Raw genomic sequence first — 55186 nt, 5'->3', positions numbered from 1 at the left:
CCGCCGCACCCCGGGGGTGCGGCGGCTCCGTCGTACACGCGGCCGTCGGTCAGACAGCGGTGATGACCTCGTCGTAGGCGAGGCGCGGGGAGCGCGGGTACCACGCGTCGTCGCCCGGCTTGCCGATGTTGACGACCATCAGCGGGGTGTGGTCGCCGTCGAGGAACTCCTTCTGGACGCCGGCGTGGTCGAAGCCGGTCATCGGGCCCGCGGCCAGGCCGGCGGCGCGGACGCCCACGATGAAGTACGCGGCCTGGAGGGCGGCGTTGAGACCGGCGGCGGACTCACGGGCCGGACGCGTCGAGAAGAAGATGTCGCGGGCCTGCGGGAAGTGCGGGAAGAGGTCCGGCAGCTCGTGGTGGAACTCGTTGTCGGCGGCGAGGATCGCGACCAGCGGGGCGGTGGCGGTCTTCGCCTGGTTGCCCTCGGCCATGTGCGGGACGAGGCGCTCGCGGGCCTCGGCGGAGCGGACCAGGACGATGCGCAGCGGCGTCTGGTTGAACGCGGTCGGGCCGAACTTGACCAGGTCGTAGATCGCCTGGATCTGCTCGTCGGTCACCGGCTCGTCCGTGAACGTGTTCGCGGTGCGGGCCTCGCGGAAGAGGAGGTCCTGGGCGGCGGGGTCAAGTACGAGGGACATGCGGTCACCTTCCGGGCGTGCTGCTGGGATCAGGCTGTGGTCTCACGGTAAGCCCACTTAGGTTGAACTTTCAACCAGAGTCGGCCTCTCGTGACTGGCCTCACAGCCAACCGCGCACGCCTGCCGCCGCATTCCTCGAACGCCGAGATGATTTCGCCACGCCCCGCACGGGAGTCGACGTGCCACCGCCAGACGGGCCGTTTACGGCCGGACGGGTTCTCTCGGCGCCCCGGGTTCAGTTCTCCTCGGCGAGCGAGGCGTCCAGGCGTGCCCTGGCTCCCTCCAGCCACCGGCGGCAGACCTTCGCCAGCTCCTCGCCGCGCTCCCAGAGCGCCAGCGACTCCTCCAGCGTCGTGCCGCCCGCCTCCAGACGCCGTACGACGTCGATCAGCTCGTCCCGGGCCTGCTCGTAACCGGGGGTCGTCGCTGCTTCGTCCGTTTCCGCCATGTGATCCACCTTAGGTAGGAGTTGAGAAAAGGCCGGGGCCGGGTCGCGTGCCGGCCGGCGGTGTCAGTCCGCGACCCGCACCGCGAACTCGCCCTCCGCCACCCGGGCGCGCAGCGGGTCACCGGCCGCGATGTCGTCCGGGGAGCGGACCACCGCGCCGTCCGCCCGCTGGAGCACCGCGTACCCCCGCTCCAGCGTCGCCGCCGGGGACAGCGCGACCACCCGGGCCCGCGTGTGGGACAGCTCCGAGTCCGCGCGGTCCAGCAGGTGCCCCAGCGTGCGCCGGCTGCGCGCCACCAGGGCGTCGACCTCCGCCTCGCGGTCGTCCACCATCCGCTGCGGCCGCTCCATCACCGGCCTGGCCAGCGCGTGCGCCAGCCCCCGCTCCTCGCGGTCGAGCAGGCCCCGCACGGTCCGCAGCGCCCGGTCGCGCAGCAACTGCACGCGGTCGAGCTCCTCGCCGACGTCCGGCACGACCTTCTTCGCCGCGTCCGTCGGCGTCGAGGCCCGCAGGTCCGCCACCAGGTCGAGCAGCGGCGAGTCCGGTTCGTGCCCGATCGCGGACACCACCGGCGTACGGCATCCGAAGACCGTCCGTACGAGCTGCTCGTCCGAGAACGGCAGCAGGTCCTCGACGCTTCCCCCGCCCCGCGCCACGATGATCACGTCGACCTCGGGCAGCTCGTCCAGCTCCTTGACCGCCTGGACGACCTGCGCGACCGCGCTCACGCCCTGCACCGCCACGTTGCGCACCTCGAAGCGGACGGCCGGCCAGCGCCGGCGCGCGTTCTCCAGGACGTCGCGCTCGGCCGCCGACGCCCGCCCCGTGACCAGGCCGATGCGCTGCGGCAGGAACGGCAGGGGCCGCTTGCGGTCCGGGGCGAACAGCCCCTCGCCCGCCAGCGTCTTCTTCAGCTGCTCCAGCCGCGCGAGCAGCTCCCCGATGCCCACCGGCTTCATCTCCGTCGCCCGCAGCGAGAGCTGCCCGCGCGGCGCGTACCACTCGGGCTTAGCGCGCACCACGACGCGCGCCCCCTCCGACACCACGTCCGCGATCGGGTCGAAGACCTGCCGGAAGCACGTGACGCCCACCGAGATGTCGTGCGAGGGGTCGCGCAGGGTCAGGAAGACGACCCCGGCGCCCGGCCTGCGCGAGATCTGCGTGATCTGTCCCTCCACCCACACCGCGCCGAGCCGGTCGATCCACCCGCCGATGAGGCGCGAGACCTGACCGACCGGCAGCGGGGCGTCCGCGGACGTATTCAGAGCCATGTACGAAGGCTAGCCGTCGGCACTGACACCCCTTCCGGTCCGACGCCCCCGCTGTACGAACACCACCACCAGGCCCACCGCCAGCCACACCGCTCCCACCGCCTGCGCCGTCCCGGAAGCCTCCACGATCACCGCGACCGCCACCGCCGCGCCCAGCACCGGCAGCAGCACGTGCCGCCACCACACCGGCGGCCCCTCCGTCCGCCGTACGGCGAACCAGCTCACCACCGACGCGTGCAGCAGCACGAACGCCGTCAGCGCCCCGATGTCGACCACCGACACCAGCTGGTCCAGACCGTCGTCGCGCCGCGCCGCCCACACCGCCGCCACCAGCGTCACCACGGCCGCCACTCCCAGCGCGCGCCGCGGCACGCCCGACTCGGCGTCGACCTTCGCCAGGACGCCCGGCAGCCGCCGCTCCCTGGCCATCGCGAACAGCAGCCGCCCCGCCGCCGCCTGCCCGGCCAGCGCCGCGAACGCCGCCCCGACCGCCTTGCTCACCGCCACCAGATCGCCCAGCCAGGTCCCGACCGAGGCGTCCACCGCGTCGTAGAACGCCGTCCCCTGCCTCCCCGGCTCGGCGGCGAGCCCCGCGGCCGTCACCGGCTGGAGCAGCGCGGCGAGGTACGTCTGCACCACGAACAGCACCCCGGCGAGAGCCAGGCAGGACAGCACCGCCCGCGCCACCCTCGCCGAGCCGCCCGTCACCTCTTCCGCGAACGAGGCGATCGCATCGAAGCCGAGGTACGACAGCACCGCCACGGACACCGCGCCCATCACCGCCGCGAGCGAGAAGCCGCCCAGCGACCCGTCACCGGTCAGCGGCGACAGCCAGCCGCGCCGCGCCCCGTCCTGCGCGAGCACCGCGGCCGCGGCCACCACGAACACCAGCAGCACGACGATCTCCACGGCCAGCACCGCGAAGCCGACGCGCGCGGCCGTCCGTACGCCGTACATGTTGAGCCCGGTCGTCACCACGACCGCGAGCGCCGTCCACACCCACTGCGAGACGGACGGGACGAGCGCTTGCATCGCGATCCCGGAGAAGAGGTACGCGACGGCGGGGATCAGCACGTAGTCGAGCGCCGCCATCCACCCGGCGACGAACCCGGGGCCCTCGCCGAGCGCCTTGCGGGCGTACGCGAAGACCGAACCCGCCTGGGGGACCACCCGCACCATTTGGGCGTAGCTGAATGCGGTGAACGCCATGGCGACCGTGGCGACCACGTAGACCAGCGCCACCGCGCCGTGGGACCGGGCGTCGAGCGTCCCGAACACGCCGACGGGCGCCATGGGGGCGATGAACAGCAGCCCGTAGACGACAAGATCCCGGAATCCAAGGCTCCGCCGCAGCCCCGCCGTCTTGGTCGGGGTCTCCGTCATCGTGCCTCCGTACGTCTCGCCCCGTGGAGCCGGGCGTCCAGTCTTGATCACGGAGGCGAACCCGGGCGTCAGTGGCGCGGCCTTACGATGGGGAACATGACTGCTACCGCCGCCCGTCGTGTCCTTCTCGCCGCTCCCCGTGGCTACTGCGCGGGCGTGGACCGTGCCGTGATCGCCGTGGAGAAGGCCCTCGAGCAGTACGGGGCGCCGATCTACGTCCGGCACGAGATCGTCCACAACAAGTACGTCGTGCAGACCCTGGAGAAGAAGGGCGCGATCTTCGTCGACGTCACGGCGGAGGTCCCCGAGGGCTCGATCGTCATGTTCTCGGCCCACGGCGTCGCGCCGACCGTGCACGCCGAGGCCGCCGAGCGGAAGCTGGCGACGATCGACGCGACCTGCCCGCTGGTCACCAAGGTCCACAAGGAAGCGGTCCGCTTCGCCAAGGAGGACTACGACATCCTCCTGATCGGCCACGAGGGGCACGAGGAGGTCATCGGCACGTCCGGCGAGGCCCCCGACCACATCACCCTGGTCGACGGCCCCGAAGACGTCGCCAACGTCTCCGTGCGGGACGAGTCGAAGGTCGTCTGGCTCTCCCAGACCACGCTCTCCGTCGACGAGACGATGGAGACGGTCGACGCGCTGAAGCAGAAGTTCCCGAACCTGCTCTCGCCCCCCAGCGACGACATCTGCTACGCCACGCAGAACCGGCAGATCGCGGTGAAGAAGCTCGCCGAGGACGCGCAGCTCGTCATCGTCGTCGGCTCCAAGAACTCCTCCAACTCGATCCGCATGGTCGAGGTGGCCCTCGACGCCGGCGCCCCCGCCGCGCACCTGGTCGACTTCGCCGACGAGATCGACGAGGCGTGGCTGGAAGGCGTCACGACGGTCGGCCTGACCTCCGGGGCATCGGTACCGGACGTCCTGGTCGACGGCGTACTGGAGTGGCTGGCCGAGCGGGGTTACGGCGACGTCGAGACGGTGAAGACCGCCGACGAGTCGATCACCTTCTCGCTGCCCAAGGAACTGCGCCGGGACCTGCGCGCGGAGGCGGCCCGTCTCGCCGGCGAGTGACGTTCGGCGTGAGCGCCGCCACTGTCCGTGCCACACCGTAACGTTGTGTCCATGAACGTCTTCGGAGTGGACATCGGCGGATCCGGCATCAAGGGCGCTCCCGTGGACCTGGCGCGCGGCGACCTGGCGGAACCCCGGCACAAGGTACTGACCCCCCAGCCGGCGACGCCGGACGACGTGGCCGACAGCGTGCGGGAGGTCGTCGGTCATTTCGGCTGGAACGGGCCGGTCGGCATCACGTTTCCCGGAGTGGTCACGGACGGCGTCACCCGTACCGCCGCGAACGTCGACAAGGGCTGGATCGGCGTCGACGCGCGGGCCCTGCTGGGCGAGCGCCTGGGCCTGCCCGTCACCGTCCTCAACGACGCCGACGCGGCCGGGGTAGCCGAGATGACCTTCGGCGCGGGCGCGGGCCGCAAGGGCGTGGTCTTCCTGCTGACCTTCGGCACCGGCATCGGCAGCGCGCTCTTCATCGACGGGAAGCTCGTGCCCAACACCGAGCTCGGCCACCTGGAGCTGAACGGCCACGACGCCGAGAAGCACGCCTCCACGAAGGCCAAGGAGGACGAGGACCTGAGCTGGCAGCACTGGTCGCACCGGGTGCAGAAGTACCTGGCGCACGTCGAGATGCTGTTCTCGCCGGAGCTGTTCGTCATCGGCGGCGGGGTCAGCCGCAAGGCCGAGAAGTTCCTGCCGCTGATCGAGGGCGTGCGCGCCGAGATCGTCCCGGCGCAGCTCCAGAACAACGCGGGCATCGTGGGCGCGGCGATGGCGGCGGGCGCCGGCACGTAGCGCGCGCCGCTGCCGTTACTCCACCGGGTCCGGGGTGCCGCGGCGGGCCGCCCGCTGGGCAGCTGCCTGGGCGGCCAGGTGGACGGCCCGCCGCCGCGCCATCAGCCGCACCTTGCGCACGGTCGCGATGACCCCGGCGACGAGCGTGCCGCCGTACAGCCAGCCCGCGTGTACGGCGAGCGCCGTGACCACCGCCATGAGCCGGCTGCCGAACCCGCCCGCCCCGCCGGCGATCGGCACCAGGCCGACGGCGAAGGCGATGGGTACGGCGATCGGCGCCGTCACCAGGTCGGCCGGCCGCACCCACAGCGCGGTCAGGGCGCTGACCGGCAGGAACAGCAGCCCGTACACGGTCGGCGAACCGTCCAACAGCAGCTGGTCGAGGCCGCCGAGCACCAGCATGACGGCGGACGCGAACAGCCCGCTGCCGAGCCCGGTCAGCCGCGGGTTCGGCAGCCGTCGCAGGGCCAGCACGACGGGCGGCACCGGCCGCGCCGGTCTCGCCGGCACGCGGTGGACGGCGGCGTCGGCGGACCCGCCCGGGGGGAGCAGGGGGGTCTGCGACCGCGGCTGGGGACGAGGGGGACGTGCCCTGTGTTGCTCCACCCCGACAACGTAGGTCGCGGGGAGGGAGGAAGCAGGCGCAGGACACGCCCTTTGGCCGACCTTGGCCGTGCGTTCGATGCGACGTGGCCGATCCGAGCCCCCCGGAGGCTTGTCAGGTTCCCGTCGTCGGCCCCGCGCCGCCCGCCCGTAAACTGGGGGATCGGTCCACTCCCGGGCCAGTCCTCACTTCAGGAAGTCGCCAACGTGTCGCTCACGATCGGAATCGTCGGCCTGCCGAATGTCGGCAAGTCGACCCTGTTCAACGCCCTGACCAAGAACGACGTGCTGGCGGCCAACTACCCGTTCGCCACCATCGAGCCGAACGTCGGCGTCGTCGGCGTCCCGGACGCCCGCCTGAACAAGCTCGCCGAGATCTTCAGCTCCCAGAAGATCCTCCCCGCGACGGTCGATTTCGTCGACATCGCAGGCATCGTGCGCGGCGCCTCGGAGGGTGAGGGCCTGGGCAACAAGTTCCTGGCGAACATCCGCGAGTCCGACGCGATCTGCCAGGTCATCCGCGCCTTCAAGGACGAGAACGTCGTCCACGTCGACGGCAAGGTCTCGCCGAAGGACGACATCGAGACGATCAACACCGAGCTGATCCTCGCGGACCTCCAGTCCGTCGAGAAGGCGGTCCCGCGCCTGACGAAGGAGTCGCGCCTCCAGAAGGAGAAGGTCGCGGTCCTGGCGGCGGTCGAGGAGGCCCAGAAGATCCTCGAAGCGGGCACCACCCTCTTCGCGGCGGGCATCACCGCCGGCACGGAGAAGGGGCAGCTTCTCCACGAGCTGCACCTCCTCACCACCAAGCCGTTCCTCTACGTCTTCAACGTCGACGAGGACGAACTGGTCGACGAGGACTTCAAGAACGAGCAGCGCGCCCTGGTCGCCCCCGCCGAGGCGATCTTCCTGAACGCGAAGATCGAGTCCGAGCTGATCGAGCTCGACGACGACGAGGCGCTGGAGCTCCTCCAGTCCATGGGCCAGGAGGAGCCCGGCCTGGCCACCCTCGGCCGCGTCGGCTTCGACACCCTGGGCCTCCAGACCTACCTGACGGCAGGCCCCAAGGAGACCCGCGCCTGGACGATCAAGAAGGGCGCGACGGCCCCCGAGGCGGCCGGTGTGATCCACACCGACTTCCAGAAGGGCTTCATCAAGGCCGAGGTCATCTCCTTCGACGACCTGGTCGAGACCGGCTCGGTCACCGAGGCCCGCGCGAAGGGCAAGGCCCGCATGGAGGGCAAGGAGTACGTCATGCAGGACGGCGACGTGGTGGAGTTCCGCTTCAACGTGTAGTCACGTCGAGTCCAGCGCCGAGGTGCTGGACCGAAACTGCGGGAGGGGGGTCGGACTCCGGTGAGTCCGGCCCCTTTCGTATGCCCGTGCTGACCTCGTGCCCGTGCTGACCTCGGTCGTGACCTTTCAGCCGCTCCGGGGTGGTGTGAGCTTGTCGAGGTCCAGGCTGATGTCGAAGGGCACCGGGCGCCGGAGGGTGCCCCGGAAGATACCGGCGGGGGCGTAGGCGCCGGTGGGTTCGTCGAGTTCGTAGACGTGGACCACAGGCGCGCCGGCCTCGTCCTCGATGCACCAGTAGTGCGGGATCCCGGCCTCCGCGTACTTGCGGAGCTTCACCGTGCGATCACGGTGGGCGGACTCGGGGGAGACGACCTCGATGACGAGCTGGACGTCCTCTGGTGCGAACCAGGTGCGGTCACCGTCGAAGTCGGCCGTCGTCACCAGCAGGTCTGGTTCGGGACGGTTGCGCGGGTCGAGCTTGATGGTCATGTCGCGGCCGACTCTGGTGTCGGCAGGCACCTGCTCCATGAGTGCGACCGTGAGCATCGTGACGAGGTGGCCATGCCACCACCTCTGGGGCGACATCATGAAGACGAGGGCTCCGTCGATCAGTTCGGTGTGGCGGGGCGCCTCGGGGAGGCGGTCGAGGTCCTCCGCGAACCAGCCTTCCGCGCGCGGCGGGCGCATCCAGTCGGGCAGTGCGGTCATGGGACAACCCTAGCGATTACGGCCGTCATGAGGGGGCGCTCCCTCGCTCGGAGCGCGGCGTACGGGGGTCGGGCAGCACGCGGGGCCGGACCCCGTCGGAGCCGGCCCCGGTGCGGGGAGGGTGGCTGTCAGCCCACTGTCATGGGGGTGTCGGGGGTGAGTTCGGCCGCGATGCGTTCGGCCACCTCTTCGGCCATGTTGCCCTCCGGGGTCTTCGGGGTCTTGGTGGCGGAGACCGCGATGGCGATGCGCTTGGACGGGTGGTACGCCTTGACCGCCCCGTAGCCGGAGAACGACGGGTTCTGGATCACCCAGCCGTTGACGACCAGGACGCCGAGACCGAAGTGCCTGGCCTTCGTCTGCTTCACGCAGACCGTGGCGGGACAGGTCTTGGTCGCGCCGCCGAGGCCGACCGTGCCCGGGTTCAGCAGGGTGCGGTACGAGCGGGGCGACAGGAGCTCGCCGCTGCCGATGCCCTCCGCCGAGCGGGCCAGGTCGCAGATGTGGGTGGTGATGACCGCGCCGGGCGCGGTGGTCCACGACGGGTTCCAGAAGGTCGATTCCTCGTACAGGCCGCGTTCGGAGGTGAACGCGTGCAGGACCGGCCTCGGGATGTCGGGGGTGAAGTTGTTGCGGGTGTTGCGCAGGCCCAGTGGCCCTGTGACGCGCTGGTGCAGCAGCTCGTCGATGGGCGTTCCGGTGATCTTCTCCAGCGCCTCGATCAGGAGCACGAAGTTGGCGTGGGAGTAGCTCCAGTTGGTGCCCGGCTTGTACCAGAGCGGGTGGGCGAGCGAGTACCCCACCAGCTCCTTCGGCGTCCACTGGCGGAACGGGTGCGCCTCCAGCACCGCCAGGAAGTCCGGGTCGGTGACGTAGTCGTGCAGACCGCTGGTCGCGTTGCCCAGCATCCGCAGGGTGATCTTGTCGGCGTGGGGCAGTTCGGGCAGCCAGCGGTCCACGGTGTCGTCGAGACCGACCTTGCCCTCTTCGACCAGCTGGAGGAGGGTCGTGCCCAGGTAGGAGAAGACCACGGAACCGGCGCGGAAGTGCATGCCCGGCTCGGCCGGGACGTTGGTCATGGACTCGCCCAGCGCGTCCGTGACGACCTCCTGCCCGTCAGCCGTGACCCGCACCTGCACGGCCTTCAGCCGCAGGTCGGCCTTGGCCTTGCGGACGATGTCCAGGACCTGCTCGGCCTCACCGCTGCGGCCCTCGGTCCTGACGCAGTCGGGGCCGCCGCGACCCTCGGGGCCATCGGCCGACGCGGACGAGGCGGCGGTGGTCTGGAGCGTGGCGGCGAGGAGGGCGGCGCACAGGAGGGCCCCGCAGGCGCGCGCGGGAGTGCGCGGCCGCGTACGGAAAGGAGTACGTGTCATGCCCGCACTATGTCGGGAAGAGTGCCGCAATTGGGGACAAAACACCTTCGCGTCGTGGGTGACCCGCCCATGTGGGGCAAGGCGGCCCCGCGCGGCCCTCGGCCGGGGGTCGGTGGGCGCCGGGAGGTGCGGCGAGGGCTGCTCAGGAAGGGCGTACCGTCCGGGCGGCGAGCACCTCGAACTCCTCGATACTGCGTGTGATCACCCGCGCCTGCGACGTGGCCTCCTCGCGCACCGCCGCCACCGCCCCGCGCGCCGCCGCCATGGCCTCGCGGTCGGTGTACATCGCCCCCACGGAGGCCCGGCCCCCGGCGCGGTCCACCAGCAGCGAGACCCCGGCGAAGCCCGGGATCCTCCGCAGCCCGGGAAGCGCGCTGTCGCGGAACGTCTCCACCAGCCGGTCCGTGTCGGCCGGATCGAACTCCAGGCGGACCAGCCGGAAGCCCGCACCCGGCCCCAGCGACTCGGGAGGGCTGACCACCGCCGCCTCCCAGCTGTCGGTCGCCACCGTCCGCGCGAACGGCGCGATCAGCTCGGCGCGGCGCTCGCGCAGGTGGTCGTCGCTGGCCCGCAGGCTCGCCTCGTCCTCCCACCACGACCCCACCAGCAGTTTCCCGAGCTCGCGGTCGACGAACAGGCCCATCCCGCGGTAGCCGGGCTCCTCCGACAGCAGCCTGCGTCCCTCGGTGCCGATGGCCTCGGCCACGCCGTCGAGCTTGGCCGGATCACCGGTCGCGTAGGTGGTGCGTACGTACATGGCGCCCTCTCCTGTGGTCCGGCGGCACCGTCCGCGACGGAGCCCCGCTCGGCGCGCCAGCCCGTGACGGGCCGGCGTGCGCTGTGCTCCATGCGACGGGGGGAGGCGGCGGGAATCAAGGCGGCAGGGGCGTTCGGGTGACTGCGCGCGCGCCGTGGAGTGGAGGGCCTGCTCCAACCGGCGGAGCATGGAAGACGGAGCCCGCTCCGGCCCGCGGACCGTCGGTGGTGACCTGGCGGGCGGGAGGAGGACAGCGTCATGACGGAGCAGACGCTCGACCCGGCACGGCAGGAGCAGTTCGCGGAACACATGGTGCGCGTACTCAACGATTCGTGCCTCGGCTACCTCTGCAGCCTCGGCCACCGCACGGGGCTCTTCGACGTCATGGCCGGCCTGGAGCCGTCGACCAGCCCCCAGATCGCTGAGGCCACGCGCCTCGACGAGCGGTACGTACGCGAGTGGCTCGGCGGGATGACCGTCGGCGGCGTCGTCGAGTACGACCCGGAGCGCGGCACCTACCGGCTGCCGCCCGAGCACGCCGCGTCGCTCGTACGGGCCGCCGGCCCGGACAACCTCGCCTCTTTCATGCAGGACCTGGCGATGCTCGGCAACGTCGAGGACAAGGTGCTCGACGCGTTCCGCCGCGGCGGCGGCGTCCCGTACTCGGCGTACCCGCGCTTCCAGGAACTCCAGGCCGAGGAGACGGCGCGGGTGTACGACGCGGCGCTCGTCGACGCGATCGTCCCGCTGGTGCCCGGACTGCCGGAGCGGCTGAGCCGGGGCATCGACGCGCTGGACATCGGCACCGGGCAGGGCCACGCGGTCAATCTGCTGGCCCGGGCGTTCCCCGCCAGTCAGTTCCTCGGCGTGGACATCTCCGACACCGGGATCGCGGCGGCGCGGGAGGAGGCGGAGCTGCTGGGGCTCGACAACGCCCGGTTCATGGTGTCCGACACCGCCGCGCTGGCCGGCACGTACGACCTGATCACGGCCTTCGACGTGATCCACGACCTGGCGCGGCCCGAGCGCGCCCTGTCGGCGGTGGCCGGCGCGCTGCGGGACGACGGGGTGTTCCTGATGGGCGACATCGCCGCGTCGAGCAAGCTGGAGGAGAACATCGGCCACCCGCTCGGCCCGACCCTCTACACCTTCTCGGTCTTCTACTGCATGTCCGTCTCGCTCGGCGAGGGCGGCGCCGGCCTCGGCACGGTGTGGGGCCGGCAGCGGGCGCTCCAGATGCTCGCGGAGGCCGGGTTCGACGACGTCGACGTGCGGGAGGTGGAGGGCGACGTCCTCAACCTCTATTACGTGGCCCGCAAAACCCGCCGCTGACCGGCCCGGCAGGCCCGTTGCGCGCCGGAGCCGACGGGCCGGGAGGCCCGGGCCGGGCGGTCTCAGTCCGGGGCGGCCGACCCGGCCGGGAGCAGGCCGAGCTGCCCGAGGAGGTCCATCTGGTCGAAGTACACCCGGTAGCTCACGATCCTGCCGTCCCGCACGGTCGCGATGTCGCACCCCCGCACCCTGACCTCCCGATGCGTCGGCTCCAGGCTCTCGCCGGAGGGCAGTACCAGCGGACCGGTGTTCCTGCCGGTGAAGAAGCCCTCGTCGATGGCCGTGTCGCCCGACTCGTGCCGGTGCACGGCCTCGTACCCGCTGTCCGGCATCGCGTCCATCGTCTGGCGCCAGTACTCGGCGATGCTCGCCCGGCCCCGGATCTCGCCGTCCGGGGTGACGGCGACCGCGTCCTCCGCGAAGCAGTCCATGACGGCCTTGAGGCCCGCGCCCTCGGTGAGGGCCTCGGTGAGCCGGTCCACGACCTCACGTGCCTGCCCCATGATCCACCTCCGGATCGCGCGTGGTGCATATGGCATGTTCGTACCATTTTCCCACGGGGCCGGGTGCGTGCGCAGGCACCCGCGGAACCGCGGCGCCCGGGTCAGCCGCCCGCCAGGCCCGTCTTCGCGCCCGCGCCGCACAGGGGAACCACCGTGGTTCCGGCGACCTGCCCGGGGTGCGCGGCGAGCGCGGCCCAGCAGGCCACGCCGGTCGACTCGACGAAGAGCCCGCGGGCCGCGAGGTCCCGCTGTGCGGCGCGGATCTGGGGATCCGTCACGGTCAGGAAGGTGCCGCCGGACTCCCGTACGGCGCGCAGGATCTGCGCGGCGCGCGGTGGCCGCGGGACGGCGATGCCCTCGGCGAGGGTGGGCCGCGCGGGCGTCCGGGGCCCGTCGCCCGGCAGGTCGTCTGTTCCGGCGTGGAAGGCCGCCGCCAGCGGCGACACCGCCTCGGCCTGTACGGCGACCAGGGCGGGGCGGCGGTCGACGAGCCCCTGGCCGTGCAGCTCGTTGATCGCGAGCCAGGCGCCGAGCAGCAGCGTGCCGTTGCCGACGGGGACGACGACGGTGTCGGGGAGCCGGCCGCCGAGGTCCTCCCACAGCTCGTAGAGGTACGTCTTGGTGCCGTGCAGGAAGTACGGGTTGTGGACGTGGCTCGCGTAGAAGACGCCGGGTTCGCCGGCCGCGGCGCGGGCGGCGACCGCCGCCGCCTCGCGGTCGCCGGGGACGAGCGTGACGCGGGCCCCGTGCGCCCGGATCTGCTCCGTCTTCTTGGGCGAGGTCGCGGCGGGGACGTACACCGTGCAGGGCAGCCCGGCCCGTGCGCAGTAAGCGGCGATCGCCGTGCCCGCGTTGCCGCTGCTGTCCGCGATGACGTGGGCCACCCGGCCGGGGCCGAGGCGGCGGGCGAGTGCGGCGAGCATGACCGCGCCGCGGTCCTTGAACGACAGCGTCGGCATCAGGAAGTCGAGTTTGGCCGAAACGAGGTCGGTGAGGGGTACGAGCGGAGTGCGGCCTTCCCCCAGCGTCAGGCCCGCCTCCGGTTCCGCCAGGGGCAGCGCCTCCGTGTAACGCCACAGTGAATTCACCCGGCCCGCGAGGGACTTCAGGGGAACGGGCGAGGAGGGCGCGAAGTCGAGGTCCCAGGGGCCGCCGCAGGTGGGGCACCGCCAGGCCAGGGACTCGACCGGGGCGCGGGAGCCGTCGGCGGGGCAGCGGTACGCCATGGACGCCGCCGGCGCCGCCGAGGGGGCCGGACCCGTGGAGATCGTCATGCGGGAAGCCTAGGCAGCGGGGGGCCCCGCGCACGCTCATGTCGGCCGTGTGGCAGGCGTATGGCGGGTCTGGTTTGACTCTTGTGGGATTCCTATGGATGCGTCAATCTTTCGCCTGTCGGCAAGGCGTGGGAAACGACGCGGATCCGCAGCGTTCGTTTGTCATGCCCCTGTCGTGCCGCCGTACCGATGCACCGCCGCACCGCTGTACCGCCGCACCGACGCACCACCCCCCACCAGCGCACCGCCAATGAGGAGGACCCCTCACATGTCCGTGATGCGTAGTTCCCGGCGAAGAGTTGCCGCAGCCAGTGCCACCACCGTCGTAGCCCTCGCGCTCGGCGCGGTCTCCGCCCTCCCCGCCACCGCGGGCGAGGCCGAGGGCCGGATCCTGAACGCCGGAGTCCCCGGAACCATCGCGGGAAGCTACATCGTGACCCTCGACGAGGCGGCGGCCGACGCCGGTTCGGCGGAGGGCAGGGCGCTGGCCAAGGAGTACGGCGCCAAGATCAAGAAGACGTACACCGCGGCCCTCAACGGGTACGCCGTCGAACTGTCCGAGGCGCAGGCGAAGAAGTTCGCCGCCGACCCGGCCGTCGACGCCGTCGTCCAGAACCGCACCTTCACCGTCAGCGCGACCCAGCCCAACCCGCCGTCGTGGGGCCTGGACCGCATCGACCAGAAGGCGCTGCCGCTGAACCAGAGCTACACCTACCCGGACACCGCGGGTGAGGGCGTCACCGCGTACGTCATCGACACCGGCGTACGCATCACCCACAGCGACTTCGGCGGCCGCGCCTCCTACGGCTACGACGCCGTCGACAACGACAACACCGCCCAGGACGGCCACGGTCACGGCACCCACGTCGCCGGCACCGTCGCGGGCGGCGCGTACGGCGTCGCCAAGAAGGCCAAGGTCGTCGGCGTCCGCGTGCTCAACAACCAGGGCTCGGGCACGACCGCCCAGGTCGTCGCGGGCATCGACTGGGTCACGAAGAACGCCGTGAAGCCGGCCGTCGCGAACATGAGCCTCGGCGGCGGCGCCGACGCCGCCCTCGACACGGCCGTCCGCAACTCCATAGCCTCCGGCGTCACCTACGCGGTCGCCGCCGGCAACGAGAGCACCGACGCCTCCACCAAGTCGCCCGCCAGGGTGGCCGAGGCGATCACCGTCGGCGCCACGACCAGCACCGACGCCAAGGCCAGCTACTCCAACTACGGCAGCATCCTCGACATCTTCGCGCCGGGCTCCTCGATCACCTCCGCGTGGGCCACCAGCGACACGGCGACGAACTCCATCTCCGGTACGTCGATGGCCTCCCCGCACGTCGCGGGCGCCGCCGCGCTGTACCTCGCGGCCAACAAGACCGCCACCCCCGCGCAGGTCTCCAGCGCGCTGACCTCGGCCGCCACGACCGGCGTCGTGACGAGCCCCGGCTCCGGCTCGCCGAACCGTCTGCTGTACGTCGGCACCGGCGACACCCCGCCGCCCACCGGCAAGCGGTTCGAGAACCTGACCGACTACGCGATCAGCGACAACTCGACCGTGGAGTCCCCCGTCACCGTCAGCGGCATCACCGGCAACGCGCCGGCGACGCTGAGCGTGCCGGTCGACATCAAGCACACGTACATCGGTGACCTCAAGGTCGACCTGATCGCCCCCGACGGCACGGCCTACACGCTCAAGGGCTACGGGACCGGCGGCAGCAGCGACAACCTGATCACCACGTACACGGTCAACGCCTCGTCCGAGGTGGCCAACGGCGTGTGGAAGCTGCGGGTCAGCGACAACGCGGCGTACGACACGGGCAAGATCGACTCGTGGGCGCTGCAGTTCTGACACCGCGGTGCTGACACGCTGAACGAATGAGTGGGGGGCGGTCGCCTGGGCGGCCGCCCCTCACGCACGTCCGCACGCGGTTTCCTGACGCTGCGTCGTCGGACTGGGGTGCGGAGGGCGGAGACGGGGTCGAGGCGGCGCCGGCGCCGGTGGTGAGGCACCGGCTTCTATACCCCCACAAGCCCCTGCGTAAAGACAAGTCATCACTTCGGGTGAAACCTTGGCCTGTGCTTGCGGTCAACAACCCACGGTTGTCACGCTGTTGCTGTGTGTCAACCTGATGGGAGTGGCCAGTGACATTCGGTGAGCAGCCGGCCTATCTGCGCGTCGCCGGCGATCTACGGCAGAAGATCGTCGACGGTTCCCTGCCACCCCACACCCGCCTCCCCTCGCAGGCGCGCATCCGGCAGGAGTACGGCGTCTCCGACACCGTGGCCCTGGAGGCGCGCAAGGTGCTCATGGCCGAGGGCCTGGTCGAAGGCCGGTCCGGCTCGGGTACGTACGTACGGGAGCAGCCCGTTCCGCGCCGCGTCTCCCGCGGGGGCTATCGCGGAACGGTCCCGCCGACGCCGTTCCGTCAGGAGCAGTCGGAGGCCGGCGCTCGCGGCACCTGGGAGTCCAGCAGCGAGCAGGAGGAGGCCGCTGCGTCCATCGCCAAGCGGCTCGGCGTCCAGGAGGGCGACCGCGTGATGCGCACGCGGTACGTCTTCCGGGACGCGGGCGAGGCGATGATGCTCTCCACCTCCTGGGAGCCCCTGGCGCTGACGGGGCGCACACCCGTGATGCTCCCGGAGGAGGGTCCGCTGGCCGGCTGCGGCGTCGTCGAGCGGATGGCGGCCATCGACATCGTCGTGGACAACGTGGTGGAGGAGGTCGGCACGCGGCCCGGGCTCGCCGAGGAGCTGCTGCGGCTCGGCGGCGTGCCGGGGCACGCGGTGCTGGTCATCGAGCGGACGTACTACGCGTCCGGGATGGCGGTCGAGACGGCCGACGTGGTGGTCCCTGCGGACCGCTACCGGATCGCGTACCACCTGCCCGTGAAATGAACGCCGCCGCGAAGGCGGTGGACGCGGGGGCCGGGGGGCCCGAGGGGAAGGGGAAGGGGGCGCACTGCTCGGCGTGCGCCCCCTTCGGCATGGCTGGATGCGTACCTCTTTGTGTTAAAGCGTATCCACTGAGTAAAGGTCAGGCGTACGCTCGGGCATATGCGGATTGCGGTTTCCTGGAGATCCTTAGAGGCGAGTGCACCGGCGGACGGGGGCGCGAAGTGAACGACAGCGGTGCTGTGCTCCCCTGGCTGGTCATACGGCAGGACGACAACGGCAACCGCTACCGCGTCGGCCGGTACGCGACGAGAGCCGAGGCGCAGAAGATGGCCGACAGTCTCGACGCCCGCGGCCACAAGCAGCTCTACTGGGTCGAGCGCATCGGGCAGAGCGTCCAGTAGCGGCGGGACGCCGTAGGCTCCCGCCATGACTGATCGTGTCCTGGTGGTGGGCGCCGCCGTCTTCGACGGGGGCCGGCTGCTGGCCGCGCGCCGCAGCGCACCGCCCGAGCTGGCCGGCCGCTGGGAGCTGCCCGGCGGCAAGGTGGAGCCCGGCGAGACGCCGCCCCAGGCGCTCGTACGGGAACTCCGCGAAGAGCTGGGCGTCGAGACGGACGTGCTGGAGCGCATCCCCGGCGAGTGGCCGCTGAAGCCCGGCTACGTCCTCCAGGTGTGGACCGCCCGGCTGCTGTCCGGCACGCCCCGCCCCCTCCAGGACCACGACGACCTGCGCTGGCTCCTGCCGTACGAGGCCGACGCCGTGGACTGGCTTCCCCAGGACCGCCCGGCCGTCGCCGAGGCGGTACGCCGTCTGAGCGCCCTGCCGGGCCCCGCGGCACCGGCCTGACGCGGGGACCCGGCGTGCCCGTGCGTGAGGCGTACGGGGAACACGCGTACGCCGTTCGTGCCACAGTGCGCCCCGGTCCGGGATAGCCCGCGCCTCATATCGGGTATGTGCTGATTAACCCCCCGAAATAGGGCGCGGGCCTGCGGCTGATCTGGGACCTGGGATGTGGTCGGCGTGATCGACACCGACGGCGACTGCGCCGAGTGGACGTTCCCTGCTGAGCCGGGCGCCGTCGGCAGCGCCCGTCACGCCGTCCGCGAGGCACTGCGCGCCTGGGGGTTGCCCGACGCCGTCGGGGACATCGCCGTCCTGCTGGTCAGTGAGCTCGTGACCAATTCCTTGCGGTACGCCTCCGGCCCCATCGGTGTCCGTCTCCGGCGCCCGGGCGCCGGAGACCGCGCGCCCGGCGTACGCCCCGTACTGGTGGTCGAGGTCTCGGACCCCCTTCCGGATCCGCCGCTGGAACGGGTGGCGCACGCCGATGACGAGGGGGGACGCGGTCTGCGGCTGGTGGCCGACGCCGCGCAGCGATGGGGCACCCGACCAGGCAGGACAGGCAAGACGGTGTGGTTCGAGCTGGCTCTCCCTGGTTAGAAGAGTGAAGGGACAACGATCACCGCGCGACTCTCTTCCCCCGGCCGAAAAGGAACGAGACCGTGCTGTGATCGTGAACGCCGTGCAGGTTGCGACCGTAGTGCTGAATACTGCGGGAAGGACCGGTCCGGTGCGTTGAGCTGGAGGGGACGGTCGCGTGAACGAGATATCAGCGGCAGCGGGCGAAGTGATGTGGCAGAACAGCCCGCCCGGCTCGATCTACGACTACATAAGAGTCGCGTCCTTCTCGATCGGCCCGGGAGGGCTGGTCGAGCAGTGGAGCAAGCGGGCCGAGGAGCTGTTCGGCCTGCCCGCGTCCGACGTCGTCGGCAGGGACCCGGTCGAGGCCTTCATACCTCCCGAACTGCGGACGCGGGGCCGGCGCAGGCTCTCCGAGATACTCGACGGCAAGGAATGGACGGGCCTCGTCCCGTTCCGGATGCCCCACCGTGAAGGCGCTGAGGCGCGTGCGCACGGCCTGGCGGAGATCTACGTGATGCCCAGCGCCACGGCCGCCGGCGAACAGGCCGCGCTCTGCCTCGTCGTCGATGTCCGCGCCGTACGCGGAATCGAGACCGATCTCGCCGCTTCGCAGGCCATTTTCGGCCAATCTCCTTTCGGCTTCCTTCTGTTCGGTACGGACTTCACGGTGCAGCGTGCCAACCAGCGCTTCGCCACCGTCTTCGGCGGCGCCGCCGAGGACCACCGGGGCCGCACCGTCCACGACTACCTCACCCCCGCCGAGGCCGCCCGCATGACGGCCGCCCTCCAGCGGGTCCTGCAGACCGGTGAGGCCGTCACCGACATGCAGCTCGTCGGCACGGCGCCGGGGGAGACCGAGCGCAGGTACTGGTCGGTCAACCTCTACCGGGTGCACAGCGGAGCCGGCCGCCCCATCGGGGTCGCCGGGCTCGCCACCGACGTGACCGGCCGTCACGTCGCCGCCCGCGAGGCCGCCGACGCCCGCCGCAACCTCGCCCTGCTGAACGAGGCCGGCGCCCGCATAGGCAACTCGCTCGACCTGGAGACCACCGCCCGCGAACTCCTCGACGTGGCCGTGCCCGGCTTCTGCGATCTGGCGTCCGTCGACCTCTACCAGGGGCTGCTGGCCGGTGACGAGGCCCCACCGGGCCGGGCGGACGGCAGCGCCGAGCTGCGCCGCGTCGCCTTCGCCAGCGCCGTCTCCGACGGCCCGCTGGCCGCCCCCGGATGCGTCGCGGACGGCGACGCACCGGGGCCCACCGAAGTCGGCGACGTGCACCGGTACCCGTTCCACTCGCCCTGTGCGGGCGCCCTGCGCACCGGCCGCGTCCGGGTCGTGCCGGGCCGGGACGGCAGCCTCGTCCACACCACCCTGGCCGTGCCGATGGTCGCCCACGACACCGTCGTCGGCCTCGCCCAGTTCTCCCGCACGAAGGGCAGCGAGCCCTTCGGGGAACGGGACTTGGCCCTGGCCACGGAACTGGCCGCCCGCGCCGCCGTCTGCATCGACAACGCCCGTCTCTACCGGCGGGAGCACGAGCGCGCCCTGATCCTCCAGCGCAGCCTGCTGCCGCCCGGCGACCCCGAGGCGGCGGGGCTCGACATCGCCTGCCGCTACCTGCCCGGCAACACGGCGACCGAGGTGGGGGGCGACTGGTTCGACGTCATCGAACTGCCGGGCCACCGCACGGCCCTGGTCGTCGGCGACGTCATGGGACGGGGTCTGCGCGCGGCCGTCGCGATGGGCGAACTGCGCACCGCCGTACGGACGCTGGCCCTGCTCGACCTGGAACCCGCCGAGGTCCTCTCGGCCCTGGACGAGATCGCCCGCGGCCTCGGCACGCCCAGCGGCACGCAGCACGCCTCCCGCGCCACCCACCGGGCACGCGAGGCCGATCTCTCGGAGGTCTACCTGGCGACCTGCGTGTACGCCGTCTACGACCCGGTCACCCGCCGGTGCACGTTCGCCAACGCGGGCCACCTGCCGCCGGTCCTCGTCGAACCGGGCGAGGAGGCGCTGCTGCTCGACGTGCCGCCGGGGATGCCGCTCGGCGTCGGCGGCGAGCCGTTCGAGGAGGTCGAGGTCGAAGTCCCGGAAGGGGCGCTGCTCGCCCTCTACACCGACGGCCTCGTCGAGTCGCGGGAGCATCCCCTGGACGAGGGACTCATGGCGTTCCGCGCCGCCCTCACCGATGCGGCGCACCCCCTCGAAGATGTCTGCGACCACGTCCTGAACACCCTCGACACCCGGCACGGCGAGGACGACATCGCGCTGCTCATGGCCCGCATACAGGGGATGCCGGCCGAGTCGGTCGGCGACTGGTCGCTGCCGCGCGAGCCGCGCTCGGTCGGCCGGGCGCGCGAACTGGCGCGGGCGCAGCTCGTCACCTGGGGCCTCGAAGACCTGGTGGACACCACGGAACTGCTGGTCAGCGAACTGGTCACCAACGCGCTGCGGTACGGAGAGGGCGACATCAGGCTCCGGCTGCTCCTCGACCGTACGCTCGTCTGCGAGGTCTGGGACGCCGGGCTCGTGCAGCCGCGGCGGCGCCGGGCCCGCGACACCGACGAGGGCGGACGCGGGCTCCAGCTGGTGGGGCTGCTCAGCGCCGCGTGGGGCTCGCGGCGCACTCCGCGCGGGAAGACGGTGTGGTTCGAACTCGCGCTGCCGACGGGGGAGGCGGAGAAGGAGGAACTCAGCTTCGACCAGTTGCTGAGTTTGTTCTGACGGTCCGTCCGGGACGGACGGGGACCGGTCCCGGCTGTCGCGGCCGGGGCCGGGGCGGGGAACCCGGCCACGAGCCGCGCGGCCGGGTCCGCACGCCCCTCCCGGCCGGTGCTCACGGGGTTTTCATGGCCGCCAGCCTCGCCTCGATCTCCGCCTCGTCCCCCAGGTTCTCCAACTCCTCGAACTGCGCGTCCAGTGACGAGGCGGCCAGCTCCTGCTTGCCCAGGGCCCGCGCCTCCTCACGGCGCACCTTGTCCTCGAAGCGGCTCAGCTCGCTGGTCGGATCGAGGACGTCGATGCTCTTCACCGCGTCCAGCATCCGGTTCTGCGCCTGCGCGGACTTCGACCGCGCCACCAGTTCGTCGCGCTTGGACGTCAGCTCCGTCAGCTTCGTCCTCATCTGCACCAGACCGGCCTTCAGTTTGTCGACGACCTCCGTCTGCGCCGCGATGACCGGCTCGGCCGCCTTCGCCTCCTTCTCGGCGCGGAGCTGTCGCTGGAGCGCGACCTTCGCGAGGCCGTCGAACCGGTCGGCCTCCGCCGCCGGTCCCGAACCGCGCAGTTCGTCGGCCTTCCTGCTGGCGGCGAGCGCCTTGACGCCCCACTCCCTGGCCGCCTCCACGTCCTCCTCGTAATCCAGCTCCAGGAGCCGCAGATTGCCGATCGTGGTCGCCACGGCCTCCTCCGCCTCGGAGATGTTGGCGGTGTAGTCGCGGATCAGCTGGTCGAGCATGTCCTGCGGGTCCTCGGCCTGGTCGAGGAGGGCGTGGATGTTCGCCCTCGCGAGCTGGGTCACGCGGCCGAGGATGGTCTGCTTCGTCATGCGCGTCTCCTTGACGTTCTCGGATGCCCTTGCGCCTGCCCGGCGGCCGGTCCGTACGGTCAGAACCGTCCGCCGCCGCCTCTGCGCCCCCGCGTGCCGCCGCCGCCGAAGCTGCCGGGACCGCGGCCGAAGCCGCCGCCGCCGCCGAAGCCGCCGCCCATGCCGCCGCCGAAGCCGCCGGTCCGGCCGCCGCCCAGCACACCGCCGAGCAGGATGCCGCCGAGCACGGCCCCGCTCAGGCCCCCGCCGCCCGAACCGCCCGCGATCCCGCCGCCGAAGTCCGGGAAGCCGCTGTCGAACCCGTCGGCGTACTCCCGCACGTCCTGCTCGGCCAGCGTCTGCGCCTGCCGGCCCAGCGCGTCCGCCCGCTGGGCCTCGGCCAGCGCTTCCGGGGCGTCGGTCGCCGCGGCTGCCGCCGAACGTTCGAGGTGGCGCTGCGCCTCGGCGAGGCGGGTGCGGGCCGGGCTGCCGACCGCGCCCCGGTTCGTCGCGATGTAGTCGGCGGCGGCGCCGGTCGTGGAGCGGGCGGCGAGCGTGGCCCGGTCGAGCAGCGCGCGGGCCCGTCGTCCCGCCGACTCCCGCTCGCGCGCCCCCGCCAGGGCCTCGTCGAGCACGGCGTCGGCCTCCTCCACGCGGCGCAGGGCGTCGATCGGGTCGTAGCGCCCCGACTGCTTCTCCCGCTGCACGTCGTCGACGACCGCCCGGGCGCGGGCGATCCGCCCGTGCAGGTCCGCCGTCGCGCCCCCGGCCTCCAGGAGGCCGCGCGCGTCGGCCAGGTCGGTCTCCGTCTCCGTCAGCGCCCCCGGGAGCTTGCCGGCCGCCTCGGCCAGTTCGCGCGCCCGGCGGTCGACGGCGTCGACGAGCGTGGCGGCCTGGCCGACGGCGCCCTCGGCCGCCCGTACGAACACGGCCGCCTTCCCGGTGTCGCCCGCGTCGACGGCCTGCCGGGCCTCCGTGAGGCTGGTGGTCGCGAAGGCGAGCCGGTCCTTCGCCCGAGCGGCGTGGCCCGTGACGGGCGCGGCGGCCGAGTCGGCGTACCGCTGCCGCATGGCGGTCAGCATCGCCTCGGCCGTGCTCGTACGGCCGACGAGTTCGCGGAAGGCCGCCTCGGTGGCGGCGAGCGCCCGCGGCGCGTTCCGCTCCAGGTCCCGCAGCCGGTCGAAGGACTCGGACTCGGCGTCGAGGCGGCGGTCGGCTCCGGCGCAGCGGGCGATGATCTCCTCCAGCATGCGGCGGCGCGTGGCGTCGTCCTCGGGGTGGGCGTCGTCGAGCTGCTGCCGCAACCGGAAGGCGACGGCCAGTTCGCTCTTCGCGTACGCGAGCGCGTCGGCGAAGGGCCGGGCCGCCTCCTCGCCGAACTGGGCGGCGGCGAAGCCCAGTTCCTCCTCGCTGGTGTGCACGGCGTCGTCGGCCGCGACGAGCTCCCGCCCGGCCCGCGCGTCGAGATCCGGCAGCGGCGTCGGTGCTTCTGGGGCGTCCTGGGCCGTGCGGGCGGGTGTGGTGCGGGTGCTCGCGCGCCGGCGGCGGCGGGCGTACGAGTACGCCGCCAGCGCACCGGCCGCGCCGACGACCACCACCGGCAGCACCAGGTCGCCCGCCCCGCTCGCACCGTCGTCCGGACCACCGCCGGGGTCGGGCGGCCCCGGGGTGATGTCCGGCACCGGGACGGGCCGCCCGGCGAGCACGGCGGCGTACCCGTCCGCCGCGCCGATCGCCGCGCCGGCCCAGTCGTTCTGCCGCAGCGCGGGCTCGATGGCGGTCCGTGCCACGTCGTCGAGTTCGGCGTCGGTCAGGCGCGAGTCCTGGTCGACGGAGTAGGCGTACTGCCGGTCGTGGGTGGCGACGGCGAGCAGCGCGTCGTCGCGGCCGAGCCCGTTGCGCTCGGCGGTGTCGTCGGCCCAGCTCTGCGGGGACCTGCCGGAGAAGTCGCGGACGTACGCGACGAACAGCTGGACGCGGCGGGTGTCGTAGAGCCGGTCCAGAGCGGACTCGACGGCGTTCGTCCGAGCACCGAGCGCGCCGACCCGGTCCGTGATCTGGCCCTGGCGGGAGAGGCCGATGGGGTCCTCGGCGTGGGCGGGCCCGGTGACGGGCAGGGCGAGACACCATGCGGTCAGCAGCGTGCTGAGGAGGACCCTGGCGGCGGCTGTTCGCGTCACGTTTGCGAGGTTATGTGCCCCTTGCCCGGCCCGCGACCGGACGCCGGGGCCGTCGGACAGCGGGCCCCGGCGCGGCGCGGCCCCCGGAGCTCAGGTCAGCTTCGTCACGAGCAGCGCCGCGTCGTCCGGCGTCAGGTCGATGCCGAACACGTCCGACAGGACCTTCGGCACCTCCTGCGGCTCCAGCTCCCGCACCTCCGGCTTCGCGCCCGGCCGTGAGGTGACGAGTTCGCGGTTGTCCAGCAGGTGCAGGCGGTCCGGGTGCACCCGCTGGACGAACGGCCGGTAGCTGAAGGGAGAGTGCGCACTCGTGGCGATGAAGTGGTTGGCCATCGCGAAGTCGACGGGGTACTGCGGGTCGAGCGTGAAGGTGTGCCGCGCCATCCACCCGTCACCGGTGTCGTCGCGCTCCCCCTCCGCGCCCGCCGTCGGCTGGTAGAGCGTCCACCCGTCCGCGCCCGGCGTCACCTCGCCGCGCCGCAGCCGGTACGCCCACACGCCGTCCGTCGTCTCGGTCCCCCCGTCCGTCATCTCGATCGGCTCCAGCGGGCTCGCCCCGAAACCGATGTCGCACAGCCACCGCCGCCCGTCGAGGTCGACGACCAGCATGGCGTGCGTGGTGGGCAGCATCTTCGGTACGCCCATCCGGATCCGGCCGAGCACCGCGAAGAACGTGAAGCCGAGGCGTTCCAGGGCGGCGGCGAACAGGGAGGCGTGCTCGAAGCAGTACCCGCCGCGCGGGTTGCCGATCATCTTGCCCTGGAGCGCGGCGAGATCGAGCGGCACGTCCTGGCGCAGCACCGCGTCGAGGTTGTCCCACCGCACGTTCAGCACGTGCGCGCGGTGCAGTGCGCGCAGCGTCTCCAGGGTGGGGGAGCGGTCCCCCTCGTACCCCAGGTGTGCCAGATAGGCGTCCAGATCGAGTGCGTCACCGTTCCACATGCGTACGGTCCCCGTTGTCTCGTGCGTCGGTGCGCGCCGGCTGCCGACGCGCGTGCGTCAGGGGAACCGCGGGACGCCGGGCCGCTATTCCGTACGCCGGAAGATCTTGGAGCCGAGCCAGACCAGCGGGTCGTACTTGCGGTCGACCGCGCGTTCCTTCAGCGGGATCAGCGCGTTGTCCGTGATCTTGATGTTCTCCGGGCAGACCTCCGTGCAGCACTTGGTGATGTTGCAGTAGCCGAGCCCGTGCTCGTCCTGCGCGGTCTTCTTGCGGTCGACGCCGGCCCCGGCCGCCGCGTCCAGCGGATGCATGTCGAGCTCCGCGATCCGCATCAGGAACCTGGGACCCGCGAAGGACTCCTTGTTCTCCTCGTGGTCGCGCACCACGTGACAGGTGTTCTGGCACAGGAAGCACTCGATGCACTTGCGGAACTCCTGGGGGCGTTCCACATCCATCTGCCGCATCCGGTAGTCACCCGGCGCGACCCCCGGCGGCGGTACGAACGCGGGCACCTCCCGCGCCTTCGCGTAGTTGAACGACACGTCCGTCACCAGGTCCCGTACGACGGGGAACGCCCGCAGCGGCGTCACCGTGATCGTCTCCTCGCGCGAGAAGACGGACATCCGCGTCATGCACAGCAGCCGCGGCCGCCCGTTGATCTCCGCGCTGCACGAACCGCACTTGCCCGCCTTGCAGTTCCAGCGCACCGCGAGGTCCGACGCCTGCGTCGCCTGGAGCCGGTGGATGATGTCGAGGACGACCTCCCCGTCGTTCACCTCCACCTCGAAGTCCTTCAGCCCGCCGCCCTCCGCGTCGCCGCGCCAGACCCTGAAGGCCGCCGTGTAGCTGCTCATCAGTGGAGCTCCTCTTCGGCGAGGTACTTGACCAGCTCTTCCTTCTCGAACAGGCCGAGCAGGTCGGGGCGGATGGGTTCGGTGGTCTCCCGTACGAGCGTGATCCGGCCCGGAGTCCGCCCACCGGCCGGCGCCGGCCCGTTCGAGCCGTCGGCCAGCCGGCACAGCAGGTTGACCCGGCGCCATTCCCGCTCCATGCCGGGGCAGTCCTCACGGGTGTGGCCGCCGCGGCTCTCGGTGCGCTCCAGGGCCGCCCGTGCGACGCACTCGCTGACCAGCAGCATGTTCCGCAGGTCGAGCGCGAGGTGCCAGCCCGGGTTGAACTGCCTATGGCCCTCGACCCCGGCCCGCTGCGCCCGCAGGCTGAGGGCCGCCAGCCTCTCCAGGGCCTGCTTCATCTCCGGCTCGCGCCGGATGATGCCGACCAGGTCGTTCATCGTCTGCTGGAGCTCCTGGTGGAGGGTGTAGGGGTTCTCCGGCGGGTGCCCGTCCGGGCCGCCGGGTTCCGGGCCCTCGGCGCTGAAGGGGCGCAGCGCCTCGGCCGCCGCCGCGTCCACCTGGGCGCCGTCCGGCCGGGGGCGGGCGGTCCCCCCGCCGAACCCGACGGCGTACTGCGCGGCGTGCAGCCCGGCCCTGCGGCCGAAGACCAGCAGGTCGGAGAGCGAGTTGCCGCCGAGCCGGTTGGAGCCGTGCATGCCGCCGGCCACCTCGCCCGCCGCGTACAGCCCGGGGACGCCGCGGGTCGCCGCCGTGTCGGAGTCGACGGCGACGCCGCCCATCACGTAGTGGCAGGTCGGACCGACCTCCATCGCCTCGGCGGTGATGTCGACGTCCGCCAGCTCCTTGAACTGGTGGTACATCGACGGCAGCCTGCGCCGGATCGTGTCGGCCGGCATGCGCGTCGACACGTCGAGGAAGACCCCGCCGTGCGGCGAGCCGCGCCCCGCCTTGACCTCGGAGTTGATGGCGCGCGCGACCTCGTCGCGGGGGAGCAGCTCGGGGGGACGCCGGTTGTTGTCGGGGTCCTCGTACCAGCGGTCGCCCTCCTCCTCGGACTGCGCGTACTTCTCCTTGAACACGTCCGGGATGTAGTCGAACATGAACCGTTTGCCGTCGGAGTTGCGCAGCACGCCGCCGTCGCCGCGCACCGACTCGGTGACGAGGATGCCCTTCACGGACGGCGGCCAGACCATCCCGGTGGGGTGGAACTGCACGAACTCCATGTTGAGCAGCGGCGCCCCGGCGAGCAGCGCCAGCGCGTGGCCGTCGCCGGTGTACTCCCACGAGTTCGAGGTCACCTTGAAGGACTTGCCGATACCGCCGGTGGCCAGCACCACGGCCGGCGCCTCCAGGACGAAGAAGCGGCCGGACTCGCGCTCGTAGCAGAAGGTCCCGGCGACCCGGTCGTCCGCGTCCTTCAGGACGCGGGTGACCGTGCACTCCTGGAAGACCTTGAGCCGGGCCTCGTAGTCGCCGTACTCGCGGAAGTCCTCCTGCTGGAGCGCGACGATCTTCTGCTGGAGCGTACGGATCAGCTCCAGGCCGGTCCGGTCGCCCACGTGCGCGAGTCGCGGGTACTCGTGCCCGCCGAAGTTGCGCTGGGAAATCCTGCCGTCCGGGGTGCGGTCGAACAGCGCCCCCCACGTCTCCAGCTCCCACACCCGGTCGGGCGCCTCACGCGCGTGCAGCTCCGCCATCCGCCACTGGTTCAGGAACTTGCCGCCGCGCATGGTGTCGCGGAAGTGGACCTGCCAGTTGTCGCCGGAGTTCACGTTGCCCATGGACGCGGCGATGCCGCCCTCGGCCATCACCGTGTGCGCCTTGCCGAAGAGCGACTTGCAGATGACCGCGGTACGGGCCCCCTGCTCCCGCGCCTCGATGGCGGCCCGCAGTCCGGCGCCGCCCGCGCCGACCACGACGACGTCCCACCCCTGCCGTTCGAGCTGCGTCATCGATCACCCTTCATTCAGTCGTCAGAACAGCCGCGGGTCGTCGAAGGCGCCGGACGCCAGCAGGTACACGTAGAAGTCGGCGAGGGCGACGCTGATCAGCGAGGCCCAGGCGAGCTGCATGTGGCGGGCGTTGAGCCTGCCCACCCAGCCCCAGAGCCGGTAGCGCACCGGGTGCTCGGAGAAGTGCTTGAGCCGGCCGCCGACGATGTGCCGGCAGGAGTGGCAGGAGAAGGTGTACGCCCAGATCAGCACGATGTTTACCACGAAGATCAGCGTGCCGAGTCCCATGTGTCCCCAGGCGTACCGCTCGTCGCGGAAGGCGAGCACGGTGTCGTACGTGAGGATCCCGGCGACGGGGAGAGCGGCGTAGAAGAAGTACCGGTGGATGTTCTGGAGGATCAGCGGGAAGCGGGTCTCGCCGGTGTACGTCCGGTGCGGTTCGGCGACCGCGCACGCCGGGGGCGAGGCCCAGAAGCCCCGGTAGTACGCCTTGCGGTAGTAGTAACAGGTCAGCCGGAAGCCGAGCGGGAAGATCAGGATCAGCAGGGCGGGGGACAGCCCCCACCAGCTGCCGAAGATCTCCCAGTTGGGGCCGCCCTTCATCGGTACGCAGTTCTCCGCCAGGCACGGCGAGTAGAACGGCGAGACGTAGGGCGCGGCGTAGTAGTCGGCGTTCGCGAAGGCCCGCCAGGTCGAGTAGACGATGAAGGCGAGCAGCCCGGCGGCGGTCGCCGCGGGCGCCAGCCACCAGCGGTCCGTACGCAGATGGCGGGCCGCGATCGCGGCGCGCGAGGCGTCGTGGACGCCCGCGCGGGGCTGGGGTTCTGTGCCAGTGGCCAACGAGGACTCCGTATGGAGCGGGCTGTCGGGACAGGACGGGGCCGGGGCGGTGCGTACGGGCTAGGGCGCGTGCCGGTCGTGGGCGCCGAGGCCCTCGTCGTCCGAGTCGGTCCACAGCGCGCTGTTGTACGGGTCGTCCGAGATGGAGACCAGATCGGGACGGGCGTCGGGGCGGCGCAGGGTGGGAGCGGCGGCGCTCAGCAGGGCGAGGCTCTCGCGGAGGTGGCCGGCGTCCGTGCGAACCCGCCTGATCTCCAGGCTGCCGCCGCCGACCTGCTGCTCCAGCCGTTCGACCGACTGGACCAGGTTGTCGAGGCAGCGCTGCACCGCTGCCAGGTCGTCTTGCAGGGACATGTGGTGCCCTCATTTCCACGGTGGCGCGTGGTGACGCTCATGCGCCTGCGAGTGTCGCGCGTCACATCCCCATTTGTGAAGGGATGTGCAGCGATTCTCGGCGCGCGGCCCCTCGTGCGCCCCCTTCTGTTGGGCCGCACGGGTGGGGTTCGAGCGCTGCGCCGCCGTGTCGCCGACGGCTCACGCGCGGGGTCCTTTTCAGTGGAGCGGTAGTTGATGTGATCACCATCATATGCCGCCAAAAGTGAAAAACCGGGCTCATTCCGACAGGGGGTGGGCCGGGCCGGCCCTGGAGGTACCAGCCATGTCCCACGTCGGCGTCCCACGCGGGAGGGCATCCCGCCGCAGGCCCCAGCGGGCACGAGCGGCCCGCTGTCTCGCGCTCGTCACCGCCGGGGTGCTCGGGCTGCCCGCCCTGGCGGGCTGCTCGTCGGGCGACGAGGAGACGCGGGGGGTGACCGTCCCCCAGGACATCGCCCCGGCCGGGCGCGACCAGGTCGCCGACGGGGGCACGGTGCGCTGGGCCGTCGACACGACGCCCGCCACGCTGAACGCCTTCCAGGCCGACGCCGACGCCTCCACCGCGCGCGTCGCAGGCGCCGTGCTGCCCTCGCTGTTCACCCTCGACACGCGCGGCCGCCCCCAGCGCAACCCCGACTACCTGGAATCCGCCGAGATCGTCGAGCGCGAACCCCGGCAGGTGGTCCTCTACAAAATGAACCAGCAGGCGGTGTGGAGCGACGGCAGGGAGATCGGCGCGCCCGACTTCGTGGCGCAGTGGCGCGCGCTCAACGGCCGGGACACGGCGTACTGGACCGCCCGCAACGCCGGGTACGAGCGGATCGAGAAGATCGAGCGCGGCGCCAGCGACCTGGAGGTCCGGGTCACCTTCGCCAAGCCCTACGCCGACTGGCGCTCCCTCTTCACCCCGCTCTACCCGAAGGACGTGATGGGCAGCCCCAACTCGTTCAACGACGGGGCCCGGTCCAGGCTGAAGGCGACGGCGGGCCCCTTCACCCTCAAGGAACTCGACCGTACGGCAGGGAAGACCACACTCGAACGCAATCCCCGCTGGTGGGGACAGCCCTCGAAGCTCGACACCCTCGTCTTCCGCACGGTGACGCGCGACCGGCGCACCGCCGCGCTCGCCGCGGGAGAGCTCGACATCGCCGACATCGGGCGCGGCACCGCCGACCGAGTCGCCCTGGCGGCCAAGGACACGGGAGCCAAGGGCCGGCCGCTGAACCACGGCCCCGGCGCCGCCGACACGCCCGCCTCCGCCCTCAGATCCTGGGCACTGGCCCACGGCTCCTCCGAAGAACTCGCCGAAGCCGAGGGCGAGGCCCGCAGGAAGTCCCGCGAGGCCGTCAGGAAGTACGCCGAAGAACAGCGGGCGCTGCGCGGCTTCGTCGTCCGCAAGTCCCTCGAACCGGCCTACACGCAGCTCGCCCTGAACGGCACCTCCGGCCCGCTCACCGACGACCGGGTACGCCGCGCTGTGGCCCGCGCGATCGACCGCCGCGCGCTCGCCGAGTCCGTACTCAAACCGCTCGGCCTGCCCGCCCACCCCCTCGGCAGCCACCTCGCCCTGGCCGGCCAGGACGCGTACGCCGACAGCAGCGGCGCACTCGGCGACCAGGACACCCAGGCCGCCCAGGCGCTGCTCGCCGACGCCGGCTGGAAGCCGGGCGGGGCGACGGCCGGGCGCACGTCCGACGGCGCCAAGGCGGGCAGCGCGGCCGAAAAGAAGGAGAAGAACAAGGAAAGCGGAGCCGACGAGGGCATGTACATCGTCGGAGACGGCGACTCCAAGCCCGGCCGCCGCCCCCGCGACGCGGAAGCCGGCGCGTACATCCTGGCCCCGGCTCCCGACGCGGCGCTCCAGGGCCGGGCGCTTCGCATGCAGGCACGTTTCATCAGCGCCGGGGACAAGGCGGCCGGCGCCCGCGCCGAGGACAGCGCGGACGGCAAGGAGAAGGGCGGCGTCGCCGGCGCCTACGCCCCGCAGGGCACTGCCGCCCCCCGCGCCAAGGACGCCGCACGTGGACCGCTCGGCAAGGACGGCAAGGCACTGACCTTGCGTTTCGTGCTCCCCTCCGGCCCCGGCTCCGAGTCGCTGCGCACCGTCGGCGAGAAGATCTCGGCGATGCTGGAGAAGGTCGGCGTACGCACCGACATGGTCAAGGTCTCCGACGACAGCTACTTCAAGGACCACATCGCGTCCGGCGACTACGACCTCGCCCTCTACTCCTGGCCCGCCACCGCCTACCCGGCGACCGACGCCCGCCCCATCTTCGCGAAGCCGGAACCGGCCGCCGACGGCTCGCTCGTCGTGGAGCAGAACTACACGCGCGTCGGCACCGACCACATCGACCAGCTCTTCGACCAGGCCATGACGGAACTGGACGAGAAGGCGGCCCGCGACCTGGTGAAACGGGCCGACGCCCGGATCTGGGCGGCGGCCGGTTCGATCCCGCTCTTCCAGCGGCCGGAACTCGTGGCGGTCAAGCCGGACCTCGTCAACGCCGGTGCGTTCGGCTTCGCGGCGCCCCGGTATCAGGACATCGGCTTCAAGAAGGCCGAAACCGCCGGGCGGGAGAAGAACTAGCAGGTCGGAACCCTCAGGATTGGCTCAAGTCCCTTGCCCGCCGGTGCCCCGGCGGGCAAGGTGCTGTGTGCCCCTTGACCCGGCACAGCTCCGTCCCCCCACCCCCGCACGCACGGCCCGCACACCCTCCCCGCCACGGCTCCTCCGGCCTCCCGGAGCCCTGCCGCGGGCCCGGTACCGATCGCCCGGGAAGCCCGCGCGGCTCACTCCCCGTACCATGGGGGGTAGCCGTGGCGCGACCGCCCGGCGGGCGTATGAGGAAACGAACCGAATACGACGCCCGATCCCACGATCGAGAGAAGCGCAACTCACCCATGCCCACGCGCCACGACATCCGTAACGTAGCCATCGTCGCCCACGTCGACCACGGCAAGACCACCCTGGTCGACGCCATGCTCAAGCAGGCGGGCGCCTTCGCCGCGCACGCCGCCGAGAGCCTCGACGACCGCATGATGGACTCGAACGACCTGGAGCGTGAGAAGGGCATCACGATCCTGGCCAAGAACACGGCCGTCAAGTACCACCCCAAGGATGGCGGCGACGTCATCACCATCAACATCATCGACACCCCCGGCCACGCCGACTTCGGTGGTGAGGTCGAGCGCGGCCTGTCGATGGTCGACGCGGTCGTCCTGCTCGTCGACGCCTCCGAGGGCCCGCTGCCGCAGACGCGCTTCGTGCTCCGCAAGGCGCTCCAGGCGAAGATGCCCGTCATCCTCTGCATCAACAAGACGGACCGCCCCGACTCCCGGATCGACGAGGTCGTCAACGAGACGTACGACCTGTTCCTGGACCTCGACGCGGACGAGGAGCAGATCGAGTTCCCGATCGTCTACGCCTGCGCCCGTGACGGCGTCGCCTCGCTGACCAAGCCGGAGGACGGCACCGTCCCCGCCGACAGCGAGAACCTGGAGCCGTTCTTCTCCACCATCCTGGCGCACGTGCCGGCCCCCGAGTACGACGAGCAGGCCCCCCTCCAGGCCCACGTCACCAACCTCGACGCCGACAACTTCCTCGGCCGTATCGCGCTGTGCCGCGTCGAGCAGGGCGAGCTGCGCAAGGGCCAGACGGTCACGTGGATCAAGCGTGACGGGACGATGTCCAACGTCCGCATCACCGAGCTCCTGATGACCGAGGCGCTCACCCGCAAGCCGGCCGAGAAGGCGGGCCCGGGCGACATCTGCGCCATCGCCGGTATCCCGGACATCATGATCGGTGAGACCCTCGCCGACCCCGAGAACCCGATCGCCCTGCCGCTCATCACGGTCGACGAGCCCGCGATCTCCATGACCATCGGCACGAACACCTCGCCGCTGGTCGGCAAGGGCGGCAAGGGCCACAAGGTCACCGCCCGCCAGGTGAAGGACCGCCTGGACAAGGAGCTCATCGGCAACGTCTCGCTCCGCGTCCTCGACACCGAGCGCCCCGACGCCTGGGAGGTCCAGGGCCGCGGCGAGCTCGCGCTGGCGATCCTGGTCGAGCAGATGCGCCGCGAGGGCTTCGAGCTGACCGTCGGCAAGCCCGAGGTCGTCGTGAAGATGGTCGACGGCAAGAAGTACGAGCCGATCGAGCGCATGACGATCGACTCCCCCGAGGAGCACCTCGGTGCCATCACCCAGCTCATGGCGACCCGCAAGGGCCGCATGGAGACCATGACGAACCACGGTTCGGGCTGGATCCGCATGGAGTGGATCGTCCCGTCCCGCGGCCTCATCGGCTTCCGTACGGAGTTCCTGACGCAGACCCGCGGCACCGGCATCGCGCACTCCATCTTCGAGGGCCACGAGCCGTGGTTCGGCGAGCTGCGCACCCGTAACAACGGCTCGCTGGTCGCGGACCGCTCGGGCTCCGTGACGCCGTTCGCGATGATCAACCTCCAGGAGCGGGGTGTCATCTTCGTCGAGGCCGGCACCGAGGTCTACGAAGGCATGATCATCGGTGAGAACTCGCGTTCCGACGACATGGACGTGAACATCACCAAGGAGAAGAAGCTCACCAACATGCGTGCGGCTTCCGCGGACAACACGGAGAACGTCGTGCCGCCGCGCAGGCTCTCGCTGGAGCAGTCGCTGGAGTTCTGCCGCGACGACGAGTGCATCGAGGTCACCCCGGAGACCGTGCGCATCCGCAAGGTCGTCCTGGACCAGAAGGAGCGCGGCCGTACGGCTTCGCGCGCCAAGCGCTGACCCGGACCGCCCCGGACCGACCCGGAAGGCCCACGCGGCCGACTGAGCGCGTTCCGAAGGCCGGTTCCCGCCCCCTGTGGGGTCGCGGGAGCCGGCCTTCCGGCGTTTGGGGATCTTGGCTCGGCGTGACACCCTGCGCGTCGGTCGTCAACCGCATTTTCTGAGACGAGTGTCCGGATACCGGTCACCGCTCTCCGGAAGCTGCGTTAACAGTCCGTTTCGCGGGTGTCTGTCTGTGATCACTTTGTCCGGATTTCGGGCTGGTGCGCCCGGTCGATGTTGTCAAACCGAGACCCTTTAAGTGTGGTTTACGGCTCGGTGTTACTTAATAGTTGGCTCCATTGAGCTCGGGTCAATGGGTCACGCACTGTGGGGAGTGCCGACTCACGAGCACACTCGGGGTACATGCGACTCATCGCCGTCAGGGGTGTCGGCGACTGTCTGCGTACCCCTCTTGTAGTGATCAGTGGACTCATGAGGAGGAACCCATGCGCGGTGCCAAGAGCGCCAAGTGGGTCGCAGGTGCGATAGTCGTGGCTCTGTCGGCAACGGCGTGCGGTGGCTCGGACAGCGGCGACACCGAGGCCAAGGAAAAGGGCAAGCCGGCAGGCTATGTCTCGATCGACGTCGGCGAGCCGCAGAAGCCGCTGATTCCGGCCGACACGAACGAGTCGCTCGGCAGCTACGTCATCCAGTCGCTGTTCACGCAGCTGCTCGACTTCGACGCCAACGGCGAGATCGTCTACACGAACGCCGAGTCGGTCGAGACCAAGGACTCGAAGACGTGGACGGTCAAGCTCAAGAAGGGCTGGAAGTTCCACAACGGCGAGGCCGTCACTTCCGAGTCGTACATCAACGCCTGGAACTGGTACGCCAACACCAAGAACAAGCAGCAGAACGCGTTCTGGTTCGAGGACATCAAGGGCTACGAGGACGTCCACCCGGCCAAGGGTGAGCCCAAGGCCGACAAGATGTCCGGCCTGAAGGCCGTGGACGACACCACGTTCACGATCGAGCTGACGAAGCCGGTTCCGTACTTCAACTACAAGCTCGGCTACACGACCTGGGCCCCGCTGCCCAAGGCGTTCTACGCCGACCCGAAGGCGTTCGGCCAGAAGCCCATCGGCAACGGCCCCTACACCTTCGAGAAGTGGGACCACAAGAAGCTCATCCAGGTCAAGGCCAACCCGGACTACCAGGGTCCGAACAAGGCCCAGAACAAGGGTGTCCTGTTCAAGAACTACGCGACCGTCGAGGCCGCGTACCAGGACCTCCTCTCCGGCAACCTGGACATGATCCGTCAGGTCGGCCCGCGTGACCTGCCGAAGTACAAGAAGGACCTCGGCGACCGCGCGATCGACCAGGAGTACGCGGCCATCCAGTCGCTCGTCCCGGCGTTCTACAGCAAGACCTTCAAGGACATCGACCCGAAGGTCCTGCAGGGTCTGTCGATGGCGATCGACCGCGAGACGATCACCAAGACGGTGCTCAACGGCACCCGTACGCCGGCCACGAGCTTCACGCCGAAGGGCGTCGAGGGCAACCAGGTCCTGGACACCGACGTGTTCAAGTTCGACCCGGCCAAGGCCAAGAAGCTCGTCACCGAGGGCGGCGGCGTCCCCGGCAACAAGATGACGATCCAGTACAACGCCGACGGTGGCCACAAGGAGTGGATCACGGCCGTCTGCGAGTCGATCCGCAACGCCACGGGCGTCGACTGCGTGCCGGACGCCAAGCCCGACTTCCAGACCGACCTGGAAGCCCGTGACAACGACCAGGTCAAGGGCTTCTACCGCGGCGGCTGGGTGGCGGACTACCCGGTGAACGTCAACTTCATGCGCGAGCTGTACGGCACCACCGCCGAGGCGAACAACGGTCGATTCTCCGACAAGAAGATCGACGCCGCGTTCAAGAAGGGCGACAACGCCAAGTCCCTGGAAGAGAGCGTGAAGCTCTACCAGGAGGCCGAGAAGATGCTGCTGGACAAGATGCCGGCCATCCCGCTGTGGCAGTACCGCATCAACGGTGGCCACTCGAAGGCGGTCGACAACGTGAAGGTCGACTTCCACGGTGACTTCGAGATCACCGGCGTGACCGTCACCAAGTAACCAGCCTGCGGGCCAACCCCACTCGGCCATTACCCGCCACCGCATTGGCGGTAGGCCCGGGGGCCGCTCCCTGACCAAAAGGGAGCGGCCCCCGTGCCGCAGTTATCCACACGGAGGCAAACATGGGGCGTTATGTCGCGCGGCGACTGCTCCAGATGATCCCGGTCTTCATCGGGTCAACCTTGCTCGTCTTCGCCATGATGTACGCGCTGCCCGGCGATCCCGTGCGCGCGCTCGCCGGCGAACAGACCGTTGACCCGGCGCAGATCGCACAGATGAAGAAGGACCTCGGGCTCGATCTCCCCCTCTGGCACCAGTACGCGAACTACCTGGGCAACCTGTTCCAGGGCGACTTCGGTACGCAGATCGCCAGCGGCCGGCCCGTCGCCGACATCATCTCGGACGCATTCCCGATCACGATCCGACTGGCCCTGTTCGCCTTCGCCTTCACCGCGATCGTCGGCATCTCCATGGGCGTGTTCGCCGGTCTGAAGGCCGACACCCTCAGGGACCGCGGACTGCTGCTGCTGACGCTGCTGCTGATCTCCGTCCCGTCCTTCGTACTCGGCTTCCTCGCCCAGTACTTCTTCGCCCACCAGCTCGGCTGGGTCGAGCCGAACGTCAGCGCGGTGGCGGACTCCAGCGAGTTGCTGCTGCCGGCGGCGGTCCTCGGCTCGCTGTCCCTCGCGTACGTCGCACGCCTCACGCGTACCTCGGTCGCGGAGAACCTCCGCTCCGACTACATGCGCACGGCGGTGGCGAAGGGTCTGCCCCGCCGCCGCATCGTGGGCGTCCACCTCATGCGCAACTCCCTGATCCCGGTGGTCACCTTCCTCGGTACCGACATCGGCGCCCTCATGGGCGGAGCAGTCGTCACGGAGGGCATCTTCAACGTCCAGGGCGTCGGCAACGCCGTCTTCGGGGCGCTGAAGTCGCGCGAGGGCTCCACGGTCGTGGGCATCGTCACGCTCATCGTCGTGGTCTATCTCGTCGCCAGCCTGCTCGTCGACCTGCTCTACGCGGTCCTGGACCCGAGGATCCGTTATGCCTGACGCACTCGAAGCCACCGTCAAGGACGAGGCGCTGGACGCCGTCGACGCCCAGGCCAAGGCCGCGAACGCTTCCAAGGCCGAGAAGCCGCGCAGCCTCTGGTCGGACGCCTGGCACGAACTGCGGCGCAACCCGCTGTTCGTGGTTTCCGCGTTCCTGATCGTCGTGCTGCTGGTCATGACCTTCTTCCCCGGTCTGTTCACCAGCGCCGACCCGCGCCACGCGGACCTGGCCAAGCACTACCTGCAGCACCCGAACTGGAGCCACGTCTTCGCCGACGACTGGTTCGGTTACGACGTCCAGGGGCGTTCGATCTACGCGCGTGTCATCTACGGCGCCCGCGCTTCGATCGCCGTCGGTGTCGTGGTCACACTGCTCGTCACCGTTTTCGGCGGGATCATCGGCATGCTCGCCGGTTACTTCGGCGGTTGGCTCGACACGATCCTCTCCCGGATCACCGACGTCTTCTTCGGCGTTCCCTTCATCCTCGGCGCGATGGTGGTGCTGACCTCCTTCGAGGTCCGTGACACCTGGGTCGTGATCTTCGCGCTGGCCTTCCTCGGCTGGACCCAGATCGCCCGTGTCGCCCGCGGCTCGGTGATCACCATCAAGCAGGCCGACTACGTCGTGGCGGCCAAGGCGCTCGGGGCCTCCACGAGCCGCATCCTGCTCCGCCACATCATGCCCAATGCCGCCGCGCCCGTGATCGTCGTCGCCACCATCGCGCTGGGCGGTTACATCTCGGCCGAGGCCACGCTGTCCTTCCTGGGCATCGGTCTCGCCGAGCCGACCGTCTCGTGGGGTGTCGACATCTCGGCGGGTGCGGACCAGCTGCGCAACGCGCCGTACGTGCTGACCGTGCCGTCGGTCTTCGTCTCCATCACGGTCCTGGCCTTCATCATGCTCGGCGATGCGGTACGCAACGCCCTCGACCCCAAGCTGCGCTGAGGGAGGCGTACGTACATGACCATCATCGACAAGACGGCGGATGTTCCCGCCCCCCGAGGTTCGACGGAGAACGGCGCACCGCTGCTCGACGTCCGTGACCTGCACGTGGAGTTCAAGACCCGCGACGGCGTCGTCAAGGCCGTCAACGGCGTCAACTACAGCGTCAGCGCCGGCGAGACGCTCGCCGTCCTCGGCGAGTCGGGTTCGGGCAAGTCCGTGACGGCGCAGGCCATCATGGGCATCCTCGACATGCCGCCCGGCCGCATCCCGCAGGGAGAGATCCTCTTCCGCGGCGAGGACATGCTGACCATGGGGTACGAGGAGCGGCGCAAGATCCGCGGCCAGAAGATCGCCATGATCTTCCAGGACGCGCTGTCGTCGCTGAACCCCGTACTCACCGTGGGCTACCAGCTCGCGGAGATGTTCCGCGTCCACCAGGGCCTGTCCAAGAAGGACGCCAAGGCCAAGGCCATCGAGCTGATGGACCGCGTGCGCATCCCGGCGGCGAAGGAGCGGGTCAACGACTACCCGCACCAGTTCTCCGGCGGTATGCGCCAGCGCATCATGATCGCGATGGCGCTGGCCCTGGAGCCGGACCTGATCATCGCGGACGAGCCCACCACGGCCCTCGACGTGACCGTGCAGGCCCAGGTCATGGACCTGCTCGCGGAGCTCCAGCGCGAGTACAACATGGGCCTGATTTTGATCACCCACGACCTCGGCGTCGTCGCCGACGTCGCGGACAAGATCGCGGTCATGTACGCGGGCCGGATCGTCGAGACCGCCCCCGTCCACGAGCTGTACAAGCGCCCCGCGCACCCGTACACCCGTGGTCTGCTGGACTCGATCCCGCGCCTGGACCAGAAGGGCCAGGAGCTCTACGCGATCAAGGGTCTGCCGCCCAACCTGCTGAAGATCCCGTCGGGCTGCGCGTTCAACCCGCGCTGCCCCAAGGCGCAGGACATCTGCCGCACGGACGTCCCGGCCCTGCTGTCGGTGACCGAGCGGGACGGCGGCGAGCTGCCGGGCCGCCACAGTGCGTGCCACTTCTGGAAGGAGCAGATCCATGGCTGAGCTGAAGAAGAACGACGAGGCTGCCGTGGACGCGACCCCCAACGTCACCGCGGTCGAGACCGTCGACGCCTCCACCACCCAGGAGGCGGTGGCGGCGATCGAGGCTCCGGTCGAGCGGGGGGAGCCGATCCTCCAGGTGCGCAACCTGGTCAAGCACTTCCCGCTGACCCAGGGCATCCTGTTCAAGAAGCAGATCGGCGCGGTCAAGGCCGTCGACGGGATCTCCTTCGACCTGTACCAGGGCGAGACGCTCGGCATCGTGGGCGAGTCCGGCTGTGGCAAGTCCACGGTCGCGAAGCTCCTGATGACGCTGGAGACGGCCACGGCCGGCGAGGTCTTCTACAAGGGCCAGGACATCACCAAGCTGTCCGGGCGCGCGCTGAAGGCCGTCCGCCGCAACATCCAGATGGTGTTCCAGGACCCGTACACGTCGCTCAACCCCCGTATGACGGTGGGCGACATCATCGGTGAGCCGTACGACATCCACCCGGAGGTCGCGCCCAAGGGCGACCGGCGCCGCAAGGTGCAGGAGCTCCTGGACGTCGTGGGCCTGAACCCGGAGTACATCAACCGGTACCCGCACCAGTTCTCCGGCGGCCAGCGCCAGCGCATCGGCATCGCCCGCGGCCTCGCGCTCCAGCCGGAGATCATCATCTGCGACGAGCCGGTGTCGGCGCTGGACGTGTCCGTCCAGGCGCAGGTCATCAACCTGATGGAGAAGCTCCAGGACGAGTTCAACCTGTCCTACCTCTTCATCGCGCACGACCTGTCGATCGTCCGGCACATCTCGGACCGCGTCGGCGTCATGTACCTCGGCAAGATGGCCGAGATCGGCACGGACACGCAGATCTACGACCACCCGACGCACCCCTACACCCAGGCGCTGCTGTCGGCGGTCCCCGTGCCCGACCCGGAGGCCCGTGAGGGCCGCGAGCGGATCATCCTCACCGGTGACGTCCCCTCGCCGGCGAACCCGCCGTCCGGCTGCCGGTTCCGTACGCGCTGCTGGAAGGCGCAGGACAAGTGCGCGGAGGAGGTGCCGCTGCTGGCGGTCCCCGAGCGCTTCAAGTCCTCGGAAACCCCGGCCGCGCACGAGTCGGCGTGCCACTTCGCCGAGGAGAAGGACGTCGTGCACGCGGCGTAGTACTCCACGTCGTACGTCCACGAGGGCGCCCCGGACCGCTTGGTCCGGGGCGCTTTCGGCTGTCCGGGTGCGCGGGAACACCTGGTCGGGCCCGGCGCGCGAACGGGTCCCGTTGACGTGCGGTATGCGGGGCTCTGCGGTGGTATGGGTGCTACGTGAGACCTGTAGACCCGAGGAGGGACTCCATGCGCGGAGCCGCGCTCGCCCAGTGGACGGCCTGTGCCGTTGCCGTCGCCCTCGCGGCGACGGCATGCGGCGGTGGTGACAGCGGCGGCGGCAGCGGCGCGTCGGGGGTGGTGCGTTCGTCCTGGGGCGATCCGGCGAACCCGCTGGAGCCGGCGAACACCAACGAGGTGCAGGGCGGCAAAGTCCTGGACATGCTCTTCCGCGGTCTCAAGCGGTACGACCCGAAGACCGGCGAGGCCAGGGACATGCTCGCCGAGAAGATCGAGACCACGGACGCGCGGACCTTCACCGTCACCGTCAAGGACGGCTGGACGTTCAGCAACGGCGAGAAGGTCACCGCCAAGTCCTTCGTGGACGCCTGGAACTACGGCGCCCACCTGAAGAACAACCAGCGCAACGCCTACTTCTTCGGTTACATCGAGGGCTACGACAAGGTCCACCCCGAGAAGGGGGAAGCCACCGCCGAAACCCTCTCCGGCCTACGGGTCAAGGACGCGCGGACCTTCACCGTCAAGCTCACCCAGAAGTTCTCCACCTGGCCGGAGACCCTCGGTTACGCCGCCTTCGCCCCGCTCCCCAGGGCGTTCTTCGACGACCACGACGCCTGGATCGCCAAGCCCGTCGGCAACGGCCCGTACACCGTCGAGTCGTACGCCAAGGGCTCCCAGATGACCATGCGCAAGTGGGAGGAGTACCCCGGCCCCGACAAGGCCCGCAACGGCGGTGTGGACCTCCAGGTGTTCACCGACAACAACACCGCCTACACCGCCCTCACCGCGGGCAACCTCGACCTCGTCGACGACGTGCCGGCCTCCCAGCTCAAGAACGTCCGGGCCGACCTGGGCGACCGGTACATCAACGCCCCGGCCGGCATCATCCAGACCCTCGCCTTCCCGTACTACGACGACCGGTGGAACGCCGACGGCATGGAGAAGGTCCGCAAGGGCCTGTCCATGGCCATCAACCGGCAGCAGATCACCGACACGATCTTCCGGAAGACCCGCACCCCCGCCAGGGACTGGACGTCCCCCGTCCTCAAGGCGGACGGCGGCTTCGACGACACGCTGTGCGGCGACGCGTGCGCGTACAAGCCCGCCGAGGCGAAGAAGCTGGTCGCCGAGGGCGGCGGCATCCCCGGCGGCACCCTCAAGATCACCTTCAACGCGGACACCGGATCCCACCGCGAATGGGTCGACGCCGTCTGCAACAGCATCAACAACGCGCTGGGCAACGACCGGGCGTGCACGGGCAACCCCGTCGGCACCTTCGCCGACTTCCGCAGCCAGATCACCGACCGCAAGATGACGGGCCCCTTCCGGGCCGGCTGGCAGATGGACTACCCGCTGGTCCAGAACTTCCTCCAGCCGCTGTACTACACCAACGCCTCGTCCAACGACGGCAAGTGGTCCAACGAGAAGTTCGACGGTCTCGTCGACGAGGCCAACGCCGAGTCCGACCCCGTGAAGGCCGTCGAGAAGTTCAAGGAGGCCGAGAAGGTCGCGCGCGACCAGATGGCCGCCATCCCGCTCTGGTACCAGAACGGCAGCGCCGGCTACTCCGACCGGATCTCCAACGTGGCCCTCAACCCCTTCAGCGTCCCCGTCTACAACGAGATCACGGTCGACTGACACCGGGCCGGGAGTAGGCGCCCCCTTCTGAGGAGCCCACCATGGGACGTTATGTGATCCGGCGTCTGCTGCAGATGATCCCGGTCTTCTTCGGCGCCACCCTGCTCATCTTCCTGATGGTCAACGTCATGGGGGACCCCGTCGCCGGCCTCTGCGGCGACCGCGAGTGCGACCCCGCGACGGCCGCCCGGCTGCGCGCGGAGTTCGGCCTCGACAAGCCCGTGTGGCAGCAGTACGCGACGTACATGGGCAACGTCTTCAGCGGCGACTTCGGGACCGCATTCAACGGGCAGAAGGTCACCGAGCTGATGGCGAGCGCGTTCCCCGTCACCATCCGGCTGACCGTCGTCGCCATCGTCTTCGAGATCGTCATCGGCATCACCCTGGGCGTGCTCACCGGCCTGCGCCGGGGCCGCCCCGTGGACACCGGCGTACTCCTGATGACCCTCGTCGTCATCTCGATCCCGACCTTCGTCACCGGTCTGCTGCTCCAACTGCTGCTCGGCGTGAAGTGGGGCGTCATCAAGCCGGCCGTGTCCTCCGAGGCCACCCTCGACGAGCTCCTGATCCCGGGCCTCGTCCTGGCCTCCGTCTCCCTGGCGTACGTCACCCGCCTCACCAGGACGTCCGTCGCCGAGAACTCCCGCGCCGACTACGTCCGCACCGCCGTCGCGAAGGGCCTGCCCAGACGGCGGGTGGTCTCCCGCCACCTGCTGCGCAACTCGCTGATCCCCGTCGTCACCTTCATCGGCACGGACGTGGGCGCGCTGATGGGCGGCGCGATCGTCACCGAGCGGATCTTCAACATCCACGGCGTCGGCTACCAGCTCTACCAGGGCATCCTGCGGCAGAGCTCCCAGACCGTCGTCGGGTTCGTGACGGTCCTGGTGCTCGTCTTCCTGCTGGCGAACCTGCTCGTCGACATGCTGTACGCCGTACTCGACCCGAGGATCCGCTATGCCTGAGCCGCACTTCGAATCCGACGCGGTGATCTCGGCGGCCGGAGCCGGTGGCGGTGCGGACCTCGCCATGGACGAGGGCGGGACGCTGGAGAAGCGGCCCGACGGCGGGCCGCGGGGCGCCGGCCCCGCAGGCAAGCCGCGCAGCCTGTGGTCCGACGCCTGGCGCGACCTGCGCCGCAACCCCGTCTTCGTCGTCTCCGGCCTCGTCATCGCCTTCCTCGTCGTCATCTCGCTCTGGCCGTCCCTCATCGCGAGCGGCAACCCGCTCCAGTGCGACCTCGCCAGGGCCCAGGAAGGCTCCGGGCCCGGCCACCCCTTCGGCTTCGACGGCCAGGGCTGCGACGTCTACACGCGCACGGTCTACGGAGCCAGGACCTCCGTGACCGTCGGCGTCTGCGCCACCCTCGGTGTCGCCCTGCTCGGCAGCGTCCTCGGCGGCCTCGCCGGCTTCTTCGGCGGCGCCTGGGACGCGCTGCTGTCCCGGATCACCGACGTCTTCTTCGGCATCCCGGTCGTCCTCGGCGGCCTCGTCTTCCTGTCCGTCGTCACCAGCACCACCGTCTGGCCGGTGATCGGGTTCATCGTCCTGCTCGGGTGGCCGCAGATCGCCCGCATCGCGCGCGGCTCGGTCATCACCGCCAAGCAGAACGACTACGTGCAGGCGGCGCGGGCGCTCGGCGCGAGCAACACCCGGATGCTGCTGCGGCACGTCACGCCCAACGCCGTCGCCCCCGTCATCGTCGTCGCGACCATCGCGCTCGGCACGTACATCTCGCTGGAGGCGACCCTCTCGTACCTGGGCGTCGGCCTGAAACCGCCCACCGTGTCCTGGGGCATCGACCTGTCCGCCGCCTCGCCGTACGTCCGCAACGCCCCGCACATGCTGCTCTGGCCGGCGGGCGCGCTCGCGGTCACGGTGCTCGCGTTCATCATGCTCGGCGACGCGGTGCGCGACGCCCTCGACCCGAAGCTGCGCTGAGGAGCCCTCCCGATGACGGCCACACCCGCCACACCCCTTCGGCCCGCACCGCCCCCCGCGCTGCTCGAAGTGCGCGACCTGCACGTGGAGTTCCGTACGCGCGACGGGGTCGCCAAGGCCGTCAACGGCGTCACCTGCTCCGTCGCCGAGGGCGAGACGCTCGCCGTCCTGGGGGAGTCCGGCTCGGGCAAGTCCGTCACCGCGCAGGCCGTCATGGGCATCCTCGACATGCCGCCGGGCCGGATCGCGGGCGGTGAGATCGTCTTCCGGGGCCGCGACCTGCTGAAGCTCAAGGAGGACGAGCGCCGGAAGGTCAGGGGGCGGGAAATGGCCATGATCTTCCAGGACGCGCTGTCCTCGCTCAACCCCGTCCTCAGCGTGGGCGAGCAACTGGGCGAGATGTTCGTCGTCCACCGGGGCATGTCCAGGAAGGACGCCAGGACCAGGGCCGTCGAGCTGATGGACCGGGTGCGCATCCCGGCGGCCCGCGAGCGGGTCGGGCAGTACCCGCACCAGTTCTCCGGCGGCATGCGCCAGCGCATCATGATCGCCATGGCGCTGGCCCTCGAACCCTCGCTGATCATCGCGGACGAGCCGACCACGGCGCTCGACGTGACCGTACAGGCGCAGGTCATGGACCTGCTGGCGGAGTTGCAGCGCGAACTCGCCATGGGGCTCGTCCTCATCACCCACGACCTGGGAGTCGTCGCGGACGTCGCCGACAGGATCGCCGTGATGTACGCGGGGCGGATCGTCGAGAGCGCCCCGGTGCACGACATCTACAAGGCGCCGGCCCACCCGTACACCAAGGGCCTGCTCGCCTCGATCCCGCGCCTCGACCAGAAGGGCCGGGAGCTGTACGCGATCAAGGGCCTGCCGCCGAACCTCTCCCACATCCCGCCCGGCTGCGCCTTCCACCCGCGCTGCCCGCTGGCCCGCGACGTGTGCCGCACGGACGTGCCGCCGCTGTACGACGTGCCGGACGGCCGGGGCAGCGCGTGCCACTTCTGGCAGGAGGCGCTCCATGGCTGAGGCGATCCTGGAGGTCCGCGGACTGCACAAGCACTACCCGCTCACCCGGGGCGTCGTCTTCAGGAAGCAGGTCGGCGCGGTCAGGGCGGTCGACGGCGTCGACCTGGATCTGGCGGCGGGCGAGACGCTCGGCGTCGTGGGGGAGTCGGGCTGCGGCAAGTCGACGCTCGCCAGGATGCTGGTCCACCTGGAGCGGCCCACGGCCGGGGTGATCCGCTACAAGGGCGAGGACGTCACGAAGCTGTCCGGGCGCGCGCTCAAGGCGGTGCGCCGCAACATCCAGATGGTGTTCCAGGACCCGTACACCTCGCTCAACCCCCGTATGACGGTGGGCGACATCATCGGTGAGCCGTACGAGATCCACCCCGAGGTGGCGCCCAGGGGCAGCCGGCGGCAGAAGGTCCAGGACCTCCTCGACGTGGTCGGACTCAATCCGGAGTACGTCAACCGCTACCCGCACCAGTTCTCGGGTGGGCAGCGCCAGCGCATCGGGATCGCGCGCGGCCTTGCGCTCCGGCCGGAGATCATCGTGGCGGACGAGCCGGTGTCGGCGCTCGACGTGTCCGTGCAGGCGCAGGTCGTCAACCTGCTGGACAAGCTCCAGAGCGAGTTCGGCCTGAGCTACGTCTTCATCGCCCACGACCTGTCGATCGTGCGGCACATCTCCGACCGGGTGGGCGTGATGTACCTGGGCCGGATCGTCGAGACCGGCAAGGACGCCGAGATCTACGACCACCCCACGCACCCGTACACCCAGGCGCTGCTCTCGGCCGTGCCGGTGCCGGACCCGACGGCGCGCGAGCACCGGGAGCGCATCCTGCTGTCCGGGGACGTCCCGTCGCCCGCGAACATCCCCTCCGGCTGCCGCTTCCGCACCCGGTGCTGGAAGGCGCGCGAGCGGTGCGCCCTGGAGGTGCCGCTGCTGGCGGTCCCGGCGGCGTTCCGGGGCCGGGACTCGCCCGCGGCGCACGACTCGGCGTGTCACTTCGCGGAGGAGAAGCACGTGGTCGCGGCGGAACTCGGCCGCGAGGGGTGAGCGGTCGTCAAGAGCGTTAACACGCGGGCAACTTGGCCGTAGCGGTTCCGATATGCGGACGCGCCATGCTGGACAGCGTACGGCCGTGCGGGTGCCGTTGCCCGGCCGGGGGCGCCGCCATGTCGCCCCCGGCCGGGCGCCCCGCCCCGGGGGCTCCCGGCCGCCCGGGCGAGGCCCCGGGGGCCTACTTCATCCCCAGCGATCTGCGCAGGAAGTCCACCTGGAGCAGCAGCAGGTTCTCCGCCACCTGCTCCTGCGGCGTCATGTGCGTCACCCCGGACAGCGGCAGGACCTCGTGCGGGCGTCCGGCGGCCAGCAGTGCCGACGACAGCCGCAGGGTGTGCGCCATCACCACGTTGTCGTCCGCGAGCCCGTGGACGATCATCAGCGGCCGGTGCGTGCCGGCCGGCTGCGACAGTCCGTCGTCGGTGACGAGCGAGTTCGCGGCGTACACCTGCGGCTGCTCGCCCGGGTCCCCGAGGTAGCGCTCGGTGTAGTGCGTGTCGTACAGCCGCCAGTCGGTGACGGGCGCCCCCGCGATCCCGGCATGGAAGACGTCGGGCCGGCGCAGCACCGCGAGCGCCGCCAGGTAGCCGCCGTACGACCAGCCGCGGATCGCCACCCGGTCGAGGTCCAGCGGGAAGTCCGCCGCCAGCGCGTGCAGCGCCTCCACCTGGTCGTCCAGCGTCAGCGTGAACGCGTCCCTGACCGCCTTCTCCCAGCCCGGGGAGTGGCCGGGCGTCCCCCGCCCGTCGGCGACGACCACCGCGAAGCCCTGGTCGGCGAACCACTGAGACGTGAGGTACGCGTTGTGCGCGGCGACGACCCGCCGCGCGTGGGGTCCTCCGTACGGGTCCATCAGCACCGGCAGCGGACCGTCGCCTTCCGCGTAGTCCGCGGGGAGCAGGACGGCGCACGGAATCCGCCGCGCGCCCCCCTCCAGGAGCCGCACGCGCGCCCGCAGCACGGGCTCCTCGGCGTACGACTCCACCACCACCTCACGCCTGCCGCCGCGCACCACCCGCACCACCGTGCCGGCGCTTTCCGGACGCGCCGAAGCCAGTACGGTCACGCCGCCCGAGCGCACCGCGGAATGCACCCCGGCGCCCTCCGAAAGCCGCTCGACCCCCAGCTCGTTCACCCGGTAGACGTGCACCTCGCCCGTCTCCGGATCAGCCGCCTCCGCCCCGGCCGACGCGCTGACCAGCACATCGTCGTCCGAGACGTCCAGCACCGCCCGTACCTGCAACTGCGGCCCGGTCAGCGCGCGGTCACCGACCGCCAGCACCCGCGCCCCGCCCTCGTCGGCGATCCGCACGAGCCGCCCGTCCGGCGCCCAGACCGGCACACCGTCGAAAAGTTCCAGCCACACCGCGTCCTCGTCCGCGTGCACGGTCCGTGTCGTGCCGGTCGCCGGATCGACCGCCAGGTACAGCTGCCCGCGCTGGTCCCGCGACTGCACCAGCAGCAGCGGAGCGCCCGACGCCGACCAGTGGACCCGCGCCAGGTACGGATGCCGGGCGCGGTCCCACACCACCTCGGTGCGCTCCGCCCCCGCCTCCAGCCCGTACAGGAACAGCCGCACCTGTGCGTTGGGCGTCCCCGCCGCCGGGTAGGCGACCCGCGCGGGCTCACTGTGCGGATGGGCCGGATCCGAGATCCACCACCGCGCCACGGCCGCGTCGTCCACGCGGGCGACCAGCAGCCGGTCCGACTCCGGCGACCACCAGAATCCGCGTGAGCGGCCCATCTCCTCCGCCGCGACGAACTCCGCGAGGCCGTACGTCGTGTTCTCGTCCTCCGGCTCGGCGAGCGCCCGGTCGCCCTCGCCCTCGGCGCCGATCACCCGCAGGGCGCCCGACGCCACGTACGCGACGTGCCGCCCGTCCGGCGAGGGGCGCGGATCGAGGACCGGTCCCGCCGCCGGCAGCTCGCGCGCGGTGCCAGCCCGCAGCTCGGCCGCGAACAGCCGCCCGGACAGCGCGAACGCCGCCAGTTCGACGGCCGCGTCCACGGCGTAGCCGACGATCCCGGCCGAGCCCTCCCGGCTCCGCTCGCGCCGCGCCCTCTCCTGCGCCGACAGCCGCTCGGCGGCGCCGCCGAGCAGCTCCCCGGGATCGGCCGCGACGCGCTCCCGCGCGCCCCCCTCCAGGTCGAGTACCCACAGCCGGTTCGCGCGGTCGGTGCCGGACGAAGACCTGAGGAACACCACACGTGCCCCGTCCGGCGACACGGTGAACGCGCGTGGCGCTCCCAGGCTGAAGCGCTGCGTCCTCGCGTGCTGCCGGGGAAAGGAGAGCTGATTCGACGTCATATGCCCGAAGCTACCGCCCTGTGGCAACTCCATGCGCCCCTCGTGCTGCCGTGCACCAGACAATGCGAACGCACGGATAGTTATGATCCGTAGCGCTTGGTGGGTATGAACCTGCTGGCGAATGTCCGCATGCCCGTTTCGACCCGATTAAGTGGAGGTGAACCGCCGTGGCACTCTCGATTTCGGCGGTAGTGCTGTTGGCGATCATCGTCATCCTGATGGTCCGGAAATCGGGTCTCAAAGCCGGACACGCGGTGGTCTGCGTGCTGCTCGGCTTCTACCTCGCCAGCTCGTCCATCGCTCCGACGATCAACGAACTGACCACGAACGTGGCCGGGATGATCGGGGGCATCAAGTTCTGAGCGCGGCCTCGTAGGGTGGTCCCCATGACGGACCACCCAGCCCGTCGTCTGCTTCTGGTGCACGCGCACCCCGACGACGAGTCGATCAACAACGGCGCCACCATGGCCAAGTACGCCGCCGAGGGCGCCGGGGTCACCCTGGTGACCTGCACCCTCGGCGAGGAGGGCGAGGTCATCCCGCCCGCCCTCGCGCACCTGGCCGCCGACCGCGACGACACCCTCGGCGCCCACCGCGTCGCCGAACTGGCCGCCGCGATGAGGGAACTGGGGGTCACCGACCACCGCTTCCTCGGCGGTCCCGGCCGGTTCCGCGACTCCGGGATGATGGGCGCCCCGCAGAACGAGCGCGAGGGCGCCTTCTGGGCCGCTCCGGTGGACGAGGCCGCGGCGTACCTCGTCGAGGTGATCCGTTCCGTACGCCCGCAGGTCCTCGTCACCTACGACCCGGACGGCGGCTACGGCCACCCGGACCACATCCAGGCCCACCGCGTCGCCATGCGCGCCGCCGACCTGGCGGCCGACCCCGCCTTCCGCCCGGACCTCGGCGCACCGCACACCATCGCCAAGGTCTACTGGAACCGGGTCCCGCGCGGCTACGCGGAGGACGGCTTCGCCCGCCTGCGCGCGGCCGGGGTCGGCTTCCCCGGCACGGCCGCCGTGGACGACGTTCCCGGAGTGGTCGACGAGGCGGTGGTCACCACCGAGATCGACGGCACCCCGTACGCCGCCGCCAAGACGGCCGCGATGCGCGCCCACGCCACCCAGATCGCCCTGGAGGGCGACTTCTTCGCGCTCTCCAACAACCTCGCGCAGCCCGTCCTGACCACGGAGTACTACGAACTGGTACGCGGCGAGCGCCCCGTCGGCGGCCGCGAGACCGACCTCTTCGCGGGAGTGACGTCATGACCCCGGCCCGCATCGGCGCCTACCTCCTGCTCCTCGTGCTGGGCGCCCTCACGGGCGCGGCGGGCGTCCTCGTCCACGCGGCGTGGTTCCCCGGCGGCCTGCTGCTGGCCCTGCTCGCCGCGGCGGGCCTCTTCTACGGCGGCATGCTGGCCACGGGCACCAGGTCCGGCGTCGGCGCGGCCGCCGCCGGATGGCTCGTGGCCATCGTCCTGCTGACCGTCAGCCGGCCCGAGGGCGACCTGCTCATCGGGGGCAGTTCCGTCTCTTACGCGTACATGTTGGGCGGGATGGCCGTCGCTGTGATCTGCGCCACGATGCTGCGGCTGCCGCAACAGGGCGCGGTGAGCGCCCGACTTGGCAAATGACGTACCACTTGAGTGTGTGAATCCGTCGCGCACGCACGGCCGTCGGAAGCCCGGCGTCCCAGGGCGCGGGGCACCTGACGGCGGCGGCCAGTATGGTGGTGCGCGCCGCCGAGCCGCCCGCAGTACCAGGTAAGAGCGGGCGAGCGGAGCTAACCGGGAGAACCTGCCTTGAGTCGTGAAACTGACAGTTCGTCCTCCGGCCCCCAGGGGCGTGGCGGAGCCGCGTACCCCTCGGGCACGCCGCCGTACGGATCCCGCCAGTATCCGTCGTCGCACCCCGGGCAGGACGGTCCGGACGGTGCGGAGGCCACCGGACAGGCGGAACCGGACGAGCCCAGGACCGAGACCACGCTGACCACGCGCATCCGGATCAACATCCCCGGATCGCGGCCCATCCCGCCGGTCGTCATGCGCACGCCCATGGGCGACGTCGAGCCGCCGTCCTCGCCCGCCAACGGCGAGCGCACCGGCAGCACGCCGCGCCCGCCCGAGCCGGCCCGGGAGACGACCGCGTCCCACGACGAGCCCGCCGCCGGCGCTCCGGCCGCGGGCCCCGGCTCCGCGTCCGGCTCCGGTGAGGACAAGCCGCCGGCCAGCGACTGGTTCGCGCCGCGCAAGCCCGCGTCCGCCCCGGCCGCCCCGGCGGCCCCCGCCGCGCCCGCCGCGCCCGCGTCCGACCAGGGCGCCGGACAGCGTTCCGACCTTCCGTACTTCACGCCGGAGGAGCCGCAGCGGCAGAGCGCCCCCGCGCCCCTGCCCCGCCGCAGCCCCGGCGGGGCCACGGGCGCCCCGGCCGCCGGCGGCCCCGGCCCGGTCGGCCCCTCCGGTCCGCTCGGACCCGTGGGGCCCTCGGGCCCGACCACCGGCCCGGCCACCGGCAGCGGAACGTTCCCCGGCCCCTCGATCGGCGGCCCGGCGATGGGCGACTCGCCGTTCGGCGGCCCCGGTACGGCCCCCGGCGGCGGCGTACGTCCCACCGGCCCCGCCGTGCCCCCGGTCCCGGGCCCGCCGCGCATGAGCGACGACACGGCCGTGCTGACCCCGCAGAACCCCGCCGCCGGCCCCCCGGCGGGCGGCAACGTCTCCGGTGACACGCTGACCAGCGGCATCCCCGTGGTCCAGCCGGCCGACCGGCACTCGCCGTTCGCCCCGCCGCAGGGCGACGCCCGCTTCGGCCCGGACGCCCCCCTCCCGGGCGAACCGGCGGCCCCGGCAGCGCCGACGCGCACCGCGCCGCCCCCCTCGGCCTCCTCCGCACCCGCCAAGAAGGGCCGCTCGAAGCTGGTCCTGCTGGCCGTGGGCGTGGCGGTCGCGGCGGGCGTGGCCTACGGCGCGGGTCTGCTGATGAACCACTCCGACGTACCGAAGGGCACCACGGTCCTCGGCGTCGACATCGGCGGCGGCACGAAGGAGGAGGCGGTCGGCAAGCTCGAAGCCGCCCTCGGCAAGCGCGCCGCCACCCCGCTGCGGCTCACCGTCGACGGCAGGGCGACGCAGCTTCCGCCGTCCAACGCGGGCCTCACCCTGGACAGCCAGGCGACCGTGCGCGGCGCGGCGGGCAGCGACTACAACCCCGTCTCGGTGATCGGTTCGCTCTTCGGCGGCGAGCGCGTCGCCGAGCCGGTGATCCCGGTCGACGAGGAGAAGCTGAGCGTCGCCCTGGCCGATCTGGCGGGCACCTCGGGGTCCGCCAGCGAGGGCACGATCAAGTTCGTGCCGGGCAAGGCCGTCGCCGTACCGGGCAAGGCGGGCAAGCAGCTCGACGTCGCCCGCTCGATGGTCCGCGTCAGGGACGCCTACCGCGCCCAGGTGGAGACCGGCAAGCCGAACTCGGTGGAGCTGCCCGTCACCACCAAGGAACCGTCGATCGACAAGGCCGAACTGGACCGGGCCATGAAGGAGTTCGCGCAGCCCGCGATGTCCGGCCTGATCACCATCAAGGCGGGCGGCAAGCAGATCCAGTTCGGCCCGGCCCGGTCGCTGCCGAAGATCCTCTCCATGAAGCCGATCGACGGCCGCCTGGTGGAGGTCTACGACAAGCCCGCGATCGAGCAGCTGCTGGAGGGCGTGTTCGACGGCGTCCAGATCACCAAGGGCGACGGCAAGAAGCACCCCGTCACCGCGGACGACGTGGCCTTCGCCATGCGCACCGCGCTCCTGGGCAAGACCCCGGCGGAGCGCGTGCAGGAGATCAGCCTCGACCCGAGCTGATCCTCGGGCGTACCGCACCCCGCGCCTCCTCCGCGCGGGGTTGCGGGGCCCGTACGCGGCCGTGACGCGAGCACCCCCCGACGCGGTACGGGCGCGCCCGGAGGCTGCCGGAACCCTGCGCGGGCGCCCCTAGTTCAACCGGGCCCGCGCCGCCCGCGCCCGGTGGCGGACCGTCTGTGCCGTCGCCGGGTCCACCGCCTCCACGACATCGGCGTACGCCTCCAGCTCCGCCGCCCCGCCGAGGAAGTCGCCGCGCTGCACCAGCAGTTGCGCCCGGTCGTACCGCAGGCGGGCCGCGTGCGACGGCAGCAGGAGGGACAGCTCCACCGCCCACAGCTGCACGTCCGCGCGCTCGGGGCGGGCCGACGCCCACGCCCTGATGTTGTTCAGGATCCGCAGCACGATCTCCAGCGGGTCCGCCGGCAGCAGCATCGACGGGTCGAGCGGTTCCCCCGTCGCCCCGGCCACCAGCAGCTCCGCGTCCGCGCCCGTCAGCAGCCGCCCGCCGTCGAAGGGGTCGGCCAGCACCTGCTCGTCCAGGCCGCCGAAGCCGACCACGAAGTGCCCCGGCAGGGCGACCCCGTACACCGGGGCCCCCGCCCGCCGCGCCACCTCGATCCACACGACCGACAGCAGGATCGGCAGCCCGCGCCGCCGCCGCAGCACCTCGTGCAGCAGCGAGGACTCCAGCCGCTGGTAGTCGGCGGGCGTCCCGCCGAACCCGCACCGCGCCCCCAGCACCTCGGCCACGGCGGACGCCCACCCCCGCGCCCCGCCCGGGCGGAACGGCAGGAGACCCGCCAGCCGGTCGAGTTCGATCTCGGCCGCGTCCATCCCCGCCTCGTCGAGCGAGGGGTCCGCCTCCGCGCCCACCAGCAGGCACAGCAGCGCGAGGTCCGGACGCTCCGAGCGGGCCTCGTCGGCGAACCGCCGGCGGCGTTCGGCTTCGGTGGGTCGTCCCATACGCGTCTCGTACCGCCCTACGCCGGTCGGAAGTGGTGGTAGCTGTGGTGGGTCGCGAAGCCCATGCCGTCGTACAGGGCCCGCGCGCCCTCGTTGTCGGCCTCGACCTGGAGCCACGCGGCCGACGCGCCCTCGTCCAGCGCCCGCCGCGCCAGTGCCGTCATCACGGCGCTCGCCAGACCCTGCCGCCGCTGCGCCGGGTCGACCTCGACCGCCATGAACCCGGCCCACCGGCCGTCCACGACGCACCGCCCGATGGCCGCCGGAGTCCCGGCCGCACCCGGGACGGACGCGAACCACACGGAGGGGCCGCTCTCCAGGACCCGCACCACGTGCGGGCCCGGCTCCTCGAACCGCTGGTACCGCGCGAGCCACGCCGTGTCGCACGTCCGGGTGAGATCGACCCGCGACACGTCCGCGTCCAGGTCCCCGATCGGGGCGAGCGCGGCGATCCGTACCTGCGCCGTGACCTCCAGGGACCACCCGAGGCGCTCCAGTTCGGCCGCGAGGGGTTCCTGCGTGCCCTCCGCGCCGGTGGCGACCTGGACGTACGCGGGAAGGCCCCGGGCGGCGTACCACTCGCGTACGCGCTCCAGCGCCGCGCCGAGGGGCATCGCGGGATCTCCGAGCGGCAGCACCGAGTTGGCGCGCCGGGTGAAGCCGCCGGCGGCGCGCAGCCGCCACTCGCCGAGCGGCTCGCTCTCGACGGGCTCCCAGGCGCGGGCGCACACCCGCGCGAGCTCCTCGAAGGTCGCGGCGGGACCGCGCCTGCGGGCCGGAGCGGCGGGCACGACCTTGCCCGCGACCAGCGTGGACTGCGCGATGCGGACCGACTCGCCGTTCCTGCGTGTGATCGACAGCACCCCGTTGTCCCAGGATGTGAGAACACCAACCGTGTCAGTGAACTTCGCCCCCGGCTCACTCGCCTCGCCGACGCGCCTGACTGATACACGTTTGCCCACGTCGTCAGGCGAAATACGGACCTCGAGTCGTCCGCCGGTAGTGAATTCCACAGCTCTGTCCGCCCCTCCTGTTCGGATCGTGCCCGGGAACGGAGATACTAGAGGCGGGCATCGACGACGCCGCGCTCCCGCGCGCCACGTGGACGGAGCCGCAGATCGGCCCGCCGCGCCCTATCGAGGAGGAACGACAGCGTGACCTACGTCATCGCGCAGCCTTGTGTCGACGTCAAGGACAAGGCGTGCATCGAGGAGTGCCCGGTCGACTGCATCTACGAGGGCTCCCGGTCCTTGTACATCCACCCGGACGAATGCGTCGACTGTGGTGCCTGTGAGCCGGTCTGCCCGGTCGAGGCCATCTTCTACGAGGACGACACCCCGGAGGAGTGGAAGGACTACTACAAGGCGAACGTCGAGTTCTTCGACGAGCTCGGCTCGCCCGGTGGTGCCTCCAAGCTCGGCCTGATCGAGCGCGACCACCCCTTCATCGCAGCGCTCCCGCCGCAGAACCAGTAAGCGGCGAGGCAAGTGCGCCGCCCCGGTCCCGTACGGCCTTCCCGCCGTACGGGACCGAGGCGTTTCCCGAGCCAGAGCCGAGCAGTACGAGCCGAGAGAGCGACCCACCGTGTCCGCAGTCACTGACCGCCTGCCCACCTTCCCCTGGGACAAGCTGGAGCCGTACAAGGCGACGGCGGCCGCCCACCCGGACGGCATCGTGGACCTGTCCGTCGGCACCCCCGTCGACCCGGTCCCCGAGCTGATCCGGCGGGCCCTCGTCGCGGCGGCGGACTCCCCGGGCTATCCGACGGTGTGGGGCACGGCCGCGCTGCGGGACGCGCTCACCGGGTGGGTGGAGCGGCGCCTCGGGGCCCGCGACGTGGCGCACGTCAACGTGCTGCCCGTCGTCGGCTCGAAGGAGCTGGTGGCCTGGCTGCCGACGCAGCTCGGACTCGGCCCGGGCGACCAGGTGGCGTACCCCCGCCTCGCCTACCCGACGTACGAGGTGGGCGCCCGGCTGGCCCGCGCCGAGCCGGTCGTGTACGACGACCCGGTCGCCGACCTCGACCCCGGCCGCGTCAAGCTGCTCTGGCTCAACTCGCCCTCCAACCCGACCGGGCGCGTGCTGGCCAAGGACGAGCTGATCCGGATCGTGGCGTGGGCGCGCGAGCACGGCGTGCTGGTCTTCAGCGACGAGTGCTACCTGGAGCTGGGCTGGGAGGCCGAGCCCGTCTCCGTGCTGCACCCCGACGTTTGCGGCGGTACGTACGAGGGCCTCGTCGCGGTCCACTCCCTCTCGAAGCGGTCCAACCTGGCCGGCTACCGCGCCGCGTTCCTCGCGGGCGACGCGGGCGTCCTCGGCGATCTGCTCCAGATCCGCAAGCACGGCGGCATGATGACGCCGGCGCCGGTCCAGGCGGCGACGGTCGCGGCGCTCGGCGACGACACGCACGTGGCGGAGCAGCGGGAGCGGTACGCGGCCCGGCGGGCGGCGCTGCGCGGCGCGCTGGAGGCGCACGGCTTCCGGATCGAGCACAGCGAGGCGAGCCTGTACCTGTGGGCGACGCGTGACGAGCCCTGCTGGGAGACGGTGGCCCACCTCGCGCAGCTGGGCATCCTCGCGGCTCCGGGCGACTTCTACGGGCCCGCCGGGGACCGTTTCGTGCGGGTGGCGTTCACGGCCACCGACGAGCGGGTCGAGGCGGCGGTCAAGCGCCTCGGCGGCTGACCTTCCCCGTACGCGAA

48 protein-coding genes are annotated in these 55186 nt (G+C 71.3%); 28 read left to right on the top strand and 20 right to left on the bottom strand.

What is annotated here, in order from left to right:
* Positions 1–49 precede the first annotated feature (49 nt).
* From ACWGH0_RS25530 to ACWGH0_RS25515, 4 genes are all read right to left on the bottom strand, one after another.
* Positions 50–640, bottom strand: coding sequence for a malonic semialdehyde reductase (locus ACWGH0_RS25530; protein ID WP_453406564.1), 591 nt, complete (start codon positions 638–640; stop codon positions 50–52).
* A 235-nt stretch (positions 641–875) separates the two neighbouring features.
* Positions 876–1088, bottom strand: a complete 213-nt coding sequence (locus ACWGH0_RS25525) for an exodeoxyribonuclease VII small subunit (RefSeq protein ID WP_453406563.1) — start codon at positions 1086–1088, stop codon at positions 876–878.
* Between the two features lie 63 nt (positions 1089–1151).
* Positions 1152–2360 carry an exodeoxyribonuclease VII large subunit gene (xseA, locus tag ACWGH0_RS25520; protein ID WP_453406562.1) on the bottom strand — a complete coding sequence of 403 codons (1209 nt, stop codon included), beginning with the start codon at positions 2358–2360 and terminating at the stop codon, positions 1152–1154.
* Positions 2361–2369: 9 nt separating this feature from the next.
* Positions 2370–3743, bottom strand: a complete 1374-nt coding sequence (locus ACWGH0_RS25515) for an APC family permease (protein ID WP_453406561.1) — start codon at positions 3741–3743, stop codon at positions 2370–2372.
* An 87-nt stretch (positions 3744–3830) separates the two neighbouring features.
* Here ACWGH0_RS25515 and ACWGH0_RS25510 point away from each other — a divergent pair, with 87 nt between their 5' ends.
* Complete coding sequence (locus ACWGH0_RS25510; protein ID WP_453406560.1) at positions 3831–4820, top strand: 4-hydroxy-3-methylbut-2-enyl diphosphate reductase; 990 nt, start codon at positions 3831–3833, stop codon at positions 4818–4820.
* A 51-nt stretch (positions 4821–4871) separates the two neighbouring features.
* The gene (gene ppgK / locus ACWGH0_RS25505; RefSeq protein ID WP_453406559.1) at positions 4872–5612 is read left to right on the top strand and encodes a polyphosphate--glucose phosphotransferase; all 741 of its coding nucleotides are present in this window, start codon (positions 4872–4874) and stop codon (positions 5610–5612) included.
* 15 nt (positions 5613–5627) lie between these two features.
* Here the strand turns inward: ppgK and ACWGH0_RS25500 are convergent, their stop codons facing one another.
* A complete protein-coding gene (locus ACWGH0_RS25500) occupies positions 5628–6122 on the bottom strand; it encodes a DUF6542 domain-containing protein (protein WP_453406558.1) in 495 nt (164 codons plus the stop codon).
* 300 nt (positions 6123–6422) lie between these two features.
* On the opposite strand from ACWGH0_RS25500, the gene ychF reads away from it, so the two are divergent.
* Positions 6423–7511, top strand: coding sequence for a redox-regulated ATPase YchF (ychF, locus tag ACWGH0_RS25495; RefSeq protein WP_453406557.1), 1089 nt, complete (start codon positions 6423–6425; stop codon positions 7509–7511).
* 126 nt (positions 7512–7637) lie between these two features.
* Here the strand turns inward: ychF and ACWGH0_RS25490 are convergent, their stop codons facing one another.
* From ACWGH0_RS25490 to ACWGH0_RS25480, 3 genes are all read right to left on the bottom strand, one after another.
* Positions 7638–8219: a Uma2 family endonuclease gene (locus ACWGH0_RS25490; RefSeq protein WP_453406556.1), complete on the bottom strand. Its 582-nt coding sequence runs from the start codon at positions 8217–8219 to the stop codon at positions 7638–7640.
* Between the two features lie 128 nt (positions 8220–8347).
* Positions 8348–9595 carry a serine hydrolase domain-containing protein gene (locus ACWGH0_RS25485; protein WP_453406555.1) on the bottom strand — a complete coding sequence of 416 codons (1248 nt, stop codon included), beginning with the start codon at positions 9593–9595 and terminating at the stop codon, positions 8348–8350.
* A gap of 142 nt (positions 9596–9737) precedes the next feature.
* Positions 9738–10352: an antibiotic biosynthesis monooxygenase gene (locus ACWGH0_RS25480; protein WP_453406554.1), complete on the bottom strand. Its 615-nt coding sequence runs from the start codon at positions 10350–10352 to the stop codon at positions 9738–9740.
* Between the two features lie 258 nt (positions 10353–10610).
* Between ACWGH0_RS25480 and ACWGH0_RS25475 the strand changes: the two genes are divergently transcribed.
* Complete coding sequence (locus ACWGH0_RS25475; RefSeq protein ID WP_453406553.1) at positions 10611–11684, top strand: class I SAM-dependent methyltransferase; 1074 nt, start codon at positions 10611–10613, stop codon at positions 11682–11684.
* 62 nt (positions 11685–11746) lie between these two features.
* On the opposite strand, the gene ACWGH0_RS25470 is transcribed toward ACWGH0_RS25475, so the two are convergent.
* Entirely contained in the window at positions 11747–12187 is a 441-nt protein-coding gene (locus ACWGH0_RS25470) for an ester cyclase (protein WP_453406552.1), read from the bottom strand.
* Between the two features lie 101 nt (positions 12188–12288).
* Positions 12289–13461 (bottom strand): threonine synthase, encoded by a 1173-nt coding sequence (locus ACWGH0_RS25465; RefSeq protein ID WP_453406551.1) that lies wholly within the window; start codon positions 13459–13461, stop codon positions 12289–12291.
* A gap of 268 nt (positions 13462–13729) precedes the next feature.
* Between ACWGH0_RS25465 and ACWGH0_RS25460 the strand changes: the two genes are divergently transcribed.
* The 6 genes from ACWGH0_RS25460 (at position 13730) to ACWGH0_RS25435 (ending at position 20497) form a co-directional block, all read left to right on the top strand.
* Positions 13730–15301 carry a S8 family peptidase gene (locus tag ACWGH0_RS25460; protein WP_453406550.1) on the top strand — a complete coding sequence of 524 codons (1572 nt, stop codon included), beginning with the start codon at positions 13730–13732 and terminating at the stop codon, positions 15299–15301.
* A 293-nt stretch (positions 15302–15594) separates the two neighbouring features.
* Entirely contained in the window at positions 15595–16347 is a 753-nt protein-coding gene (locus tag ACWGH0_RS25455; protein ID WP_453406549.1) for a GntR family transcriptional regulator, read from the top strand.
* A gap of 221 nt (positions 16348–16568) precedes the next feature.
* Entirely contained in the window at positions 16569–16748 is a 180-nt protein-coding gene (locus ACWGH0_RS25450; RefSeq protein WP_138898313.1) for an SPOR domain-containing protein, read from the top strand.
* 25 nt (positions 16749–16773) lie between these two features.
* The gene (locus ACWGH0_RS25445) at positions 16774–17193 is read left to right on the top strand and encodes a (deoxy)nucleoside triphosphate pyrophosphohydrolase (RefSeq protein WP_453406548.1); all 420 of its coding nucleotides are present in this window, start codon (positions 16774–16776) and stop codon (positions 17191–17193) included.
* Between the two features lie 165 nt (positions 17194–17358).
* Positions 17359–17787 carry an ATP-binding protein gene (locus ACWGH0_RS25440; protein WP_453406547.1) on the top strand — a complete coding sequence of 143 codons (429 nt, stop codon included), beginning with the start codon at positions 17359–17361 and terminating at the stop codon, positions 17785–17787.
* 190 nt (positions 17788–17977) lie between these two features.
* Positions 17978–20497, top strand: a complete 2520-nt coding sequence (locus tag ACWGH0_RS25435) for a SpoIIE family protein phosphatase (protein WP_453406565.1) — start codon at positions 17978–17980, stop codon at positions 20495–20497.
* A gap of 112 nt (positions 20498–20609) precedes the next feature.
* Here the strand turns inward: ACWGH0_RS25435 and ACWGH0_RS25430 are convergent, their stop codons facing one another.
* From ACWGH0_RS25430 to ACWGH0_RS25400, 7 genes are all read right to left on the bottom strand, one after another.
* Positions 20610–21320, bottom strand: a complete 711-nt coding sequence (locus ACWGH0_RS25430) for a PspA/IM30 family protein (protein ID WP_453406546.1) — start codon at positions 21318–21320, stop codon at positions 20610–20612.
* Positions 21321–21379: 59 nt separating this feature from the next.
* Positions 21380–23479, bottom strand: a complete 2100-nt coding sequence (locus tag ACWGH0_RS25425) for a TPM domain-containing protein (protein ID WP_453406545.1) — start codon at positions 23477–23479, stop codon at positions 21380–21382.
* Between the two features lie 90 nt (positions 23480–23569).
* Positions 23570–24421, bottom strand: a complete 852-nt coding sequence (locus tag ACWGH0_RS25420) for an arylamine N-acetyltransferase family protein (protein ID WP_453406544.1) — start codon at positions 24419–24421, stop codon at positions 23570–23572.
* 84 nt (positions 24422–24505) lie between these two features.
* A complete protein-coding gene (locus ACWGH0_RS25415) occupies positions 24506–25276 on the bottom strand; it encodes a succinate dehydrogenase/fumarate reductase iron-sulfur subunit (protein WP_453406543.1) in 771 nt (256 codons plus the stop codon).
* Complete coding sequence (locus ACWGH0_RS25410; protein WP_453406542.1) at positions 25276–27228, bottom strand: fumarate reductase/succinate dehydrogenase flavoprotein subunit; 1953 nt, start codon at positions 27226–27228, stop codon at positions 25276–25278. The genes ACWGH0_RS25415 and ACWGH0_RS25410 overlap by 1 nt, the downstream gene beginning before the upstream one ends.
* 21 nt (positions 27229–27249) lie before the next feature.
* A complete protein-coding gene (locus ACWGH0_RS25405) occupies positions 27250–28068 on the bottom strand; it encodes a hypothetical protein (RefSeq protein WP_453406541.1) in 819 nt (272 codons plus the stop codon).
* Between the two features lie 60 nt (positions 28069–28128).
* A complete protein-coding gene (locus tag ACWGH0_RS25400; protein WP_453406540.1) occupies positions 28129–28422 on the bottom strand; it encodes a hypothetical protein in 294 nt (97 codons plus the stop codon).
* A gap of 304 nt (positions 28423–28726) precedes the next feature.
* Between ACWGH0_RS25400 and ACWGH0_RS25395 the strand changes: the two genes are divergently transcribed.
* The 12 genes from ACWGH0_RS25395 to ACWGH0_RS25340 all read left to right on the top strand — a co-directional run bounded on the left by ACWGH0_RS25395 (position 28727) and on the right by ACWGH0_RS25340 (position 45363).
* On the top strand, positions 28727–31030 hold the full coding sequence (locus ACWGH0_RS25395; protein WP_453406539.1) for an ABC transporter family substrate-binding protein: 2304 nt from the start codon (positions 28727–28729) through the stop codon (positions 31028–31030).
* Between the two features lie 314 nt (positions 31031–31344).
* Positions 31345–33216, top strand: coding sequence for a translational GTPase TypA (gene typA / locus ACWGH0_RS25390; protein WP_453406538.1), 1872 nt, complete (start codon positions 31345–31347; stop codon positions 33214–33216).
* A gap of 488 nt (positions 33217–33704) precedes the next feature.
* Positions 33705–35324, top strand: a complete 1620-nt coding sequence (locus ACWGH0_RS25385; RefSeq protein WP_453406537.1) for a peptide ABC transporter substrate-binding protein — start codon at positions 33705–33707, stop codon at positions 35322–35324.
* Between the two features lie 122 nt (positions 35325–35446).
* Positions 35447–36376: an ABC transporter permease gene (locus ACWGH0_RS25380; RefSeq protein ID WP_453406536.1), complete on the top strand. Its 930-nt coding sequence runs from the start codon at positions 35447–35449 to the stop codon at positions 36374–36376.
* The gene (locus ACWGH0_RS25375) at positions 36369–37322 is read left to right on the top strand and encodes an ABC transporter permease (RefSeq protein WP_453406535.1); all 954 of its coding nucleotides are present in this window, start codon (positions 36369–36371) and stop codon (positions 37320–37322) included. Before ACWGH0_RS25380 ends, ACWGH0_RS25375 begins: the two co-directional genes overlap by 8 nt.
* Before the next feature lie 15 nt (positions 37323–37337).
* The gene (locus ACWGH0_RS25370) at positions 37338–38396 is read left to right on the top strand and encodes an ABC transporter ATP-binding protein (RefSeq protein WP_453406534.1); all 1059 of its coding nucleotides are present in this window, start codon (positions 37338–37340) and stop codon (positions 38394–38396) included.
* Positions 38389–39540 (top strand): ABC transporter ATP-binding protein, encoded by a 1152-nt coding sequence (locus tag ACWGH0_RS25365; protein WP_453406533.1) that lies wholly within the window; start codon positions 38389–38391, stop codon positions 39538–39540. The genes ACWGH0_RS25370 and ACWGH0_RS25365 overlap by 8 nt, the downstream gene beginning before the upstream one ends.
* A 185-nt stretch (positions 39541–39725) precedes the next feature.
* Positions 39726–41354, top strand: a complete 1629-nt coding sequence (locus tag ACWGH0_RS25360; RefSeq protein ID WP_453406532.1) for a peptide ABC transporter substrate-binding protein — start codon at positions 39726–39728, stop codon at positions 41352–41354.
* Between the two features lie 41 nt (positions 41355–41395).
* Positions 41396–42319, top strand: coding sequence for an ABC transporter permease (locus ACWGH0_RS25355; RefSeq protein WP_453406531.1), 924 nt, complete (start codon positions 41396–41398; stop codon positions 42317–42319).
* A complete protein-coding gene (locus tag ACWGH0_RS25350; protein WP_453406530.1) occupies positions 42312–43295 on the top strand; it encodes an ABC transporter permease in 984 nt (327 codons plus the stop codon). The genes ACWGH0_RS25355 and ACWGH0_RS25350 overlap by 8 nt, the downstream gene beginning before the upstream one ends.
* A gap of 12 nt (positions 43296–43307) precedes the next feature.
* Positions 43308–44327: an ABC transporter ATP-binding protein gene (locus ACWGH0_RS25345; protein WP_453406529.1), complete on the top strand. Its 1020-nt coding sequence runs from the start codon at positions 43308–43310 to the stop codon at positions 44325–44327.
* A complete protein-coding gene (locus ACWGH0_RS25340) occupies positions 44320–45363 on the top strand; it encodes an ABC transporter ATP-binding protein (RefSeq protein WP_453406528.1) in 1044 nt (347 codons plus the stop codon). Before ACWGH0_RS25345 ends, ACWGH0_RS25340 begins: the two co-directional genes overlap by 8 nt.
* Positions 45364–45547: 184 nt before the next feature.
* Here the strand turns inward: ACWGH0_RS25340 and ACWGH0_RS25335 are convergent, their stop codons facing one another.
* Positions 45548–47677, bottom strand: a complete 2130-nt coding sequence (locus tag ACWGH0_RS25335; protein ID WP_453406527.1) for a prolyl oligopeptidase family serine peptidase — start codon at positions 47675–47677, stop codon at positions 45548–45550.
* A 167-nt stretch (positions 47678–47844) separates the two neighbouring features.
* Here ACWGH0_RS25335 and ACWGH0_RS25330 point away from each other — a divergent pair, with 167 nt between their 5' ends.
* The 4 genes from ACWGH0_RS25330 (at position 47845) to ACWGH0_RS25315 (ending at position 51521) form a co-directional block, all read left to right on the top strand.
* Positions 47845–48039 (top strand): hypothetical protein, encoded by a 195-nt coding sequence (locus tag ACWGH0_RS25330; protein ID WP_138896464.1) that lies wholly within the window; start codon positions 47845–47847, stop codon positions 48037–48039.
* A gap of 24 nt (positions 48040–48063) precedes the next feature.
* Entirely contained in the window at positions 48064–48945 is an 882-nt protein-coding gene (mshB, locus tag ACWGH0_RS25325) for an N-acetyl-1-D-myo-inositol-2-amino-2-deoxy-alpha-D-glucopyranoside deacetylase (protein ID WP_453406526.1), read from the top strand.
* Positions 48942–49310 (top strand): DUF6113 family protein, encoded by a 369-nt coding sequence (locus ACWGH0_RS25320; protein WP_453406525.1) that lies wholly within the window; start codon positions 48942–48944, stop codon positions 49308–49310. The genes mshB and ACWGH0_RS25320 overlap by 4 nt, the downstream gene beginning before the upstream one ends.
* Positions 49311–49478: 168 nt before the next feature.
* Positions 49479–51521: a hypothetical protein gene (locus tag ACWGH0_RS25315; protein WP_453406524.1), complete on the top strand. Its 2043-nt coding sequence runs from the start codon at positions 49479–49481 to the stop codon at positions 51519–51521.
* Positions 51522–51650: 129 nt separating this feature from the next.
* On the opposite strand, the gene ACWGH0_RS25310 is transcribed toward ACWGH0_RS25315, so the two are convergent.
* Together ACWGH0_RS25310 and ACWGH0_RS25305 are read right to left on the bottom strand one after the other, a co-directional pair.
* Complete coding sequence (locus ACWGH0_RS25310; RefSeq protein ID WP_453406523.1) at positions 51651–52484, bottom strand: transglutaminase family protein; 834 nt, start codon at positions 52482–52484, stop codon at positions 51651–51653.
* A gap of 17 nt (positions 52485–52501) precedes the next feature.
* Positions 52502–53497: a GNAT family N-acetyltransferase gene (locus ACWGH0_RS25305; protein ID WP_453406522.1), complete on the bottom strand. Its 996-nt coding sequence runs from the start codon at positions 53495–53497 to the stop codon at positions 52502–52504.
* Positions 53498–53638: 141 nt separating this feature from the next.
* Between ACWGH0_RS25305 and fdxA the strand changes: the two genes are divergently transcribed.
* Together fdxA and ACWGH0_RS25295 are read left to right on the top strand one after the other, a co-directional pair.
* The gene (fdxA, locus tag ACWGH0_RS25300; RefSeq protein WP_018089397.1) at positions 53639–53959 is read left to right on the top strand and encodes a ferredoxin; all 321 of its coding nucleotides are present in this window, start codon (positions 53639–53641) and stop codon (positions 53957–53959) included.
* Between the two features lie 109 nt (positions 53960–54068).
* Entirely contained in the window at positions 54069–55169 is a 1101-nt protein-coding gene (locus ACWGH0_RS25295; protein WP_453406521.1) for a bifunctional succinyldiaminopimelate transaminase/glutamate-prephenate aminotransferase, read from the top strand.
* Positions 55170–55186: the final 17 nt, after the last annotated feature.

Source organism: Streptomyces sp. NPDC054887, from assembly GCF_053610585.1.
This window is presented reverse-complemented; position numbering and strand designations above follow the sequence as displayed.

What these genes read in the sequence shown, in the direction of transcription:
- ACWGH0_RS25530 (WP_453406564.1), bottom strand. Translation starts at nt 640, where the DNA reads ATGTCCCTCGTACTTGACCCCGCCGCCCAGGACCTCCTCTTCCGCGAG.
- ACWGH0_RS25525 (WP_453406563.1), bottom strand. Translation starts at nt 1,088, where the DNA reads ATGGCGGAAACGGACGAAGCAGCGACGACCCCCGGTTACGAGCAGGCC.
- xseA (WP_453406562.1), bottom strand. Translation starts at nt 2,360, where the DNA reads ATGGCTCTGAATACGTCCGCGGACGCCCCGCTGCCGGTCGGTCAGGTC.
- ACWGH0_RS25515 (WP_453406561.1), bottom strand. Translation starts at nt 3,743, where the DNA reads ATGACGGAGACCCCGACCAAGACGGCGGGGCTGCGGCGGAGCCTTGGA.
- ACWGH0_RS25510 (WP_453406560.1), top strand. Translation starts at nt 3,831, where the DNA reads ATGGGGAACATGACTGCTACCGCCGCCCGTCGTGTCCTTCTCGCCGCT.
- ppgK (WP_453406559.1), top strand. Translation starts at nt 4,872, where the DNA reads ATGAACGTCTTCGGAGTGGACATCGGCGGATCCGGCATCAAGGGCGCT.
- ACWGH0_RS25490 (WP_453406556.1), bottom strand. Translation starts at nt 8,219, where the DNA reads ATGACCGCACTGCCCGACTGGATGCGCCCGCCGCGCGCGGAAGGCTGG.
- ACWGH0_RS25485 (WP_453406555.1), bottom strand. Translation starts at nt 9,595, where the DNA reads ATGACACGTACTCCTTTCCGTACGCGGCCGCGCACTCCCGCGCGCGCC.
- ACWGH0_RS25480 (WP_453406554.1), bottom strand. Translation starts at nt 10,352, where the DNA reads ATGTACGTACGCACCACCTACGCGACCGGTGATCCGGCCAAGCTCGAC.
- ACWGH0_RS25475 (WP_453406553.1), top strand. Translation starts at nt 10,611, where the DNA reads ATGACGGAGCAGACGCTCGACCCGGCACGGCAGGAGCAGTTCGCGGAA.
- ACWGH0_RS25470 (WP_453406552.1), bottom strand. Translation starts at nt 12,187, where the DNA reads ATGGGGCAGGCACGTGAGGTCGTGGACCGGCTCACCGAGGCCCTCACC.
- ACWGH0_RS25465 (WP_453406551.1), bottom strand. Translation starts at nt 13,461, where the DNA reads ATGACGATCTCCACGGGTCCGGCCCCCTCGGCGGCGCCGGCGGCGTCC.
- ACWGH0_RS25460 (WP_453406550.1), top strand. Translation starts at nt 13,730, where the DNA reads ATGTCCGTGATGCGTAGTTCCCGGCGAAGAGTTGCCGCAGCCAGTGCC.
- ACWGH0_RS25445 (WP_453406548.1), top strand. Translation starts at nt 16,774, where the DNA reads ATGACTGATCGTGTCCTGGTGGTGGGCGCCGCCGTCTTCGACGGGGGC.
- ACWGH0_RS25435 (WP_453406565.1), top strand. Translation starts at nt 17,978, where the DNA reads ATGTGGCAGAACAGCCCGCCCGGCTCGATCTACGACTACATAAGAGTC.
- ACWGH0_RS25430 (WP_453406546.1), bottom strand. Translation starts at nt 21,320, where the DNA reads ATGACGAAGCAGACCATCCTCGGCCGCGTGACCCAGCTCGCGAGGGCG.
- ACWGH0_RS25420 (WP_453406544.1), bottom strand. Translation starts at nt 24,421, where the DNA reads ATGTGGAACGGTGACGCACTCGATCTGGACGCCTATCTGGCACACCTG.
- ACWGH0_RS25415 (WP_453406543.1), bottom strand. Translation starts at nt 25,276, where the DNA reads ATGAGCAGCTACACGGCGGCCTTCAGGGTCTGGCGCGGCGACGCGGAG.
- ACWGH0_RS25410 (WP_453406542.1), bottom strand. Translation starts at nt 27,228, where the DNA reads ATGACGCAGCTCGAACGGCAGGGGTGGGACGTCGTCGTGGTCGGCGCG.
- ACWGH0_RS25400 (WP_453406540.1), bottom strand. Translation starts at nt 28,422, where the DNA reads ATGTCCCTGCAAGACGACCTGGCAGCGGTGCAGCGCTGCCTCGACAAC.
- ACWGH0_RS25395 (WP_453406539.1), top strand. Translation starts at nt 28,727, where the DNA reads ATGTCCCACGTCGGCGTCCCACGCGGGAGGGCATCCCGCCGCAGGCCC.
- typA (WP_453406538.1), top strand. Translation starts at nt 31,345, where the DNA reads ATGCCCACGCGCCACGACATCCGTAACGTAGCCATCGTCGCCCACGTC.
- ACWGH0_RS25385 (WP_453406537.1), top strand. Translation starts at nt 33,705, where the DNA reads ATGCGCGGTGCCAAGAGCGCCAAGTGGGTCGCAGGTGCGATAGTCGTG.
- ACWGH0_RS25380 (WP_453406536.1), top strand. Translation starts at nt 35,447, where the DNA reads ATGGGGCGTTATGTCGCGCGGCGACTGCTCCAGATGATCCCGGTCTTC.
- ACWGH0_RS25375 (WP_453406535.1), top strand. Translation starts at nt 36,369, where the DNA reads ATGCCTGACGCACTCGAAGCCACCGTCAAGGACGAGGCGCTGGACGCC.
- ACWGH0_RS25370 (WP_453406534.1), top strand. Translation starts at nt 37,338, where the DNA reads ATGACCATCATCGACAAGACGGCGGATGTTCCCGCCCCCCGAGGTTCG.
- ACWGH0_RS25365 (WP_453406533.1), top strand. Translation starts at nt 38,389, where the DNA reads ATGGCTGAGCTGAAGAAGAACGACGAGGCTGCCGTGGACGCGACCCCC.
- ACWGH0_RS25360 (WP_453406532.1), top strand. Translation starts at nt 39,726, where the DNA reads ATGCGCGGAGCCGCGCTCGCCCAGTGGACGGCCTGTGCCGTTGCCGTC.
- ACWGH0_RS25355 (WP_453406531.1), top strand. Translation starts at nt 41,396, where the DNA reads ATGGGACGTTATGTGATCCGGCGTCTGCTGCAGATGATCCCGGTCTTC.
- ACWGH0_RS25350 (WP_453406530.1), top strand. Translation starts at nt 42,312, where the DNA reads ATGCCTGAGCCGCACTTCGAATCCGACGCGGTGATCTCGGCGGCCGGA.
- ACWGH0_RS25345 (WP_453406529.1), top strand. Translation starts at nt 43,308, where the DNA reads ATGACGGCCACACCCGCCACACCCCTTCGGCCCGCACCGCCCCCCGCG.
- ACWGH0_RS25340 (WP_453406528.1), top strand. Translation starts at nt 44,320, where the DNA reads ATGGCTGAGGCGATCCTGGAGGTCCGCGGACTGCACAAGCACTACCCG.
- ACWGH0_RS25335 (WP_453406527.1), bottom strand. Translation starts at nt 47,677, where the DNA reads ATGACGTCGAATCAGCTCTCCTTTCCCCGGCAGCACGCGAGGACGCAG.
- mshB (WP_453406526.1), top strand. Translation starts at nt 48,064, where the DNA reads ATGACGGACCACCCAGCCCGTCGTCTGCTTCTGGTGCACGCGCACCCC.
- ACWGH0_RS25320 (WP_453406525.1), top strand. Translation starts at nt 48,942, where the DNA reads ATGACCCCGGCCCGCATCGGCGCCTACCTCCTGCTCCTCGTGCTGGGC.
- ACWGH0_RS25310 (WP_453406523.1), bottom strand. Translation starts at nt 52,484, where the DNA reads ATGGGACGACCCACCGAAGCCGAACGCCGCCGGCGGTTCGCCGACGAG.